Consider the following 57,671-nt stretch of genomic DNA (forward strand, 5'->3'; position numbering starts at 1 on the left):
AGGTGTGGACCGCAGCAAGGGTACGCACGCTGATCGGGCGGAAGTTCCACATCTCCTACAGCGTCTCCGGGGTGACTCGGCTGCTGCACCGGATGGGCTACAGCGTCCAGATGCCGGCCCGGCCCGCCGCCGAACGCGACGAGGACGCAATCACCGCATGGCGGGAGGCGACCTGGCAGGAGGTAAAACCCTCCGGGCGGCGACCGGTGCGTTCATCTGCTTCGAGGACGAAGCGGGTGTGACCGGCCGGCCGCCCAAGGGCCGCACCTGGGGCCGGCGCGGCATCACCCCGAGGGCCAAGGTGTCCGGCCGCAGCCGCGGACGGCTCTCGGTGGCCGGCCTGCTGTGCTTCCGGCCGGGCCTGCCCGCCCGTCTGTGCTACCGGCTGCGTCGGCATACCGGCCGCAAGGGCGAGCGTCGCTCTCTGGGCGAGACGGAATACATCCGCCTGCTGGATGGCGCCCACCAACTGCTGAAGGCCCCGCTGATCGTGGTGTGGGACCGGCTGAGCACCCACATCTCCAAGACGATGAAGGCACTCGTGGCCGAGCGGGACTGGCTGACAGTGGTCCTGCTGCCCGGGTATGCGCCCGACCTCAACCCGGTGGAGGGCCTGTGGGCACACATCAAGCGGAGCCTGGCCAACCTGGCCGCCCGCACCCTCAGCGAATTGGAGACTCTGCTCCGCAGGCGGCTCAAGGCGCTGCAGTACCGGCACCGCCTCCTCGGCGGATTCCTAGCCGGGACAGGGCTCGCTCTCGACAGACCGGACGGACCCTAACGCCGAAGTCAGTAAAGCATTCGCGGGTTCCGCCGTCCGGATGATGAGGTGGCACGGTGACCATCCACGATGAGGCGGCGGCTGTCCGACCGTTGACACTGGCTTGGGTGAACCGGCACCTGGAGGTCGGCGAACGGATCATCAGAACCGAGGCGCTGCACGGCGGCATCACTGCCGAAATGCGGAGGCTGACCATCGGCACGCGGGGCGCAGGCACCCGTGACCTGGTGCTGCGGACCTACGTCAACCCGTTCTACGTGGAGCACGCCGAGGACGGGCTGAGCAGGGAGGCCGGCGCCCTGACCCTGCTCCCGGGGACCGGTGTGCCGGCTCCTGAACTGGTCGCGGTTGATTTGACCGCCGCGCACTGCGAGTATCCATCGCTCCTTATGACACATCTGGCGGGCCGGACGGTCCTCGACGATGAGGGACTGGAGACGCGCGTCCCTTTGCTGGCCCGTCAGCTCGTGGCGATCCACGCGTTGCGACCCGCTGAGCGGCCACGAAAGTACGTGACGTTGACGACCGCCGACACCGTCGTGACTCCGAAGGGCGCCGACGCGACGGTATGGGCCGCGGCGATCGACGTGATCCGCAAGCCCGCGCCGCCCTATGAAGGGCGATTCCTGCACCGGGACTTCCAGCCCGGCAATGTGCTGTTCGACGTGCCGCCCTCAAGGCCGGCAGGTGCCCGGATCACCGGCGTCGTCGACTGGGCATCGACCTCCTGGGGCCCGGCGGATCTCGATGTAGCGCACTGCTCCGTCAATCTCGCGCTGCTGCACGGACCGGAGTGGGGTCTGCGGTTCCCCGAGGCGTATGAGGAGGCCGGCGGGGTGCTGGCCGCGGCCGCGAGCGAGCGGCTGTACTGGCTCGTACGGGACGGGATGGCCGCCTCAGAAGAAGTGCAGTCGGTGTCGCGGCCATGGCGGGAGGCAGGGAGGACAGAGCTGACGACGCGAGCCGTGGAGGAGCGACTGGATGCCTACGTCACCGCCCTGATGGGCACGCTGGGCTGAGCCAAGATGGTCCGGGCCGACCCCGGCCTCATCGTTCAGCGCTCAACCAAGTGCGGAATCGAGCAGACTCTGGGGAATTCGGGCATCCCATCACTCGAACCCCGCGCGCTGAGGGCCGCTGCCTGAAGTCCCGGGTATCAAACCTGACGCGGTGGTCCACCTACGTCCTGCCGCGCCCTCCAGCAGGGAGTGAGCAGCTCGGCGGCGAGGTCGCACACCGCAAGCGCCTAGGCTGGTCCAGTAACCATCGCAAGGCGCACCTCGGCCAGGCCGAGGCGGACTGAACGCCGCGCCAGGCGCGTCTCCCTCGGCTCATCATCGTCACCCTGAAGTGCCGAACTCAGTAAGCAGATCCACCGGCGGACCCGGCGCGGGGCCGGTTGCGTACCTGGTGCTTGAGGTCGTCGACGCAGTACCAAAGGGCCCAGGCACTGCCTGCACTTGGCTGCCCAGCGTGGAGCAGCAACTCGGCCTGGAGCTGCGCGCCCGCCTCCAGCCCTTCCAAGGCCGCTACGAGCCGGCGGCCCGCGACGGTGACACGGCCGTGCTCATCCGGACCTGCCCAGGCAAGCACCACCGCTGGGGACGGATCTGCGTCCTGGACGAAGGACACGAGACCGCGATGGGGGAACCCCACTGGGGCCACAACAGCGACGGCGGCCCATCGCGTGGGTGGGCAGCGGCATCTGCTGGGCAGTGGTGTTGTCGTGGTTGATACCCCGGGGCCCGTGGCGTTCCAGGATCGGATCAGGGCGGGTCGCCGGGCCGTAAGTCCCGGCTACTACTGGCGGTGGAGTTGGGTGCGTTCGGCGGCGAGCTGGTTGATGAGGTCCGCGTCGCTGACGGGCAGGGGTCGGCTGAGACGGTTGGATACGTCGCGGTGGAGGCGTAGCCCGGCGCCGTCGCCAGCAGCGGCGAGGAGGGTCGACCACAGGGGGTTCTCGGGGGCGGTGGCGCTCTCAACCAGCGCCAGCAGTTCCACCTTGTCATCGTGTTCGAGGCGGCCCAATTGATGCAGGCCGGTCTTCTGCTGGATTTCCGACCAGGTGGTGGTGCGTCCCTCACGGGCCGCCTTCTTCAGCGCACCGCGGACGGCCAGGGCGAACTTCTCCACCTTCTCAACGCGGGCCTGGTGGACGTAGCGTTCCCTGGTCTCGGCCCGTTCGCGCTCCTCGGTTTCGCGCCTCTCGGCCCGTTCGCGCTCCTCGGCTTCGCGCCGTTCGGCCCTCTCACGCTCTCGGGCCGCTCGCTGCTGCTCCTGAGCACGCCGAGCGCGGGCCTCGACAGCCGCGACGGCCTCCCTCTCTTCTGCGGAGGCGTCAGGGTCCTTCACCAGGTCAGCGGCCTGCCAGTACAGCTCGGGGGTCGGCCGTTCCTTCAATCGCTCCACGACAGCCCGCCGGAGTCGTGCGCGCTCCTCCAGCCAGCGCTCACCGCGGCCCAGAGCGATACGCAGCCTTGCGACGTCTTCCGACTTCTGGTCCGTCTCCAGGAGCCGTCGGATGACCTCCACCGCGGCCAGGATTCGCCCTGGATGGTCGCGCAGGGCGATGTCGAGACGAAGCAACGCCTGCCGGACAGGATCACCCTGCCGTGCGGCCGGCGCCGTACGCCCGGTGGAGGGGGCGACAGTAACGATCGCCCGCTCGGCCGGAACGCTCATCCGCTGCGTCACGTCGGCCGGCGCGGGAATGGCGACAGGCTTGGTCGGGGTGACCAGGCTCTCGGAAGTCAGGACGACTTCGTTCAGGCTGCCCCACTTGCTGCCTTCTCCGGGGACCTCGGTGCCGAATTGCATGGTGCGGCCGCCTCCGGGGCGGTCGTCGAAGCGGACCCGGTGGATGTAGCCGCGCTGGGCAAGGACGCCGGGGGCTATGCGTACGCCGGGTCCCAGGATGGTCTCCCACGCGCCGTTCTCCCAGGCCACGGGCCGGTTTCGGTCGAGGTGGACCAGGAGAGTCCGCCCGTCCTCCAAGCGGACCACCACAGCGGATCCGAGGGGCTCGGGGTAGGTGAACTCAGCAGCGATGTCGAGGGCTCGCAACCATGACGCCAAGTGGGCCTTGGTGAAGAGGTGGTCGGCGCTGTCCTTACCGCGCTGCTTGCGGCCGCACTGGTGGTCGGAGCCACTGCTTCCGTAGTGGGCGAAGTGGCAGATCTTGTCGGTGCACCGCCTGGTCATGAGCTGACGGCCACAGCCGCCCTCGAACATGGTGCCGCACCAGATGGTGACGTTCTCGTACTCACGCCGGAAAGCATCCAACTCCTCAGCGGTCTCGGGACACAGAGCCGGCTCGTCAGAGTCCGGGCTACCGAAGACCGCGGTACGGATGAGTCGTCTGTCCATCCTGCTCCTGTTGCTCCAGATGAGTGACTTCTCATCATTGTGCTCCTGGGCACTGACAACAGGGCCGCACACAAAGCAACGGTCCGCTGACCGGTCTGATCCGCAACTGCCGCCTGCTGAACCTGCTCGATCTCACGTGCTGCCGGGTCGGGTGAGACCGAGCACGACTGGGGCCTCTCCTACGGGTCCGTCTTCGGCCCAGAGCCGGTGAACGGAAAGGATGGTGCGCAGGGCCTGGTCCATGGCGGCCTGATGCGCGTCGAACAGCTCAGCGGGCAGGTGGAGGGCAGCCGTCGCGTCCTGTCGCCACAGCACCCGCAGCGCATGACGGCGGCCCTGGACCGGGGGCATGCCCACCCCGGTCCCCTCACCGTCCGCTGCCGCTTCGATGTTGTACGGCGGCAGACCGGCCAGCAGCACGGCCTCGAGTACCGCTTCCACGCCAGCTGCTCCTGCGCCTCGGTGAGCCCGTCTCCGTCCAGCACAACCCTGGGCGTGCAGTAGCGGGCCTGCTGCTCGTGGTTCCCGCCGCGTGGGTCCATGGCGTTGCTCCGGCTTCCCGTCGGTTGGTGTGCGACCGCGTGGTCAGGCGTCAGGAGGGATGATTTTGTTGCCGCTGCTCAGGTGGGGGCGGACCGTGTACTCGCCGTCCGGAGACGGCCGGTGCGGTCCCCCGCCCTCGGTTCGCCAGCGACGAAGCAGGGCGCTCCTTGCCAACAAGCCCGCTTCGTCACAACAGCAACGGACTGTCAGTGAGGCGACCTATTGTCCGTGCTCATGACACGCCGCACCCGCTTCCTGATCGTCGAACATCCGGTCATCGCCGCGCAGTGGCACCCGACCCTGAACGCCGACCTTGATCTGTCCCTGATCGGCCCTGGCTCTCACAAAGCGGCGTTCTGGCAGTGTCACGACGGTCACGTCTGGAACGCCCAGGTGCACTCGCGCATCGCGGGCAGCGGCTGCCCGCAGTGCGCCGGTTATGTGCCGCGCGGCCAAGCCAAGCTCAGCGACCGCGCCCCTCACTTGGTGAACGAGTGGCATCCTCGCAACGACGTCCCGCCGGACAGCGTGGGGCCCGGGTCCCGGCGCATGGTCTGGTGGCTATGCCCGGTCGGCCATGAGTATCAGGCGCGCATATCCAACCGCAGCCGCGGGACCGGCTGTCCCGCCTGCGCCCGCGCCGGCCGTGATATCTCTGCCGGTCTCTTGGCCGACATACCGGAGCTGTTCGCGCAGATAGACCAGGACACCGCCCCGGCTGATGTCGGTGAACTACTCGTCAATTCGAGCGTTCGACTGGGATGGCGCTGCACCGAGGGCCACCACTGGGAAGCAAAGGTGAGCCACCGCGCCATCGCCGGATCAGGGTGCCCGCACTGCGCCGGAAAGCGACGCTCCCCGGCCCTGCCGGAAGCGTCCTTCCGACCGCACGACCGACCCCGAGCGCACTACGCGTAGCGCGGTCGTCACCGCGCTGACGGACGGCGCGGCGCGGCGGCCCCGGCGACGCGCAACCGGCTGAGCGCGCCCCGATCCCCGGCCGCGGCTGCCGATGCCGCTCATGAGGCGTTCACCGTGGCCATCGAGAAATGGGACAGTATTCGGGAACCGCGGGCGTGGCTGCGCAAGGTCGCTCACCGCTGCTATCTGCGTCAGACAGGCCAACGGGAAACCCCATGCGACCCAGTGCCCGATCGCCCGGGCGGCAGCAGGGGACGCTGTCCAGCGCCGACGGAGACACCCGTCCTGTCGACACCTCCTGGCCGGGCGCCGCGGCCGCGACCGGCCGGGACACCGCCCCCCGCCGCTGACCCACGGGCGGGCGCCGCACCCTGTACCGGGTCGTCCCGGCCCGCTCACTGCTGCTCCAGCGTCGTGGGCGGGCCGGTCAGCGCAGATCAGGCGGTCACGCTGCGGCCAGGAGTGCCAGGACCGCAGCGCGCCGCCCGATCACGCCGCTGCCTTCCGCTAATAGGTGTGCGTGCACGTGTCGTTTCCGACCGTCGTGCAGGCGTAGGCGAACAGGCCTGCGTCGTTGACCATGGCCGTGTACGAGTGATAGGCGGGGCTGTTCCAGAACTCCGCCCCCGAGCTGCTGTGGATGGACACGTAGTCTTGGCCGCCGCCGCTGATACGCCCCCACGCCGCCCGGCAGGTCGGGCTGTACCGCAGTTCGAGCTTCCTGCCGTCGATGTACTTGGTGTCGGGGGAGAAGGCATCGGCAGCACACCCGGTCGTTTGCGGGTCCTGCCCGTGGCAGGATTGCGCGTAGCAGGTGGCCGCGGACCGCTTGGCCTGACCGTCGTCCTGCGCGGAGGCAGACGGGGCCACCGCCAAAGCGGCCAGCGTCACGCCGGAAAGCGCCAGAACACCGAAAAGTCTGCTCATCAGACTCCCTTTCACTCGGATGGTGCGTCGGTAACCGAGGTATACCGCCACTGGTCCGGGACGGGTCCCGGAACCACCGGACGCCTTCGTCCGGCTCTGATCCTGTGCGGCGCGCACGAGTGCGGCCCCCTGCGCCGCGGACACGCAGGCCGCAGCCAAGCGCCGGGCCGCCGGCCGCTGCCCGCCTCCACGACGGCCAGGTCCCGCACGCCGCCGTGGCCGGCCAGACCCTCGAGAAGGGCCGGACAGGGTCGTACCTGAGGGGCGGGAGGACTCCTGCTGGGGCAACCGAGGACACCCCAACCCGCGAGAAGGACCCGGGGCCGTCGACGTCGCGCTCTACGCCACGGCGTCCGTCGACGCGGTCGTCGCCTCCCACCCCGAGGTCGGCTGGGAGCACGTCCGCGCGGTGGAGAAAGGCCGGCGCTCCCCGCTCGCGTCACTGCGCCCGGCACCGGCACCCGTCTGAGTCTGCGGGCACCCGTCCAGCGCTACGACCGTGCTCCTCCGCCCGCCGCGTCCCAGCCGTCCAGAAAGGCGGCCAGGGCGCGGCGTTGCGCTTCCTCGCGGGCGACCTGCCGGGCGAGGACGTCGCGGTCAACGTACGGGTCGACGGCGGCCAGGACCAGGCGCTGGAGTTCGGCCGGCTCCAGCGCCTCCACCTCCCACTGCACCGGGCGGCGGGGGTCGAAGCCGTAGCGGCGGGCGAAGGCCGGCCACCTCGGATCGCCGCGCTTGCCCTCGGTCGCGGGCAGCTCGTAGGCGCGCACCTGCTCGTAGGTCAGCAGCACCCGCTCGGTGTGGCTCCAGCAGCCCGTGCGCGCTACCCAGTCCCGCTCGATGTCCTCGCCTGAGCAGTCGAAGTCGCCGACCATTCTCCGGGGCTCCGCGAGCGTGCGGTTGGTGTTCACGCAGCTCAGAGGCGGTCGCGGTGATCATATCTGGTGCAACACGTGTGGTGCACGGAGCCCGGCGCAGAATTCACTCGGCGGGAGGCTGTCCGCAGTCCGCCGGCTCCTGATCACGAGCGTGACGGGATTTCGGGTTCCGGCTCGACAGGCCCGGCAAGCACGAGACCCCGGGCTTTAGCTCAAGGCCATGAAGTTCCGGCTCTGGGAAGCGATCACGGACCTGTCCCGGATCGGCGACTGGAGCCCCGAGTGCACCGACGCGGCCTGGCTCGACGGACACAGCGGGCCGGCGGTCGGCGCCCGCTACGAAGCCCGCAACCGTTTCCTCCACGGCCTGGTCACGCAGGTCGTCTGCGAGGTCGTCGCCGCCAAAAGGCCGTTCACCTTCGTATAGGACGTGTACGGCGGCTCCGTGGGGTTCCCTGAGCTGCTTGCCACATGGCGCTACGGCCTCCGCCCCGCCGCCGAGCTTCCCAACCGCACGGTGGTGCGGCAGTCGTTCACCCATGGCCCGGGCGACAGCGGGCTGCGGTGCGGGCCGATCCAGAGCATTCCGCGGCGATCGTGCGGGGCGTCTGTTCGGCGCAATATGACGACGTCGATCGAGGGCATGGTGCGTGACGTCAAGGGCCGCGGCACCTGACGCGCAGGAGGCTCACCTCGGCCACTCCCGCCGCGGAGAATGTTCGTACGCGATGACCGTGGTGTCCTCCGAACCCGACACGACGAGGTCGCAGTCGCCGACACGCCCCGTCGCCACCGCGTACACCGTGCCGTGATGCCCGGTCAGCGCGGTGCCGACCGGGGCGCCGGTCAGGGCGTCCCAGAGACGGACCGTGCTGTCGACCGAACCCGAGATCACCAGGTCGCGGTCGCCGAAGCGGCCGAACGCCACCGAGCAGACGCCCTTGCCGTGGCCGACGAGCGGCTCGCCCAGCGGCTGGCCCGTGACCGCGTCCCAGAGCCGCACGGTGCTCTCCCAGGTTCCGGACGCGATCACGTCGCGGTCGCCGTTCCGTCCGATCGCCACGCACAGCACGTCCCTGGCATGGCCGATCAGGCGAGGGGCGGTGAATGCCGGCATCGCGGGAACGGTCAGCTCCCCGGTGGCGGCGTCCCATACGTGGATGTGGCCCTCGCCCGAGCCGCAGACGATGACGTCGCGGTTCCCGGCACGGCCGAGCGCCACCGTCCGGGATCCGGCGCGGACACGCAGCGTTCGGATCAGGTCACCGCGGACAGCATCCCACACCCGGACCTTCTCGTCTCCGTGCAGGCCTCCGCTCACGATCACGTCGCGGTCACCGGCCCGACCGGTCGCCAGGGCCCGCACACCGCTGTCGTGACCGCCGAGGACATGGACGACGTCCCCGGTCGCGGCATCCCAGACGCACGCGGTCCCGTCCTCGGAGCTGGTGATGATCACCTCGCGGTCGGCGGCTCGGCCGAGCGCCACTGCGTGCACCGGCGCGAAGTGCCCTGCCAGGGCGCTGATCTGGGCGCCCGTGGCGGCGTCCCAGATCAGCACCGTCCCGTCGCGCGCCCCGGAGACGACCACGTCGCGCTCCCCCGCCCGCCCGATCGCCACGGACTCCACGGGCAGCCGGTGGCCGGCCGCGGACGCGGTGGCCGGGGAAGCGAGGGTGGCGTCCCAGATCCGCACCGTGCCGTCGCCGGATCCGGAGACGATCACGTCACGGCCCTGGACGCGGTCGATCGCCACGGCCACGACGGACGAGGTGTGCCCGGCCAGCGGTGCGCCCAGTTGTGCGCCGGTGGCGGCGTCCCAGATGCGTACGGTCAGGTCGAAGGCACCCGTGACGATCACATCCCGGCCATCGATCCGGCCGACGGCGAGGGTGGCCACGCTCGCGTGGTAGTCAAGGGAAATGTCGGTGCACCGCCCGGTGGCCGCGTCCCAGACGCGCACGCCGCCGGCCGAGGCAGAGCCGGCGGACCTCCGGAGGTCGTAGGCGTTCGTGACGATCACGTCGCGCCCCGCGACCCTGCCGATCACCACCGCGCGCACCGCACCGTCGTGCCCGATGAATGGGCTGCCGATCTGCCGGTGGGTGACCGGGTCCCAGATGCGTACAGTGCTGTCCTCGGCCCCGCTGACGATCACGTCCCGGTCGCCCACGCGGCCGAACGCCACCGCGTTCACGGCGCCGTCGTGAGCTGCCAGAGTGGCACCGAGCGGTTCGCGCGTGGCCGCTTCCCACACCCGTACTGCGCCGTCCCCACCGCCGCTGACGATCACGTCCCGGTCGCCCACGCGGCCGAACGCCACCGCGTTCACGGCGCCGTCATGACCGGCGAGGGGGACACCGACCGGTTTGCGGTCGGTCGCGTCCCACACTCGTATCCACCCCTCCTCGTCACCGGCGACGATCAGATCGTGGTCCGCGACCCTCCCCAACGCCACGGACATCACGGCCGAGTCGAGGGCCGGCAGGGCGCCGAGCCGCGCGCCGCTGACGGCGTCCCAGATCCGCACCGTGCCGTCGAAACATCCAGAGACGACCACCGGGCGCGGGCCGACGAGGCCGAGGACCACGGAGTCCACCACGTCGTCGCCGCCGACCAGCTTGAGGTGCTGCCGACCGCCCCAGGACGCCCAGCGGATCGGCCATTCCCCGTCCGCGCGGCGTCGGCACGCGGCGACGAGAGCGTCCGAGCCGAGCCGGGCGGCGTTGGCGGCCAACCTGGTCAGATTCTGGGACCGCGCGTTCGGCGTCCAGTCGTGCAGGCTCAGTTCGAACGCGGCGAGCGCGTGCCTACCGTCGGCAGTGTGCAGGCCGCCTCGTTGGGCCAGGACCGCGTCGGGTCCTGCGACCAGCAGGAACCCCGGGTCGCAGACGAGGGCGTCGAGCACTCCCGCCGCGGCGGCGTGCGCAGCGAGGTGGGTGCGCGCGTAGGCCCCGGCGTCGCTCCAGTCACGCTCGTCCTCGGTGCCCGGCGGGGTGAGCGCCTCCGTGATCGCGCGATGGGCGGCGTGCACCTGCGTGGTGAGCGCGCGGGCCATGCCTGCCACGTCCGGCCGGCCTGCCTGGAGTCGGCCCTCCATGAGGTCGCGCAGGCTCTGGTGCCGGATCGCGTAGCGCGGCTCTCCGGATGCGTCGTCCTGGCGGTAGAGGAACGGGCGGATCGTCTCCTCGGCGAACACGCGTACCGCCTCGGTCGACGGCATCCGGGCGAACAGGCTGAGCTGCTCGGCGGTCAGCGGGGCCCGGGCGGCCGCGAGCACGCCGAGCAGCGGCCGTATGACCTGGGCCCACTGCCGCTGGGCCGCTTCGTCGTGCGGCGCGCCTCGCCAGCGCTCGATCTGCTGCGCGTAGTACCCGGCGAGGTCGGAGGGAAGCTCGGCCACGCTGCGCGGCCCCCGTACGCCGTCCCGGATCTCGTCCAGCACGTACTGAAGGTAGATCCACACCCCGGCACAGGACTGCGCCACGGCCCGCCGAAACCACTCCAGTTCGGTCCCGCCGTCGCGCACGGCCCGCAGGAGGCGCTCGTCTCCGCTGTCGGGGTGGGTGACCACGGAGATGAACCGACGTATGTCCTCCAGGTTCTGCCGACCGTCGACCTCGATCTCCAGCCAGGCGATCGGGCGGCGCATGCCGTGCAGGGCGCGGCCGAAGCCGAATCGGCTCGTCGCGATCACGAACACCCCGTCGGGCAAGCTCCCGAGCAGCCCCAACGGAGGGCCGCTGCCGTCGACTTCGGGCCCGTCGTCGATCTCGTCAAGGCCGTCGATCACCAGGACGATGGGCTCGCCGGGTGCGCTCCGATTGCGTTCGTGGGCGGCAGCGTGGAGCAAGCGGCTGAACCACTCCGGTCGACCGGACGTGGGCGGAATGATGCCGTCCGGCGCCCACTGCTCGGCAAGCCGCCACTGTGCGATCAGCTGGGCGGCCAGGCTCTTGCGCGCCGCCTCCCCGGAACGCCCACCGGGCAGGCGCGTGAAGTGCTGGAGCCAGGGACGGGTCCACACCAGGTGGGCAGCGAGCGTGGATTTGCCGACCCCTGCCTCGGCCTGGACCAGCACGTACCCGCGCGGGTTGGCCGCGATGAATCCGTCGATCCGTTCGATCAGCCAGTCCCGCCCGACGAAGCGGGCGAGGTCCAGGTCGCGCTCCAACGGAGCGGGGTCGAAGCAGACGTCCTGCAACCGTTCCACGGGCCCGATGAAGAGGGTGCGCACCACCGGGCCGAAGTAGTTGTACTGAGCGTTGTGGTCGCCGAACTGGACGCCCTGGTACGTGATCGATTCGCCGCTACCACGCGGGCCTGCGCCCACGCCGCTACCACCGCTGGGCCTCGGATCGTCCATATCCACGCGCGCGGCCGTCAGTTGAACGTGTTGGTCTGCGTGTTGTGATCGCCGATCTGTACGCCCTTGGCCTGTCGGGCGTCCACGAAGCCCGCCCCGTCCCGTGGTTCGGCGAGGCCTATGTCCCGGAGCAACGACCGTGCCGCGGCGAGGATTTCCTCGTCGCTGTCGATGCCGACCGCGACGAGCAGTTCACGCAGCCGGTCCCGCCACGCATCGGACCCGACCTCGCCAGCTTCGCCGCTCTCGCCGGCTTCCAGGACTCGCACACCGCCCTCGCCACGAGCGGCGAGTCTCAGCCGCACCAACTCGCGCAACCCCGCGTACGCCTCGCGCACCGCACTGCTCGCGGTGTCCGTGAGCCCCGCCGCGGCGCCCGCCGACAGCGCGGCAAGCACAAGTTCCACCCCGTTCATGACCGCCCCGTCGTCGCGCCGAATTGGTTGACCGAGCCACCCGACCGCACACGTCCAGCACGCGGCCCTCCAGTATCGGCTCTTACGGCGTTCATGGCCAGGCCGTTACACGGCTCCGCCCGACGGCCGTGCCCTGCGGCGACGTGTGTCGGTTGCGCCGCGCGACGATGCGGTAGGCGTTGCGTCCTGCCGACGCAGCGCGGTCCAAAGGTTGTCGAGCGGGATGAGAAGCTGTTGTCTTTTCGATCTTGAGAGATGCTTATCGATCGGGTGGCCGCGGGGCCCTGGCCCGTATCCATGCCGAACTGCACGAGTTGGTCCGGGTCCACGACGATCTCAATTCCCGCACCGTGGCGGTGATCCTGGACTCCCAGTCCGTCAAGGGAGCCGAGACGGTGGGAGCGGATACACGCGGCTTCGACGGCGGCAAGCTGATCACTCGCCATACCTCCAGTGAACGCCCGAGGCGGTGCCACCGTCACCGCCTCGAGAACCCACGTGTTCTTCAGCTGATCACAAACTGCTTGATCAATCGGCGTGGCGGTTGAGCTGGGCCATCAGCTCGCGGTTCGCCGCGCGTGCAGCGGCAAGGTCGTCGTCACGCTCCTGGAGCTTCAGCTCCAGATCGATCACCTGCTGCTCGAGAGTCGTGATCCGAGCCTTGAACTGCTCGGTGTCCTCGGGACCGCCGATACCGGACTTTCGCCAGACCTGCTCGCCCAAGACTTCGCTGAGGCGGGCTTCGAGACGGCGGACCTGAGCGGCGAGCCGGGCGGTTCGGGCGTCGGCGGCCAGCAGATCGGCTTGCAGGGAGGCCCTGCTGACGGCCGGGCTGCGGCCCCCGGGGACGGTGGGCGGCTCGGTCGGCCTGGGCGTGGACCTGGCCGAGCAGGTCGCGGTGGCGGTAGAGGAAGGTACGGTCGACGCCGGCGCGGCGGGCGATCGCTGCGACGCTGACGTCCGATCCGTCCTTCGCGGCCTGGGCCAGGGCGGTGAGCACGCGCTGGCGCCGTCGTCCGGTGTCGGCCCGGCGTCCCTCGATCATCGCCTGGACGGAGGGGTCGGGTGCGGTCATGCGGGTCGCTCCGGTCGGAGGTCGGGCAGGGGCTGGCGGATGCGGGGCATGCCGAGGAAGTTCTGCCGCATCTGGCGGACGACCTGGGCGGCCCGCTGGATCTCGGCGCGTTCGGCTTCGGTGAGCGTCTCGACGTCCTCGGTGACACGCTGGATCAGACGTCGGATGCGGGTGATCTCCGCGTCCGAGGGCATGGCCTCGGCGCGGGCCCAGTCGTCTGCCTCGGCCATCGACCGCAGCTTCTCCCGCTGCCGCAGGAGGTCGTCGAGGTAGGTGCGCAGGTCGGGGAGGTAGGAGACGTCGGTGGAGAAGTGGTCGCAGCCCACGCAGCGGAACCGGAGCGGGCAGGCTGAGCCGCCGGCGGCCACGTTGGTGGGCTCTGAGCAGGTACCGAAGGGGACGACGACCGCGCCGATGGCGCGGCGGGTGCGTTCGGCGTCCAGCACGGTGGTGACGGCTCCCCAGATGCGGGTGCCGTGGCGGTCGAACTGCAGCTGGGTGACGCGCTCGACCGCCTCGCGCAGGCGTACTTCCTTGACGCGGTAGTAGGAACGGGTGGATTCGAGGCTGTCGTGGTCCATGAGTTCGGCCAGGACGTCGACGGGGACGCCGGCGTCCGCGTGGCGCTGGGCGAAGGAGTGCCGGTAGGTGTAGGGAAAGATCTTCTCCTTGTCGAAGACGGTGCCGTCGTCGAGGACGAAGTCGGGCAGCTTCTCGACCCATTCGCGGTGCATGGCGCTGAGGTGGTTGGAGTCGATCGACCGGTCCCCGCGGAGGTTCAGATTCTGTGCGGGCAGCAGGACCAGTGCCGATGGCGGCCGGTCGGGGAAGCGTTCGCGTACGCGTTTTTGCTGTTCGGTGATCAGTTTCGCGGTCGGCTCGTGGATGGGCAGCTGGCGCCCGATCCGCTGTTCCTTCCAGTTGTTGTAGAGCAGCACGGGCTTGCCCTGGCTGTCGCGGGTGAGGCAGTTCAGTTCCAGGCGGCAGATCTCTTCGGGCCGGCGGCCCGTGTCCATCAGCAGCTCGACGCTCAGACGTATCTCCAAGCAGGTCATCGCCTCGAACGAGTCGAGGTGGGCGCAGAGCTGGCGCATCACCTCGGGCGGCAGGTCCTGGCCCTCCTCCGAGGGCTCCGGAGGCTTGGGGACGTCGAGGCGGGTGATGACGAAGTCGTCCGGCAGACCCGCCAGGGGTCCTTCGGGGCGGGTCAGCCCCATGACCCGGCACTGTTTGAGGACGTTGCGGGCCATGCGGACGTAGCTGATGCGGGTGTTCGTGGTGAACCGGCCGTTGGCGTCGAGGAACGCCATCCGGTTGAGGAAGTTCTCGATGTCGGCGCGGGACAACTCGCTCTTGTCCGTGCCGCGGTCGGGGCGGGCGCGCAGGGTGTCGGAGAGCTTGGCCAGGCCGTGGAGGTGCTGCTGAGCGTGGGACGCGGTGCTCTTGGAGCGGACCTTGGAGAGGTAGTCCGCGGGCCCAGCGTTTGGCGCTCTCGCGCAGCCAGGGCTGGTGGATCACGGTGAAGACCAGGGTGCCGCGGTGGCCGAAGGCGACCAGGTCCCATTCGTCCTTGGCGTACTCGCCCTCGGGGGTCTTCACGGCCCGGATCGCGTAGATGCGGGTCCGGTTCAGCAGGATCAGGGCGTCTTCGTTCGCGACGGGGTCGGGGACGTCCTCCAGGCGGCGGGCGAGCGAGGGGCGGATCGTCTTGTCGATCAGCGCACGGAAGTTGCCGGCCTCGGTGCGGGCACCGCGGTGGCAGCGGTGCTGGAGTCCGAACAGCAGCTGAGCGACGATGAGTTCAGGAAGACCCCTGAAGCTGATCTCGACGCCGAAGCTGCCCGACTGCGCGGTCCGCAGCCACCGCTCCTCGTCGAACCCTCTCTCGCGGCGCAGGGCCGGGAGCTGCTTGCCGTGCGGGTGGCACAGGCGTGTGCCACTCTCGTTGACGGCCTGACGGTTGCAGGCCAGCACCGAGCAGTCCTCCAGGCCGGGCAGGCCCTTCACGGACGGATCGGCGAGGAACTCCTCCAGCGTGCCGCCCTGCTTGATCATCTGCCAGCGGTGGGCCCGGCATATCGGCTCGTTGCCCGAGCTGATCCACGGGCGTTCGCAGCCCAAGACCCGGCAGTTCTCGGTGCCCAGATGAAGATGCCGCGAGATGCGGGGAATGCGGACGAACTCCTCCACGGGCATGCCGGACTTCCGGTGCCGGCTGTAGCAGGTGCTGCACAGCTTCTTCCCGCGCACCGGGGACTGGCAGTTGGGCACCGGACAGCGTCTGCCGCCCATGGTGGGGTGCCCCACCGGCGTCATCACGCGGCGCTCGGCGTTCCAGCCTGCCTCGGCGAGGAAGTCCTCCCTGATCATGGACCACAGGAAGGTGGTCACCTCGGCGTCGGACGCGTCCGTTCCCGGGGCCGGAGCGGTGACCACGGGCGTGAGCATGCGACTCATCGGGCACCCCCGGTGAACTCGCGGGACGAGGGCACCGCGTCCACCGCGTCCCGCAGACGGTCGGGAGCCGGTGTCAGATACGGCTCCGCGCTGGACAGCCGGGAGTGGTCCAACAGCGCGGCGATCTCGTCCTGCCCACCACCCGCGTCCGCGAGATTGCTGCCGGCCGCCCGGCGCAGCATCCGCGGTGTGACGTTCCGGCTCAGCCCGGCACGCTTCGACTACCGCCCTAACAACTCGGTGATCGAGTCGGTGGTCATCGGGGCGCCGAGCGGCTCGGCGAACAGGTTCACCAGCACGAAATCGCTGCCTGGGCCGTGCGGCAGCGCCATCCGCTCCATCACGTACTGGTCATAGGCGAGGACCACCAGGCGGTCGACAGGCTTCCAACGGCCCGGCGCGGCAGTCGGCTGCCGCTTGGCCCAGGCCCCGTTGACGTTGTCCCGCCGCAGCGTGTGCAGATGAGAGCCCCGCTTCGGGCAGCCGAGCGGCGTCGAGTCCGGCATGAAGTGCATGTCCTCCCGACGCAGGCCGGCCGCGCCTCCCGGCCGCAGCCCGGCCCGGCCGAGCAGCAGCACGATGAACCGGTCCCGGGCGGTGCGGCAGGCCAGGAACAACCACGATCTCGCGGTCGGTGGCCCGCTCGCCCTTCTTGCGCGGGACCTGCACCCGATGCCGCGGCCGCATCCGGTAGCCGGTCAGCTCCTCCCCGCGAGCCTCCTCGGGCAGGTCCCACGAGTCCGCCACCTCGTAGAGCTGGGCCATCACCGGCGAGGGCACCGCCTTCGTGGTGATGCCGTGCAGCAGGAACTGCCGCACCCCTGTGAGCACGTTCCGGATCCGGGCCGGCTCGCGTACGGCGTCAGCCCCCGGCCCCGGATACACCAGCCCGCTGCCCACCGGGCGCTCGATGCCCGTGACCACCTTCGAGCCGAACTTCAGCCAGACGACGAACAGCCCCAGCTCCTCGGCGGCCACCCGCCAGTCCCGGCCCGTCCGTATGCACCACCGCAGGTACAGCGCGATGTGCCCGGCGTACGTACGGGTCGTCAATTCGGCCTGGTCTCTGCCGAACCGCACGTGCCGCAGGAAGGCGTCTGCCTCCGGGACCACGGCCAGGTCGTCGTCCACCACGGTCCAGTAGCGGACGCCGGATGGGAGTTGAACAGGAAAGGCCCGCAAGGGTCTCCTCCGATCTCAGTGCAACGTGTCGCAACAATCGCGACAGCCCCAGAGATGCTAGAGAAAACCCCAGGTCACACAGCTAGTGCGACGTCACACCACACGTGGAGAAGCCCGAGAGAACGACCACCAGGAGCACGGCGTCGCGCGGGTCGGCGGTGACGCGGTCGGGGACGACGTCGGCGTACGACTGCGAGCCGAAGCCGCGGACCACCAGGACCCGGGATACCCGCGTCGGCGAGCCAGCCGGTCAGCTGCTGGCGCAGGGTGTCCTTCTCCGCCGCGACGTACAGGGCGTGCTCCTGGCCCTCGGTGCGGTCGAGGCGGAACCAGTCGGGCATCTCCGCGACGAACGCGTCCGCGCCCGGCCAGGCCGGCGGGACGTGGACCTCCCGGACGGTGTCGATCAGGTCGGGGAACCGGCCCTCCCTGCGGGCCTTGGCCAGCTGCGCGGACAGACGGCGGTACATCGGCGCCGTGTGCGGCAGCGTCCCCTCGGAGACCAGGCGGTACATGACCTGGCGCAGCGTGACCTTCATCGGCGCGTACCCGTTCACGATCTCCCGCGCCCGGTCCACCACGGACGGCCACCGCACCCGCTCACGCGCCATACCGGTACATGTACCCCTGGACGCCGTCCGTCGCCTGGACCTCCCCGATCTGGGTTATCCACAGGCCGGAACGCGAACGGCGGTTCCTTCGTACGCTGCTGCCCGAATCGGATCACACGGGGGTGTGCGGGATGCGGTACGGCGTAGTGGTGGAGGAACTCGCGGTCGAGGTCATGGCGCAGCTGCCGACGACCGGGCCTGGCGGGAGGTGCTGGCACTCGTGGAGGTCGCGCGGATGGATCCGCGAGCCTGGCCCGATGTCTGTGACCCGGGCTCCGTGGAGGAGATCCGGGAGGCGTTCGGACGGCGGTGCTGGATCCAGTACATGCCGCACGGCCGGGGCGATCGAGGTCCGTGACATCGGGTGGGTGGGCTGACGCCTGGGCCTCTGCTGACGCGAGAGGCCCAGGTCACTGACACGGGACCGGCCAGCCACTGACACGAGAGCGAGACAGCGGCGGTTTCAGCTCAGGCGGTAGCCGAGGAGCGCAAGGCCGGCGGCCGCAGCGCGGCGCTGGTAGGCGCGCAGTCCCGGGGCGCCGGGGGGTGCGGGCTTGCGGGCGTTGCGGTGCCAGTGGCCGGTGAGTGCGGCGAGGAACGCTGTGGTGGTGTCGGGACTTCCGGCAGTGGCGGGGTGGTCGCGGAGCAGACGGGCGATGTCTGCGGGCGTGTGTCCGGCGAGGATGAGCTGCGGGGCGAGGGAGGCGGCGTCGATGCAGGCCGGACCGGTGGTCGCGTGTGCCCAGTCCACGAAGGTCACGCCAAGGTGGTGGTCGCGGACCATGTTGTCGGCCCGCAGGTCTCCGTGGACGATGCGGTTGCCGTGGGCGAGGGCGGGCCAGGCGGCTTCCAGTTCGGCGAGCTGCGGCAGGTAAGCACGGGCGGTGGGGGCGAGGTCGGCCGGCGGATCGGAGAGCAGTTCGTCCCAGCCGTGCAGGGCCGCCGTGGTGGAGGGCGTGGTGCTCACCGCCGCGGCATATGGGGTCGGGGCGGGGCTGGAGGTGAGCTTGTCCAGCAGCGCCCAGGTCTGTTCGGCGTCGCCGGAGGCCGGGGAGAGGTCGGGGTGAGGGCCGTCCAGGTGGGCGATGACGACGGCGGTCCAGTCGGCGGCGCGGTGGATGCCCAGTAGCTCCGGTGCCGGGGCGCCGGGCGGCAGTGAGCCGAGGACTGCGGCCTCGTGGACGTTGGCGGCGGTCAGCGGATCGTCGTCGGGGGCCGCCTTGACGAAGGCCCGTTTGCCGTCGGCCAGACGGAGAACGGCGGCGAGCTGGTGACCGAAGCCGCCTGCGGGGGTGACCGTGTCGGTGACGGGTGCGCCCAAGGCGTCTTCGAGGCGGGCGCGCAGGGGCGTGGGGACGTCGGTCCATTGCAGACGGCCGCTGGTGGGCGGTACAGGCATCGGGGCAGCTTTCAGAGGTCCGGAAAATCGGTGGGCGGGGTGATGGGGTGCGCGCCGAGCCGGACCGCGAGTCGGGGCTGAGGAACGAGGTCCTCAGTGCTCCAGCTCGACGCCGGGCGCTCGTCGCCGCATCACGCGCATTCGCCTGTGTCCTCTGAGTGCAGAAGTGCAAAGGGGCGCCCGTAGGGGTGCCCCTCCACTGTAGTGGTGGTGCTGGGTCACGCGCTGTCGGTGTCGGTGGTGCTCCTTGGCATGCTCGATGGTCCGGAGGTGAGGGGAGCTGCAGCCGGCCACCGCGTGACCGCTGGGCACGCCGTCGTTGGAGAGGCGGCCCCGTCACGCCCGGCCCCAGGGATGTCATGGCTGATCCCCCAGGGTCCGCGAGATGTCCGGAGCGGAGTCTCACTCTTCTGGGCCGTCTGGCGGCTGTTCTGCACGGTGGGCTGCCAGGGCGGCCCAGCTGGTGCACACCAGGACGGCGGGCTCCGTGAGCCCCGGCCCGATGCCGCGCGGCATTCCGTCGCCGTTGGCGGCCGGTGGTTCGGACGGCCAGGGGCGGGTCAGCCACTTCCATTCCTCAGCGGCCGGCCCGGTGGCCGAGCTGGAGCTCAGGCCGAGCTCGTCGGCGAGTGCGCAGACAGCCGAAGGGCCGCGGTCGAGGAGTTCGAGGAGGCAGGTGGCGGTGACGGCGTGGACCGGAACCTGCTGGCGGTGGGCGAGCCCGGCCAGGGTGACCGCCAGGATGTTGCGGACGGCCTGGTAGTCCCAGGAGTTGGGGACGGACTGGTCCCGTACGGTGATCTCCTCTGCCCGGGCCACGGCGCTCGGCCACTGGGCTACGGTCCCTGGCCGCTCGATGTCCTCCATCTGGTCCCGCAGTTGCTGGGCCGCGCCGATGACGGCGTCGTGATCGGACGCCCAGAACTGGGGGCTCTGCGCGGTGGGGTCCCCGTACGTCCCGTCTTCGAGGGTCCGGCCTGCCCACATCTGCACGCTGATCCCCACCGTGATGCCGATCCACCAGGCACGGTCATTCGGGACCAGCCGTGCCTGAGGGCTGCACCAGGTCGTCAAGTACGCCCACGATTACGGGCAACACACCGCCTACCTCGTCATCTACAACATCAGCGACAAGCTCCTCGAGCTGCCGACCGACGGCACCCCCGGAGCCTGGCCCCCATACACCGAACTCTCCGGCGCCCGCGTCTACTTCATCCACGTCCGCGTCCTGCCACCCACCACCACCGCCAGCAAAGCCGGCAAAGCCACCCGCGTCACCCTCACCCGAGACGACCTCACCAACCCCAACGCCTCCTGACGTCCGAGTCAGCAGGTACTTTCGGCAGGATCCATACCTCAAGTCGCCTGCCACCCAATAGAGAGCACCGTGAACAGCCGGGACCGCATCCCGTACTTCCGCTGGCAGCGCCACTTGCCGCGCCTCATACAGGACCGGAGCGCAGGCCTGATGATGGCCGGGGCGGCGATCATCGCCCTCTCGTTCAGCGTCATCGGCGGTCTCGCTGAGCTGTCCGGACCCTCATCAGATCCGTGCCAGCGGGCACGCGACATCGCCGACGAAGCCCGCCCCGCTGACGGAAAAGTGGACTCCGGCATTGAACGCGAGCAGGCCATCGAACCAGCAGGTGAATGGCTCGACGCTGCCACGGAATGCCAACAGGCCGGCGGCGACCCAGGACCCGGGTTCTAGCCACCACACCGCAGAGCACGCCACCCCAATGGCACCTCAAGTAGCGACCCAGGAAAACTGCACTACGCTCGATCAACCTGCACACAGCGCATAAGCGCAGGTCAGACAGCTACTGCCGCGCTCATCCCCGCACTCCGAGGACCCCGCCCACCAGGAAGACCACTCACAAAAAAGGGAAACCCCAGCTCGTAGCCACAGCAGCCACGCAGGACGACTGGGCGACGACAGGCCCTGGCCCCACGACGCGCAACTCGCTGCACTCGACCCGTGGTGGAACCCACCCTGGCGAGCCACCTGGAACCACAGCTGGCACCAAGCCCACGCGTACTACAGCACCGGCCTGCCCTTCCCCAACCAGACCACCAAATGGATCCGCACCCAACAACGCACCTGGGACCAGCTCAACCCCCACCAACAACACCTGATGACCACCCTTGGCATCCACGGGCCCACACCCCTGTGCCGCTACAACAGCCACCCAGCGAACATGACCGACCAACCGACAAAACTGATCAACACCTACGAGACCAACCCAGAACGAGAAACCCGCAGTCCACAGGCCCACCCAGCCCTGCCCCGCCAACAACGCCAAACACCTCGCCAGCACACAGCACACCGCCAGCCCCAACCAGCCAACTGATCAGCCCAGCTCAACACCCCACACACCGATCAAAAAGAACGAACCGCGACAGCGGGGGCGAGGATCACCCGACCACCACGCCTGGTTCCAACGTTGTACCCGGCTGCCGGTGAGCGTCAATAGATCTGCGCCACCGCATGTCCCGATCTCAACGACGGTACTGACGCCGCCGCCACCGCCGCCGACAACCGACCGCGCCCTGCCGTCATCGGCCGACCGCTCTACGGCCCACCGCGGAACTCGACCCCACCGTCAGAGCCCGACCCTGCCTTGCCCGCCCCGGAGCTCCCGGGCGGGGCAGGCGGGGCAGGCGGGGCAGGCGGGGCAGGCGGGGCAGGCGGGGCAGGCGACGTGTGCGGTATCACTCAGCCAGAGGTCCGCGCGGCCCCGGTGCTCTCCCTGACGATGAGCTCCCAGCCGCAGCGGAGGTCGCGCGGCGGGGCGGGGCTCTCGGAGGTCATGCGTTCGACGAGGGCGGACACCGCCTGTCGCGCCATGTCGGCGTAGTCCGGTCGGACCGTGGTCAGGGTCGGGATGGTGAAACGCCCTTCGTCGATGCCGTCGAAACCGGCCAGGGCGAAGTCGTGCGGTGCGTGCAGACCGTGGTCGTGAGCGGCGCGCAGGGCGCCGATGGCCAGGACGTCAGCGAAGCAGTACAGCGCCTCGGGCCGCTCGCCCTGGGTGAAGATCCGAGCGGCGGCGCGAGCTCCTGCTTCCTTGCTGTAATGAGCGCCGGGGACGGCCGGGGCCAAGGCCTCGTCGAAGGCCAGTCCTCGCTCGGACAGCGCTTCCCGATACCCCTTCAGGCGCTGCAGTGCGGTGGCCGTGGCGTGGGGGGCGTGGTCCTGGCGGCCGATCACCGCGATCCGGCGGAAGCCCTGGTCCAGGAGGTGGCCGGTGAGCGCTCGCGAGGCGGCCGCGTTGTCGATCGCGACATGATCGACCATGACGTGCCCGAACGTGGCGTCGGGCTCGTGCTCGCCCAGCAGCACGATCGGCATGGACCTGGTGCGCTGCGCGAGTGCCTCGCCGGCGAGGGCCAGCGGCGACATGATGACCCCTTCGATGAGCGGATCGCGCAGATGCTCGGCGGCGCCGAGTTCCGCTCCCGCCTCGCCTCCCGTCTCCTCGATCAGCAAGGTGTAGCCGGCCTTCCGGGCCGCGCCGATCATCGCGGTGGCGACCTCCGCGAAATAGGGGTTGCCCAGGTCCGGCACAGCCAGTGCTATCACCTGGGAGTGTCCGGTGCGCAACCTGCGGGCCGACAGGTTCGGGCGGTAGCCGATCTCCTCGATCACCTGGTGCACCCGCGCGGCGGTCCGGACGGACACCCTGTTCTCGACGCCGCGGAGCACGTTCGACACCGTCTTGATCGACACTCCGGCCCGCGCCGCGACATCGTGCAGGGTGGGCTGGGCCATCTGGTCCTCCGGGCTCGTTCTCAGTCGTGGTCGCCGTGGTCGCCGTGGTGGCACGGCTGCCGATGACCACGACCCGGTCCTCGTCGGTCGCGGTACGTCCGGGTTCGGCGCCTCTGAAGGTACCGCCACCCGGGCATCCCGGGCCCGGATGTTGCGGCAAGACGTCGTCCAGGTGTCCACCAGCCCATTGACGCGGCTGCCGAAGTAAAGGTACAACGTTGGAACCTGACCGGCCGACCGACGCTCCCCACCGGGTCCCGGACGGCAGAATTCGCAGGCACGGGCCGTACTCCGGCACTGGATGGAGCCGCTTCGTCCCGGCACCTTCGCCAGTGCCCGTGCCGTCCGCCCTCGTTGCCGCACACCCTGCGGCACAGTCTGCGCGCGGGCCGCTCCCCCACATCCACACACGCCACACGCCACACGCACCCACCTGCCCAGCTGAGGTCAGCGGCAGTCGAAGGAGACCCGCATGTCATCCAACAGCTCCGCCAACAGAGCAGCCGCACCCGGCGCTCGTCCCGCCGTAGGCACCTCCCGCCGCTCCCTGCTGCGCCTGCTCGGCGCAGCCGGGATCGGGGCCGCCGCGACCGGTACCCTCAGCGCCTGCGCTCCCGGCACCTCCGCGGCCCCGAAGGCCCTCGGTTCGACCGCACCCGCGAACGCGAAGGGCACCGCCACCCTCTGGTTCCGCGACGACGACCTGCTGAAGGTGTTCCGCGGTGTGGTGCCCTCGTTCAACAAGAAGCACCCGAACGTGACTTTGAAGCTCGTCGGCGTCGACATCGACACCAAGCTGCCTCCGGCGCTGATCTCCGGTGCGGGCGTGCCCGACGGCTCGTTCTTCGGTGACGGCAATGTGCTGGGCCAGGCCGAGCACCTCACCGACCTCACCGCGCAGATGGCGAAGTACCGCGCCGACACCGTGCAGTACAAGCTGGACAGCAACACCAGCGACGGCCGCCTGGTCGGCGTCCCCTGGGACACCGACCCGGGCCTGCTCTACTACCGCGAGGACATCCTGGCCGCCGCCAAGGTCGACCCCGCGCAGCTCACCTCGTACGACGCTCTGCTGGACGCCGCCCGGGAGATCAAGGGCCGGGACGCCAAGGCCCGTCCGATCCCGCTGGAGCAGGACCCGAACCTGGCCACGCAGTGGCTGATGATGCTGGTCAACCAGCAGCAGGGCACCGGCCTGGTCGACGCCAAGGGCAAGCTCACCCTCGACACCGCAGCCTTCCGGACCGCGCTGACCTGGATCAAGAAGGTCGTTGACGAGGGCCTGGGAGCCCGCAGCAAGTTCGCCGGCACCACGCAGATCGCTCAGGCCGACGGCGGCACGGTCTCCCTGGTTCCCTGGGCGATCTGGTACAACTTCCTGGTCCAGGGCACCTTCAAGAAGAGCACCGGCCACTGGCGGGTGGCGCAACTACCCGCGTGGACGCCGGGCGGAGCCCGCTCGGGCGTCATGGGAGGCAGCTCCTTCGTCATCCCCGCCAAGGCGGCCCACCCCGATCTGGCGTGGCTCTTCTACGAGCACGCGATCTACAGTCCGGAGGGCTACAAGGCCGTCTTCGGCAGCAACAGCGTCTACCCCAACGGCCTGAACACCGCGCTGCCGTCGGTGAAGTCCGCGCTCGACCCGGCCACCCCGCTCTTCAAGCCGCTGCCCGGCCTGGGCCGGCAGAACCTGTGGGAGGTGGCCACCAAGGCCTCCCTCGCCATCCCGTCGGGCTACCGCATCCCGTCCTGGTTCAACCAGGCCGCCACCACCTACCTCGGCGCGAACCTGCAGAAGCTGATGGACGGGAACATGAGCGTCGACGACGTCATCAAGAAGTCCGCGTCCGACATCCAGACCAACCTCATCGACCGGGCCTGACCGCCATGGCGAACCTGACCTGGAACACGCGGGCGCCGAGGGCCGGTGAGCAGACCCCGGCACCGCGCCCCCGGGGCCGGCGCATCGGCCGCCGCTCGGTCCCAGCCCGACGGGAAGGCTGGTGGGGACTCGGTCTGATCGCACCGTTCCTGCTGCTCTTCGCCGCCTTCACGGCCTATCCGCTCGGCTACGCCCTGGAGCTCAGCTTCAGCAACTGGCACGGCGCGGGCGCGCTGCGCTGGGTGGGCTGGTCGAACTACACCTACCTGCTGAGGGACTCCGGCTTCTGGTCCTCACTCGGCAACACCGGGCTGATGTGGCTGCTGATCGTGCCGGCCCAGACCCTCGGCGGGGTCGCGGTCGCCAGCCTCCTGACCCGCTCGCGTCTGAGGTTCAAGAAGGCCCTGCGCACCGTCGTCATCCTGCCCTACGTGACACCGCTCGCGGCGATGGCGCAGGCCTTCCTCCTCATCTTCGATGACCAGTTCGGCCTGCTGAACCGGATACTCGGCACGCTCGGCGGCCCCCAGATCGGCTGGCTGACCACGACCGCCTGGGCGAAGCCGGCCATCGCCCTCTTCATCCTGTGGAAGACCAGCGGCTACGCCCTGATCATCATGCTGGCCGCGGTGCAGGGCATCCCGCCCGAGGTGTACGAGGCGTCGGCTCTCGACGGGGCCGGCCCGGTGCGCACCTTCTTCTCCGTCACGCTCCCGCTGGTACGCCGCGCCGTCGGCTTCTTCCTCGTGCTCTCCACCCTCGGCATCTCCCAGATGTTCCTGGAGCCGTTCTTGATGACCAAGGGCGGTCCGTACAACTCCTCGACCACCTCGGGCCTGTACCTCTACCAACACATCTCGGCCTCCGACCTCGGCACGGGTGCGGCGAACTCCTTCCTCCTGGTGCTCCTCGTCCTCCTGTTGTCACTGATCGCGGTCCGTGTCCTGCGCCCCCGGGAGGACTGAGCCGATGACCTCCACCCTGACCCGCCGCCCGTCCGCCGTCGCCACCACTCCCGCGCCCGCCACCGGCTCCGCCCTGCGCCTCGTCCGTACCGTGCTCGGCTACGCCTGCATGCTGCTCGCCGCGGCCGCCTTCCTGCTCCCGATCGTCTGGATGGTCGGCTCCTCCTTCAAACCGGGCACGAGCATCCTCAACGACCCCCTCGGCTTCGACCCCGCCACGGCGACATGGCGCAACTGGTCCGGCATGTTCGACAACACGCCGATCCTGCGCGCCCTGCTCAACACCGGCATCGTGGTCGCGGGCAAGGGCGGGCTGCTGCTCGTCTTCAGCCCACTGGCCGGCTACGGCTTCGCGAAGTTCGACTTCCCCTTCAAGAACGCCCTGTTCGGGCTGGTGCTGCTCACCCTGATGCTGCCGACGCTGGTGCTGATCATCCCGCTGCTGCTGGAGATGAGCCAGCTGAACTGGATCAACTCCTTCCAGGCGCTGATCCTCCCCGGCGCGGTCGACGCGTTCAGCGTGTTCTGGATGCGGCAGACCATCAGCGAGATCCCCGACGAACTGCTGGACGCCGCGCGGATCGACGGCTGCGGACCGCTGCGCGCCTTCTGGTCGGTGGTGGTCCCGGTACTGCGACCCGCCCTCGCCGCCCTCGCCGTGCTGTCCCTGTTCAACATCTACAACGACCTGGTCTGGCCGATCGTCGCCATCAACGACCAGCGGCACGAGACCCTCGCCGTCCTCCTCGCGGGACTGTCCTCGAACGTCAGCGGCGCGCAGGCCGGCGTCAGCAGCGCCGACATGTGGGGCCAGCTGATGGCCGCCTGCACCTTCGCGACCATCCCTACCGTGCTGCTCTTCATGTTCCTGCAGCGCCACTTCATCCGTGGCCTGCTCGCCGGCAGCAGTCGCTGACCACTCGCGGTCGCCCCCGTCGTCGTCGCAACCGTCTGCCTGCCCCCTGCCCCTGCCCCCTGCCCTCCTCTGCCCCCCTGCCCATCGCCGAAGGAATGGCTCCGAACGTGACCACACGGCAGCACGCCCACCTCACCGTCCATCCCCTGTTCGACGTCGGCGAAATCGATCCGCGGGTCTTCGGCAGCTTTGTGGAGCACATGGGCCGCTGCGTCTACTCCGGGATCTACGAGCCCGGCCACCCCACCTCCGACGAAGCCGGCTTCCGCGGCGACGTCAGCACCCTGATCCGCGAACTCGGCGTCAGCGTCGTCCGCTACCCGGGTGGCAACTTCGTCTCCGGCTACGACTGGCGCGACGGCATCGGCCCGGCCGCCGACCGCCCGACCCGCCTCGACCTCGCCTGGCGCTCACTGGAGCCGAACCTCGTCGGCATCGACGAGTTCCTGCCCTGGGCGCGCCGCAACGGCATCGAGTCCATGATGGCCGTCAACCTCGGCACGGCCGGGCCGAAGGAAGCCGCCGCACTGGTCGAGTACTGCAACCTCCCCGACGGCACGACCCTCGCCCGCGAGCGCGCCGCCAACGGGAATCCCACCCCGCACGCGGTGCGGACCTGGTGCCTGGGCAACGAGATGGACGGCCCCTGGCAGATCGGCCACACCACGGCCACCGAGTACGGCCGCCGCGCCGCCGAGGCCGGCAAGGCCATGCGCCTGGTCGACCCCGGTATCGAACTGGTCGCCTGCGGCTCCTCGTTCCGGCACATGCCGACCTTCGGCGCCTGGGAGGCGACCGTTGCCGAACTCACCCTGGACGTCGCCGACTACATGTCCATGCACGCCTACTACGACGGGACCGACGACCGCCGGGACTACCTCGCCTCCGGGCAGCGCCTGGAGCGCTTCATCACGGACGTCACCAACACCTGTGACGCCGTCAGCGCCAGACTGGGCTCCTCGCGTCGCATGATGATCTCGCTGGACGAGTGGAACGTGTGGTCGTCGGCCGCCGGCGCCTCGCCCGTCGGCGAGGGCCAGAACCACGAGATCGGCCACGCGCCCCGGATCACCGAAGACCCCTACGGGGCTCTGGACGCCGTCGTCCTCGGCGACCTGATCATCGGCATTCTCAACCACGCCGACCGCGTCAAGATCGGCTGCCTCTCCCTCCTCGTCAATGTCAGCGCACCGATCGTCACGGAGCCGGGTGGCGGTGCGAGCAAGCAGGCGATCTTCCATCCGTTCGCCACCGCCGCACAGGCCGCCCGCGGACACGCCCTGCGCACCAGGCTCTCCGCGCCGCTGTTCGAGACCTCCTCCCACGGCGTCGTCCCCCAGGTGGCGACCGCGGTCACCCACGACCGGGAGAGCGGTCGGGCGGCGGTCTTCGCCACCAACCGGGGCAGCGAACCAGTCGAACTCACCATCGACCACGCCGCCTTCGGCGCCTTCGACGTCAAGGCCGCGCGCACCCTCACCGCGGCCGACCCCCGCGACCCCCGCGACCTCGCGCTGGAACCCCTTCAGCAGATCCACCCCGGCGAACGGGTCTCGACCCTGCTCCTACCGCCCGAATCCTGGACTTTCGCCGCGGTCGTCGCCCGAGCCTGATCCCGTCCACCACGTCTGTCCCGCCGTCATGCCCATGCGCGAAAGCCGTCATGTCCCACCCGCCCACCGTTCCCGCCCGTTTCACCCTCGATCCCGCCTTCACCGTCGGCACGGTGGACCCGGCGCCTGTTCGACTCCTTCGTGGAGCACCTGAGGCGCTGCGTCTACACCGGCATCTACGAACCGGGCCATCCCGCCGCCGACGAGGCAGGACTGCGCACCGACGTCCTGGACCTGGTCCGCGAGCTGGGAGTGACCACCATCCGCTACCCGGGCGGGAACTTCGTCTCGGGCTACAAGTGGGAGGACAGCGTCGGTCCGGTGGAGCTGCGGCCTCACCGGCTCGACCTGGCCTGGCGCACGACCGAGACCAACGCCTTCGGCCTGTCGGAGTTCATGGGCTTCCTGCGCAAGCTCGGTCACGACGGGGAACCGATGATGGCGCTCAACCTCGGCACCCGCGGTGTGGCGGAAGCCCTCGAGCTGCTGGAGTACGCCAACCATCCTTCCGGCACCGCGCTGTCCGACCTGCGCGCGGCGCACGGCGACAAGGACCCGTTCGGCATCAGGCTCTGGTGCCTGGGCAACGAGATGGACGGCCCCTGGCAGACCGGTCACAAGAGCGCCGAGGACTACGGCAAGCTGGCCGCCGCCACCGCCCGGGCGATGCGCGTGATCGACAAGGACCTGCAGCTGGTCGCCTGCGGCAGCTCCAGCCAGAGCATGCCGACCTTCGGCGCCTGGGAGTCGACCGTGCTGGAGCACACCTACGACCTCGTCGACCACATCTCCATGCACGCCTACTACGAGGAGACCGGCGGCGACCGCGACTCCTTCCTCGCCTCGGCCGTGGACATGGAGGCCTTCATCGAGAACGTGGTGGCCACCTGCGACCACGTGGGCGCCCGACTGAAGTCCAAGAAGAAGATCAACATCTCCTTCGACGAGTGGAACGTCTGGTACCTGTCGCGCTTCCAGCAGGACTTCGACGAGAACCCGCCGGACTGGCCCGAGGCGCCAAGGCAGTCGGAGGGCAGCTACTCGGTCACCGACGCGGTGGTCTTCGGCTCGATGCTGATCGCCCTGCTGCGCCACGCCGACCGCGTCTCGGTCGCCTGCCTAGCCCAGCTGGTCAACGTCATCGCCCCGATCATGACCGAGCCGGGCGGCCCCGCCTGGCGGCAGACGCGTCACGACACGGCCGCGGCCGAGTGTTGCGGGTCGAGCCGCGAAGCCCCGTACAGACGACCGCCAAGTACGGAGACGTACCGCTTCTGCACGCCACGGCGGTACTGGACGAAACCAGCGGAGCGGTGACCGTGTTCGCCGTCAACCGCAGCCAGAACCGGTCGCTGCCGCTGGAGGTCGCACTGCACGGTGCCGGCGTGTCCCGGGTCGCCGAGCACAGCGTGCTGACGGACGCGGACCCGGACGCCCGCAACACCTCGACCGAACCTGACCGGGTCGTCCCGCATCCGGCCACGGGTACCACGGTCGACGGCGAGGTGCTCCGCTGTGAACTCGTTCCTCTCGCCTGGAACATGATCCGGCTGCTGCCGGATCATGACTGAGGACCGTGGCGGTCGCGGACACGGCAGCGCCGGGCAAGGGCGTGCGTGGCCACAAATCTCCCAGCGTGCCCAGGCCGGCTCACGCGTGTGCTTCGGCGACAGCGGGCAGCCGAGCTCGACGGCCGGAGCACCCGCGGGCGAGGCGTCGTACCAGACCGGCTCACAAGTCCTGACTCAGAAGACCAGCGACCGACAACGAAACACAGGCCGGGCCGGTGGTCGCGTGTGCCCAGTCCACGAAGGTCACGCCAAGGTGGTGGTCGCGGCAGGTGGTCGCGGGCGGCGGGGGCGAGGTCGGCCGGCGGTTCGGAGTGGAGTTCGTCCCAGCCGTGCAGAGCCGCCGCTGTCGAGGGGGCGGTGCTCACCGCCGCGGCGTACGGCGGCGGGGCGGGGCTGGAGGTGAGCTTGTCCAGGAGAGCCCAGGTCTGCCCGGCGTCGCCGGAGCGCAGGGACAGGTCGGGGTGCGGGCCGTCCAGGTGGGCGATGACCACGGCGGTCCAGCCGGCCGCGTGGTGGATGCCGAGGAGGTCCGGGGCCGGGGCCCCGAGCGGCAGCGCGTCCAGGACGGCGGCCTCGTGGAGGTTGGCGGCGGTCAGCGGGTCGTCGTCGGGGGCCGCTTTGACGAAGACCCGGCGGCCACCGTCCAGGCGGAGCGCGGCAGCCAGCTGGTGGCCGAAGCCGCCGCCGGGGGTGACCGTGTCGGTGACGGGCGCACCCAGGGCGTCTTAAAGCAGGGCGCGCAGCGGCGGGGGGACGTCAGTCCATTGCAGACGGCCGCTGGTAGGCGGAACAGGCATCGGGGCAGCTCTCAGGGATCCGAAGATTCGGGTGGCGGGGTGATGGGGTGCGCCCCGAGCCGGACTGCGAGTCGGAGCTGAGGAGCGGGGTCCGCTGTCTCAGTGCTCCAGCTCGACGCCGGGCGCTCGTCGCCGCATCACGCGCATTCGCCTGTGTCCTCTGAGTGCAAAAGTGAAGAGGAGTGCCTGTAGGGGCGCCCCTCCACTGTAGTGGGGCCGCTGTCTCACGCGCTGCCGATTAGGGGCAGGTGGCGCAGTAGGGATGGCCCGATGGTTGCGGCATCACACTGGAGTGCGTGTAGGCACTGGGATCCGGGGCCGCTCCCCTTGCGGGCTATGGAGCGGCCGGGAGGGGGTCTGTGAGGCGGTCCAGCCGTTCGTAGAGGGCCCGTGCAAACTGGGCGCGGTTCTGTGATAGTGGCCAGTTGAGATCCCCCACTGGCGGCCCAGCTGGCGGGGAGTTATCTGGCCGCCAGTGATCACTCCGCTTGAGGGGGCCGCGTCGGCTTGCCGCAGCGGAGCCCTGGCCTCACCGGGCCGGAATGTGCGCCGCTCCGAACCGACGCTTGGCCATGCCGAGGCGTTCATACGTGGCGATGGCCGGCGCATTGCTGGTGAGCACCATAAGCGCGGCGCGGCCGTAGCGGTTGACGAGGGCGTCCAGGACGAAGCCGGACACGGCCCGGGCAAGACCGCGGCCGCGGGCAGAGGGGTGGGTGACCACCCCACCCATGAACCCGCACCCGGCCGCAGACCACGCGTCCGCCGCGACCGCCAGCGGCTCCACACCGGCGCTGCCGTCCACCTCTCCGACGACCCCGGCCCAGCTGCGCACGCCCGCGCGCCCCGGCTGCGCATAGGAGTCGGGGAAGAAGCGATCGAACAGCGACGTCGCCTCCTTCTCCTCGCGGGCGTCCAGCCACCGCACGCCTGCGGTGGCGACACCGGAAGGGGACGTGGTCTCCATCCAGAAGAAGTTGTGGACAGGCACCAGGCCGGGCAGCTGCCGCACCAGCGCATCGATCAAGGCAGCCTCCCCCAAGAGCCGGTAGGACGGGCCGACCTCCTCCAGGACCCGCCGCACCAATACGACCGCGTCGGCGCTGTCACCCTTGACTGCGAGCCGGTCCTGTTGCCGGTTTGGGCTGGCCACCGCCAACGCCGCACCGTGGCGCCAGGCCCGCACCCCCGGCCCCAGGCTCTCGCCGCCTTGTCCCTGGGCGGCCCAGATCAACTGCCCGTGGCCGGCCGCGGCCTGCTCGATATCGCTGAGTCGTGCAAGTTCCTCCATGCGCCGTGCTTACCAGGTGTTCCTGGAACCCCGCTGTGTCCCAGCACTCATCGATCACCGACTGTGATCATGTATCTGGCCATACTTGGAGAATGTGAAGTGGCCGCCGACACAGCGCTTCTGTCACCGGCTACGGGAGGGTGTGTGACAGGCCCGACAGTTCATTGGATCAGGTCGGTGTGCGGATGCTCGGGGGAGGCCGGGCAGACGTAGATCTGCATGTTGTCCGTGCTGCCTACTTCTACCCTCGTTGGCTGCGAGGGGTCCTGGCCCGGGTAGTAGGAGTCCGCGAGGGCGGCGGCCTGGTCTTCCTGCGGCGCCCAGCTGCGACCTTCACCGCCGTCCCACTCCCAGGAAGCGATCGTCAGTAGCGGGACCATCTGCTCCTCGCTCACAGCGCAGTACCGGGAGTTAGGGTCGGTGCGGCCCCAAGGGGGCCAGCCGCCGACCTTCCAGCCGGGTGCGTTGCCCAGATGAATGGAATAGAAGTCGCGCGGATGCTCCGCGTAGGAGCTGTCCACGTCCGCGCCAGCTGCCTGCCACCTGTTCCAGTTCTCCAGCATCCGCTGCAGCTCCGGGCTCAGATCCAGGCTGTTGGGGTACTCGGTGATTGCTTCTGGCGCCAGCACGCACGGCTCTGGCACGTAACCCGGATAGTCCGCCTCGTACGGTTCCGGTGGTGCGGCGAGGATGTCGCCGACCTCCGCGGCCGACCGCCAGAACAGTGCGGTCGCCGGCTTGTAATCCGGTTCGTGCTCGTACGGGCACCAGAGGATCTGAAGCAGATCGGCTTGCCCGGGCGGCCGCAACAGGGGTATGTCACGCAGGAACAGCTGAGCCACGGGCAACATCGGGACCGGGCATTCGGCGGGCCATGGAGGGCCGGCGTCGAGCCGTTCAGCGAGCCACGCGGCATTGCGCTCCTTGAGCGCTTCTTCCTCGGGTGTGAACGCGGAAGGTCGGTCATCAGGGCGCCACCGGGACTGCAAGCGTCTCTGGAGCCGCACTTCGGTCGGTGACCGGCGGAATCCAGTGTCTACGTGCAGGTGCGCGTCTTCGCAGTGCGGCCACGGCTCCCCAGCCGGCCACAGCAACGGCCCGCCGACCGAGCTGTCCCTGACCGAAGGCGACCCCGGACGCGGATGCAGCCGCATCGCAGGTCGCGCCAGAGGAGCCAGCTCGGGAAAGACCGCGGTCACCTCGACAGGACGCGGCGGAGTAGTGCGTACGAAACCCATACCGGTGATCCTGCCACCAGCCACTGACTCCCCTGCCGCCTCAATCCGCCTCAGCGCTCAACTGGCTGCAACGCCCACCAACCCGGCCACGGTGACAACAGGCCTGCCTATGTGGCAAATATCGCGCCACGGCTCACGGATTATTTTATAGCAGGCCGGAATTCGCACGTGTCAGAACTGAAAATCTATGGACTGGACGTGCGTGAAATCCGCGCGCAGGCCATCGGCCCGGGTGCCCCATTCCGTGAAATGCGACTCGGTAATGGCCTCCGCGACGATCGGATGCAAGTCTTCCTCCGTCGCTCCGGCTTCCTGAAGCTCCAGGATCTGCTTCGCGTAGGTGGGCGAATCGGGGTGGTGATGGTGCGTATGCGGCCGTCGTCCGAGCTGCCCGTGCAGGTGAATCCGAAGTACGCGGTCACTTCCACCATCATCCCGCTGGAGGGGGACGCCTGTTCGCGTGCCTGTGCTCTGACCGGAAAACTCGACGGTCAGATAGGCATGGCGAGGTAGCCCCCGGGGGCTTGGGCGGTTCCGGGGGTTGCTGGTCGTTCGGGGTGTGGGCCGGTGTGTCAGGTACCTGCCGGGGTGGGTGACGTCGTGGCCGAGGGCGGTGAGCTGGCGGATGAGGTCGCGGGTCTTGCGGGCGGGGTCGAGGGTCTTGGTGTGCCAGTCGGGGCCGAGGTCGCGGTAGCGGGCGGTGGGGTCGTTCATGAGGTGCCAGACCGTGACCAGGATGGAGCGGGCGACGGCGACCAGGGCCTTGAGGTGGCCTCGGCGTTTGACGATGCGGCGGTAGCGGGCGCCGAGGAACGTGTCGGTGCGGGCCGCGGAGACGGCGGCTTCGCCGAGTGCTCCGCGCAGCCAGGGGTTGCCTTTACCCGCGGGCCCGGAGGTGTTTTTGGGGCCGGACTGGAAGGTGCGGGGAGACAGGCGGGCCCAGGAGGCCAGGTGGTCGGCGGTAAGGAACACGCTCATGTCGGTGCCGATCTCGGCGAGGATGACCTGGGCGGTGGACGGCCCGACCCCGGGTATCTCGTCCAGGCGCTCGATGTCGGTCAGCGGCATCAGCATGCCCTGACCGGGCCGGTCGTCGTCGTGGTCACCGTCCTGGTCGTCGGGGGTCGTGGAGAGTTCGCCGAGACGGGTGGTGATGCGGACGGTGAGCTTGTCGATCTGCATGGTGAGGTAATCGATGGTGTCCAGCAGCATCCGCAGCATGAACGCGTGGTGTTCCTCGAACCCGCCGGCCAGTGCCTCTTCCAGCGCGGCGGGAGAAGCCTTGAGGGTGCCGTGCGCGAGGCCCGCCAGCGCTCTGGGACTGCGTTCGCCCGCGATCAGCGCTTCGAGCATGGCGCAGCCGGAGACCCCGAAGATGTCGGAGATCACCGAGGACAGTTTGATCTGCGCGTCCTCCAGGAGTTTCTCCGCCCGCTGTTTGTGCCGGGTGCGCTCGTGGGTGAGGACCGCGCGGGAGCGGGTCAGGTCCCGCAGCTCGCGCACCGGCTTCGGGGGCACGAACGAGGCCCTGAGCATGCCGCGTTCGGCGAGCTTGGCCAGCCACACCGAATCGAGCTTGTCAGTCTTCGGGCGGCCGGGGACGTTCTTCACATCCCGCGCGTTGACTAGCCAGCACTCAAGCCCCCGCGCCTCCAGGAGGAAGAAGAAGGGCTTCCAGTACGTCGAGGTGGCCTCCATCACCACCCGGGTGATGCCCTGGCGTATCAGGTGGTCCGCGAGATCCAGGATGGCGCCGCTGGTCGCGGCCACGTGCCACACCCGCTGCACCCTCCGGCCGGGTTTGTCCTCGTGCGGTACTCGGGTGCACACCATCCCGGACGCCTTGGCGATATCGATCGCCGCGACCCGCTCCCACCAGTTCCGGACCCTGCGCGCTCTCCTCGGCATCCGCATCCGCCACGGGCGAGTGCCCCTTTCCGGTCGTTCCGTTCGTACAGGCGGCGCCCGTCCCAAGGGGCCACGGGGAAGACGAAATCTGACCGGCGTGCTCTACGGCAACAAGGCAGGGCCCCGCAGCGGCCCCTGCACCAGACTGACCGGCGGGCTTGGTGTCCCAACGAGCTACCGGAGTCGGCGAGCGGGCGCCGCGATCATGTTTTCACGCCGGCAAGGCGTTACCCGACAGGGACCAGAAGGACTGACCTGCTGAAACATGAGAGGGAGCGCGGCAAGAGGGGGCGCGGAACCGGCTCCGGTCCGCAAGCGTCCACGGCACGGACGGCGCGGAGGAGGTCACCCGGACCGCGGACGGACGGGACGCTGAACCGGCGGACCACGGGACAGCCACGGCATCTCCGGCAGCGGCAGAGCCCTCGAACCCGTCGGCGGTCCGTGCCCCTGTGGACGGCGAGAAGCCGTCCGTCCCGGACGATGCGGACTGCCCGCAGGATCGGGAGGCCGACGACGAGTGGTTGGTGGAGCTGCTGCCGATCGCGCAGGCCGCGACTGAGCAGGCCGGACGAATCAGTCGTGACGTGGTGGCGGGTGCTGTGCGCAAGCACCGGGCGATCAGCAACGACCGGCTTGGGCTGCTGCTGGCCCGGCTGAGGAAAGAGGCCGAGGGTGCGGCGAGGACACCCGCCGCCGCTTCCAGTGCCCTCCAGTGATCTCATCTCATGAGTGGCCCCGGGGCCTGTACGTCCGCGCCGTCCAGGCCCCGGCCGGTCAGTTCGATCAGGAAGGAACGATCACGTGGTCTCGCCGACGCGACCGGGCGGAGGACGCCGTCTGCGCCGATGCTGTACAGGCGGCGTCCGCGCTTGCAGCTCACCTCCAGGGCGGGGGCGAACTTCAGCCACTCCAGGTGGATGACGTTCCGCTGGCCGATGGTGAGGTGGTCTTCGCCGACGTGACCTGCTCTGCCGCCCGCTTCTATGGAACAGAGGTTGCCTACCCTCCCTCGACCAGCGGGTACTTCGAGGACCACCCGACCTTCGGCCGGCGGTGGGTGTCCAACGGCCGCCTCGATGCCCGCCGGCGCCAAGAGGCAGAGGATGCTGCCCTACCGTAGTGGCGCGATCACGCCATGGCCCGAGTGGTGCTCACCTCGGTCGGAGTACGGCTCAGGCCGACCGGATCGCGTGACTGGCTGCCGTTCGACCATGCTCTCCTGACCGGAGTCGCCGCCGAGGAACAGCGGCCCGGCGGCACCGTGGCTGGGCGTGGCGATCGAACGCCTTCGCAGCCCTGCCGCATAAGAGGTCGTTTTCTCCCGATGTTTCATCCAGAATTGGTGTTTGATCCTTGAGTGTCCGGTCGCACCAGGAGATGGTGGCTTCGCCGGTGAGACGGCGGGCTATCAGGTCGGTCACGGCGAGGTGGATCATGGCTTCGGAGCGGGCGGGCAGGGTCTCGTAGTCGCGCGCCAGGCGGCGGTGGAACATCAGCTCCGGCGCCAACATGCACGACAGCCTCGGCCTCAAGCCGCTCGTGCGCGGCATCCCACCGATCCGCTCCCGCCGTGGCCCACGCCGCCGACGCCCGGCCAAGCTTCGCGCCGGCAAGGGATACAACTACCCCCACCTGCGCCGATGGCTGAGCAAGTGAGGCATCCGCCACCGCATCGCCCGCAAGGGCATCGAATCCTCCACCCGGCTGGGCCGCCACCGCTGCGTCGTCGAGCGAACCGTGTCCTGGCTCGCCGGCTCCGCCGCTTACACCGCCGCTACGAACACAAGGCAGAACACTTCCTCGCCTTCGTCGGCATAGCCGCCGCCGTCATCAACTACCGCCGACTCACCAACTGAAACGACGTCTTAGACCTCGCCCGCACGGACGACAAGCAGCTTCTTGTCATGTCAACGTCACATTTTCCAACCGCTGCTCTTGTCGCCGGCCGTGGCGCCGGTGGGCTGAAAGGACGACGATGTACACCCGCACCCGTACGCGATTGATCGTCGGTGTGGCCCTTGCCGCACTGACCGCAATCAGCACTTCGAATCATGCGACCGCCGCTCCGTCCCGGGCCGCCCAGACGATCAGCAACATCGAGTACGCTCCGGCTCAACCCGCGGGCAGCAAAGGACACCTCCTCGACCTCTATCTCCCGGACACCGGCAACACACTGTGGCCGCTCGTGATGTCCAGTTCCCAGGCCGTCTTCCCTGCGCAGGTTTACGACATCAAGGCGGCCGTCCGCTGGCTGCGCGCGCACGCCGCCCAATACCGGCTCGACCCAGACCGCTTCGCCCTCATGGGTGACTCGTCGGGGGGATGGGTCGCCGACATGGCCACCATGACCGGCGGCGTGGCCTCGCTGGAGGGGGACATCGGCACGACTGGTGTATCCAGCTCCGTCCAGGCCGGGGTCGGACTGTTCGGCCCCACCGACTTCCTCCAGATGAACGCCCAGCGCCTACCAGGCGGGCTCGACCACGATGCCGCCAACTCCCCCGAGTCCATGCTCATGGGCTGCGCGATCCAGACCTGCCCGGACAAGGTGGGGCAGGCCAACCCGATCACGTATGTGGACCAGAATGACCCGCCCATGCTGCTCGCACACGGGCAGGCGGACCTACTGGTACCGCACGGGCAGAGCGTCCTGCTCTACGACGCGATCAAGGCAAAGTGCGGCAACGCCCGCTTCTTCTCTGTCCCGGACGCAGGTCACGGCGCGCAGGACGTGCTCAATCCCTCGCACTACGGCGCGCAGACCGTCCGCACCACCACCGGCTGTCAGGAGTCCACCAGCACGGGTGCTCCCGACCTCAGCTGGGACACCATCGCGGAGTTCCTCGACGACGCCCTGAACGTGGGCGGCACGTCCACCGCGCGGCGCTGACACACGTTCGCAACGTTTGGTGGCCACCCGGCCTTCGGCATGCTGACCGCACTCCGACCCACCACCACAGCTTCCAGGTAGTTCGGAGAGTGGCCGGCATGCACCCGCAGCGGATCCAGTCCGATCCTTGCGCTTGCAGGGCCAGTGGTGGCAGCCGAAACCCGACCTCCGAAGGAGGCGTACACACCGATCCGGTCGTGGGATCCGGATCGGGCAACGTCTTGACCGTCACCCTCCAATCACTGCTCACTTCTCGGATGACTGGCCGGACTGGAAAGATGGCGCCTGTCCGGCGCGGGCCGCCCGCGCGATGGTGACGAGGTCGACGGCCGGCACCGCGACCTTGCTGATACAGCAGCACGGAGGCCCCCATGCCCCTGCCGCCCAGCCTGGTTGCGGCACCTACCGAGGCGACACCGGCCGAAGCGGTCGCGCCGTTGATCCGCGGCACGGTGGTGCTGCGCGCCCTCGACGACGCCGGCGGGGCGCTGAGCCTGCCCGAGCTGGAGCGGGCGACGGGCCTGGCCCGCTCCACCCTCGACCGGATCGCCGGCACCCTGGCCCGGATGGGGTACCTCCGCATGGACGGCCGGACGGTGCTGCTCGCCCCGTCGCTGATGGAACTCGGCAACGCCTACCTGGAGGCGCTGCGCCTGCCGGATCTCCTCGCCCCCTACGCCCACGAACTCGCCGGTGAGCTGGACGAGTCGGTCTCGCTCGCGGTGGCCGACGGCGACGGCGTCCGCTTCATCCACCAGACCACGCGGCGCCGCGCGCTGTCCGTCAGCTTCCGCGTCGGGGACCTGCTGCCTGTCGAGCGCTGCGGGCCGGGCCCCCTTCTCGCCGCGGGCTGGAACGAGGCGGACTGGGCACGGTGGCGGCGGCGCCGGGCGGCCGATCCAGACGGCCTGGGGTTTCCCGCGTTGCCCCCGGGTGATGCCACCCGGGTGCCGACGGACGCGGAGTTCACCGTGTGGGCGCGGCAGGCGGGCGAGCAGGGCTGGGCGCTGGACGACCAGCTCATCGAGCCGGGCCTGGTCGCGCTCTCCGTGCCGGTGCACGCCCCGGACGGAACCGTGGCCTGCGCGACGAGCCTGGTCAGCCACACCAGCCGGCACAGCGCCGAGGACCTGCGTGAGCGGCTGCTGCCCACGGTGCGCGCGACGGTCGCCGTGATGGAGCGGCGGCTGCGCGAGGCAGAACAGCCGGAGCCGGAGCCGCACGGTGCGCACCGGGCGTCATGGATCTCCGCCTCGAAGCAGGAGCTCGGTCAGGACTTCGTCGGATCGCTCGCCCGCGGGCTCACCGTGCTCACCGCCTTCGGCACGGGGCGCGAGGAACTGACCCTCACCGCCGTCGCCCAGGCGACCGGGCAGGCCAAGGCCACTGCCCGCCGGGCCCTGATCACACTGGCCCACCTCGGGTACGTGACGGCCGACGCCGGAACCTTCCGCCTCAAACCCCGCGTACTGGCGCTCGGCTACGCACCCCTGTCCCGCCTCCGGCTACCGCAGATCGCCCAGCCCCATCTGGAGGCACTCACCGAGCGGGTGCATGATTCGACCTCCCTTGCGGTGCTCGACGGGGACGAAGTGCGCTACACCGCCCGCGTGGCGACGCGGCGGATCATGAGCGTGGACGTCACCGTCGGAACCCGATTCCCGGCTCATGCCACCTCGATAGGTCGAGTTCTACTCGGCGCCCTCCCCACCGCCGACCGGGCCAGGCTCTTGGAGCGTGCCCGGATGACTTTCCTGACCCCGTACACCGTGACGGATCGTGAGGAGCTGGCGGCCGTTCTGGACCAGGTGGTGGCCAGCGGATACTCGCTGGTCGACCAGGAATTGGAGGAAGGACTGCGGTCCATCGCCGTCCCGGTCCGGGACCGCACCGGCCGCGTGGTCGCCGCGGTCAACGTCGCCACGCACACCGGCCGGCGCAGCACGCAGGAGATCATGACGGAGGTACTGCCCGAGCTACGGGCGACGGGCGACGCCATCACCGCAGACCTTCGCGTTGCAGGCCGTTTCACGCGTGTTCCAGAAGTTTGAGGGAGCCGGACTCCGAAAGTCGGCCCCCGGTCAGCCCGGGGCAAGAGCAACTGCTCGCCCCTCCCGCACGAACACGTAGAGCACCGCGCCGGCGATCATGAGCGCTCCATCGATGTACACGGCCCCCACCCAAGTGCCGTACGCGTCGAAGAGCGCGCCGCCGAGCGCCGGGCTGATGACCGCGCCGATCTCCCCGACCAGGTTCCACATGCCGAACGCCGCACCCCGCTGGTGTTCCTCGACCAGCTCGGCGACGAGTGCGTGGGCCATGGGTTGCAGGGCATTGAAGAACAAGCTGGCGGTGAACAGCAGCACCGACATGACCACCAGCGACGGCTTCCCCGCAGCCTGTAGGTAGAACCCGAACAACAGCACCAGCACGCCCTGGAGCAAGGTGAACCAGACCAGCAGAGGCCGACGTCCCCAGCCGCGTGTCCTGGCCCAGTCAGAGAGCCGGCCGCCGGCCGGGAAGCCGATGATGCCGGCTCCGGCGTTGAAGGTGGCGACCAGTGCGGCCTCGGTGAAGGAGCTGTGGGCGGCGTCGGCGACGATGGACACCGACCAGAAGCTGAAGAACCACAGGTTCCACAGGATGGCGATGGCCGCGACGCTCAGCAGCATCGCGTCCCGATTACGGACGATGGCGCCGGCGTCCCCCGCACGCCGGGAGAAGATGACGCCCACCAGGACCAGTGCCAAAGCGGTCTCGGTGACGGCCACGCCCCAGGTGGGCATGCCCGCGCCGTCGGCGACGAGGTAGACGGCCATGATGGCGGCGCAGAAGAGGACAGAGGTGGTACCGAGCCGCAACGTGGCTCCGCCCATTCTCAGCAGCCCTCCGAGCCGGCGTAGATACGGCATCATGACCAGGCCGAAGAGCAGAGTGACACTCCCGAGGATCAGGAACGGCATGCGCCAAGCATCATCTTTACCGAGGACATCGACCCCGAGATCGATCATGTACGGGGCACTGATCGTGGCGATCGTGAGGCCCAGTGCCAACCCGGTGATGACCACGCCCATTCCGAGGCTGACCTTGCCGGGTGGGGAGTGCCGAGCGATCAGGGTGCGGTCGTTGGAGTAGAGGACCCCCTCACCGAGCCAACCGATCGCCGAGATAGCCACCGGGGTACTGGGTGAGCATGTAGCCCGCGAAGAAGAGGCTGCCGATCAGACCACCCAGTGCGTGCGGATGGCTGGAGGCGCCGATCATGCCGATCTTGTTGTCGATCAACCAAGTCACGACCGGTCCGGTGATGGTGCGATCGGCGTAGCTGAAAACCCAGCCGGCCAGCAGCACGGCCCAAAGCGTATGGTACGGCTGCCAGCCACGGACTTCTCCGGCGACGGCTGAAGCGTTCAGACTCTCGCTGGTCGTGTGCGGCTCCACCGGGATCTCCTTCCCTTCATGGATGTGCACACCAAACGGGGTTCGCCATACGAACTCTTTTTCGCCATTTCCGAGGGGCCGCATGCTTCCACCACCGCAGGGTTCCGTCAACAGGTTCACCGCTCCCAGCAACCAGGGGTCGCGCAGGCTCCCACGCACGTCCCGCAGCAATCGCCGGACCGGCCGAGGGCCACTTGACGCGCATCACAGCCAGAGGACACCAAGGCCCCCATGCTGTCCTTTCGGATATAGCGGATTGACCACCTATATGGGTCTGCCGACCGCCAACTCGGCAGAGTAGCGCGCCGCCACATGGCAGCCCGTCAATGCCCCGAGCACACCTGCCACGTGGACGAGTCGATTGAGTACACCACCACCGCAGGGCAGACTCCACGGTCACCGAAGCTCGGGCACGCCACACCGCCGACACAGTCCGGAAACGCCCCGTGCTCCATTAAGTGTTCGTTGACCCCTCACATGCCCACCCCTATCGTCGGGCGCAGACCGGCCACCAACGCCTGCCGGTCACCCCCTCCCCCGAGACGAACCATGAAGGGTTACTCGATGACCAGACCATCTGCCCGACGCGCAACCGGCTCAGGAGTCCGAGCCCTGGTCCGTGAGTGTCGCGTCATCCGCGCCGTCGGCGCGCTCATCGCCGCAGTTGCGCTGATTGTCATGTCCGCGTCAGGCGCAGCCGCGCACCAATCCGCTCCGGATCGTGTTCAGGCGAACACCATGGGGTTCATCGGCTGCTCGATGGGCGAGAACGTCGCCCAGGGGTACCGAGCGGTCGGTGGACAGACCATGTGGGGCCCCTACGGAACGGGCGGCCTGGTGGTCCAGTCGTGGACCGATACGAACTCCGCCGCCTGGCAGAAGTTCGACCAGCAGGCAAGCCAGTACGGGAAGCCGACTGCCGTATGGGTGCAGATCTGCATCTTCCAGAACCCAGGCGCCACCTACAATGAGGTGAAAGAGCTCATCGCCAACGCGCGCCAGCACGCCGCCTCCGGTGCGAAGATCTACATCACCGGTCAGCCGCTCTATCCCGGCGGCAACGTGTGTTTCCTGGCCGGCGCCAACGGCCCACAGCTGACAGACGACCTCGCCAAGCAAGCGGCCGCCGACAGCACGCAGAACGTCACCTACCCCGGGGCGTTCCGACTCCAGAACAATGAGGTCGCAGACGGCTGCCACGCCAACACCGCCGGCCAGGCCTCGCTCGGCCGGCAAGCCCTCGCGTTCTGGGGGTAAGACCCTGACCTGCTAATGGCAAACGCGCAGTCTCACCTGCACAGCCCCCAGCACGGTGAGACTGCGCACCCAAGCCCCGAGTGTGGCCCGGCAGTTCGAGGGCGGTGAACAGTTCGTGGCGCACCGCGCGGGTGGTGGGGCGGGCGTGGAAGGTGATGCGGCGGATCTCCTCAGCAGGTTCGAGTTCGCGCAGGCAGCTGGCGACGGCCACGGTCTTGCCGAAGCCGAAGCCGGAGCCGCCATGGACGCACATCATGGCGCGGGCGGCGATGGTGTCGGTGAGGTTCTCCCGGGCGCCCAGCAGCGCACGGGTGGTGACCAGGCGGGCATCGGGCAGGGAAATGTACTGGTCGGTACGGACGGGCGGCAGGTGACCGGTCACGGGGAGTCCTCGCGCTCTGGTGGTCCGGTAGGTCGGGTGCGGGCTTTGAGGGTGTCGGGGGTGGCCCAGTCAGCCGGTGGCGCAGCGGGCGGGATCAGGTCGGGCAGCGCCAGCGCTGCCAGGTCGCTGTGGTGGTGCCGGGCCAGTTCCCGGGAGACATCACAGGCGGTAACGGCGTCCAGGCGGCGCGCCTCGGCTGCCTCGGTGGCGGGAGCGAACCGCGCGTGGCGCAGCTTCTCGGCTGCTTTGGCCTCGGCCCGCAGGCGCCGGGCTCGTGACGTGCGGGCACGGCGCAGAGCGCCGAGTTGTTCGGGCGTGGCCTGGTCGGCGAGGTGTGCGCTGCCCAGATGACGGCCGTGGGGTGTGCAGACTTCGATCTCGTGGTCGTGGTGGGGCATGAAGCGCACCGTGACCTCGCGGCCGGCCTGGCCAGCCATCCAGTCGGCGATGTAGTCCCGGTTCCTGAACCGCACGCCGTGGCTGGTGATGGTGCGCGTCCGGCCATCGTCTTCGAGCGTGAAGGACCACACGTCCGCCGGCGGGATGTCTCTCAGCGGGGTCGGGTCGGCCTGCCACGCCTGTATCGGGGTGGCGCCGTGCAGCTCGGCGGGTTGGTGCACGGTGTTCCACCAGGTCACCCAGGCAAGCAGTTCTTCGGTGAACGCCTGGAAGGACATCGGTGGCAGGGCTGGCCGCCGGTCGGGGCGGCGGCGCGGCTTTTTGGGGGTGTAGCCGGGCAGGGCGGCGAAGAGCATGCGGGTGGCGTTGAGGTTGAGGTTTTCCACCGTGCCTTTGAGGTGGGGGCTGTAGGGCGGCAGGACCGTGATGTCCGCGTCCAGCGCAGTCAGCGCGGTGGACACGGTGCGCGAGAGGAAGTCCTTGCCCCGGTCCAACCGCACGTGCTCGGGCAGTCCGCCGAAGGGTCCGTAGGGGTCGGTGCGCACGACGGCGGAGCGCAGCGCAGCCAGGATCGAGGCACACGTCGGGCAGCCGGGGGTAACAGCGAGGCCGGTGATGACCTTGGTCGCACAGTCGATGAACCACGTGACGTACGGGGGGACGAGGTCGCCGTCGGCGTCGACCCGCAGCGGGGCCTGGACGTGGTCGGCCTCCCAGACGTGATTGCGCCAGGTCCGGGGCCGCTTGGCGAACACATCCAAGGCGCGGGCGGCCTCCGGGCCCTTGCGGTATCCGGCCCGCTCCCCCGGCGTGAGATCCCGGCGCAGGGCCCGCAGGAACGTCGGCAGCGACGGAACGGGGTCCAGCAGCGGCACAGACGAGGGCGGGGCGCCACCCGGCAGGGGCGTGGCGGCCCGTGAGCTCCCGGACGCATGGCACTCTCAGGCGTGGCGGCCGCGTCCGCCAGCCACCGCCACACGGTGCGGTCGGAGACGTTCAGGCACTGGGCGGTGGTGTGGACGTGGGCGCGGGTGAGCCGGCGCTGGGCGCGCAGCTCGAGCAGACGGCGTACGGCCGGAGCCCGCAGCACGGTCAACGACACGGCATCCAGGGCGGGTTCGGGCAGGGGCCGTGACGGCTCTCGTGCGGGGCTGTGGTCGGGGGTGGTCGCGGTCATGGAAGCCCTTCGGCCCGTGAGAGGTCGGTCAGGGGGTGGGGCCGAGGCGCGAGCAGGCACGCGACAGCAAGGCCCTGTCCACCGCGGTCTCGGGGTGACGGGCCAGGGCCGCGTACGCATGGGAGGTGATCTCCGCCCAGGTGCGAAAGTTCCCCTTCGCCCAGGTGGCATCGGCGTGCAGCAGGTCAGCGTCTATCGCGGCGTCCCACAGCGGGTGGAACAGGCGCAGCACGGCGGGGACCTGGCCGGTGTCCAGGCGGGGCACCTGCTGCCAGGTCAGCATTCTGGAGGCCAGCGCGGGAGCACGCGCGAGGGTGCGCTCGGCGCCCGCGCCGCACAGGATGAGGGAGGTCTGGGTGGTGGGCGCGTCGACGAGCAGGCGCAGGTAGTCCAGTTCGGGCGCGGCAATGCGCTGCACGTCGTCGATGACCAGCGCACCGGGGGCTTGGAATGCCTGGAGCAGGGCACGGTCGGCGGCGTCCGTGCGGTTCGTCAACGACGGGGCGGACAGACCGAACGCGGTGAGCAGCGCGGCCCGCAGCTGCGGCAAAGCCGGCTTCACCGACACCAGCGCACGATGCACCGGCGTGCGGCGCGGAAGCAGGCGCAGAGCCTGATGCACCGCTACCGTCTTGCCGTGCCCGGTATCCCCGTACACGCACACGATCCCGCGGGCGGCGACGGTGTGCGCGAGCGCCTCGGGAACGGCGCCGAGTTGCTGCGTGGAAACGACGTGCGCGCCCGGCACATACAGGCGTACGCCGTCGGTAAACGGTGACGTGCCGGCCGGATCAGCGCTTGCCGGCTGTTTCGGCGGTCTGTACTTGTTCGCGCAGGCGGCCGATGTCGATGGACTGAGGGCTGAGGAACACCCCGAACTGGACGGGGTTCGTAGCGGTGACCATGGGTGACCTCCGATGGCGGGATGGGGGGTGGCTGGCTTCGTTCGGTTTCTTCGCCCTGGACGGTCGACGGACGGTCGACGCCGTTGGTGTGAGTGCTCTTCATGACACGAGAAGAACAGGGGCAGTAACGGGTGACCGGCTGCACGTCGGCCGGTTCGGTCGGGATGACATTTCTGCCATGCGTGCCGCGGGGACCTGCGTGAGCGCTGCAGACGGCGCGTCCTGCTGGCCGGGACCGCAGCAGCCGTGACTCGTTCCGCCGTCCCGGCCTCACCGAAATCGGTCAGGGTGCGGTTCAAGCAGAGAGCAGGCGGAGGACCAGAGCGGCCGCTCCTGCCAGCAGGAGCACCACCGGCGCCGTGACGTTGAAGTCCCGTATCCGCAGGTGCGCGGCCGTTGCTCCGACGAAGTACAGAATCACGCCCACCGCCGCTGCCGCGCCGAGCGGCCACCAGAAGAGGCCGATGGCGAGACCGACGGCCCCGGCCACTTCGGCGGCCGCCAGCAACCACAGCTTGTCGGCCGGGAAACCCACCGCATGCATGGTGCTCATCTGCATCGGATCGCGCCGCACCTTCCCCATCGCCGAGACGATCAGAACGAGGGTCAGCGGTATGGAAATCACCAGGGTGGCGATGAACATCACGGGCACCTTCACTTGATTGAGTAGCTCTGCTTCTAGATGTTACTCCATAAAAACTAGTGACTTCTATGTGGTGGTGGTCTCAGTCGTCTTCCCTGTTGACTCGGCCGGGTGAAGCGGATCGAACAGGGGCGGATGCGTGCCGGGTGGCGTACGTACTGGATGCCGACAGGCACCGGGTGACGGGGGATGCCGGTACCCGCTGCTCCGCCGGTCGGGGCGGGGACCTCCTGGACCGCTTCCCCTTCCCTGGTCGCCGCGATCCGCGTGCTGGAGTGTCGCGCCCCGACGAGTGGGCTGCTGTTCGACGCGAGCGTCCGCACCATCCTCGTAGCCGTACCCACTCCGGCCATTCTTCGGCTACGAGGCGATGTGCCACTGGATCGAGGACTTCGCGTCGTGAGCCTCCGAGTTCTCCCCGGTGCCTGGGTGGTGGGCACAAGGTGGTACCGGACGACCCGCACGGGCGATCAGGGTGGCGCGCTTCCGGCGGTCGACGGCCTGGTGCATCGCGCGCCTCCGGGCGGGCTGTTCGCCCTGCCATCCAGTGCGGGCACTTCCAATACCCGACTCCGCCATTGGCCGCGGCAGCATCCATGACTGCTCGAGGCCGAGACCGCCCGGGCCCTGCCGGCATCCGCACGTCCCTCCGCGACGACTTCGCCATGGGGACGGGAAGCTCCGGTCCTGCCGTCCGGCGCGCGATCAACGCCAGCCAAGACGCGTCTCGCCAGGGCCATCCGCACCCACCGCCAGGCCGGGGGCATCCATGGCTACCCGGCCCTGACCAGCTACGACAACTGCAAGCGTTCCTGCTGCCCGTCTACAGCCGCGACCGGGCGCCGTGCGACCGCCTGGACATGGCCGACACCCCACAGCTGGACCGGTGCCAGCCGTCCTGCGCGAAACCAGCGCACCGACCGCCATGCCACCGATCAACTCCTGCAGCACGGCCAGAGTTTGGAGAAAGAGGCCGTCTCCGAGGCACTCCCCGGCCCGCTCGCCAACCGGCTGTCTGTGGATGCTCGCCGACCGCCATCATTACGGCCGCGCCTCAGAGGCCGGCGCGAGGGGAACCATTCCCGGCCTCATGCACGGAGCTCTTATCAGTCGTCTGCGGTGTCAAGATTCTTCTCTGCCCAGGCGCTGAGCTCCTGCAGGGCGGGCAGTAGTGCTTGCCCTCTGGGCGTCAGCTGGTACGTGACCGAGATCGGAGGGCCTCCATCGATGACGCGTTCGATCAGGCCCGCAGCGCCCAGCTGGCTGAGGCGGTCGGACAACACCGAGTCGCTGATCCCGTTGACCGCACGCCTCAGCTCGGCATAGCCCGCCGGCCCTCCGTCCATCAGGGTGGCCAGCAGGATGCCGTTCCAGCGTTTTCCGAGGAACTCGAAAGCACGGGTCAGGGCAACGCTGCAGGCCCGTTCGTCCTCTCGGGCTGGGATCTGCTTGTCTCGCATGCCCTCAGATTACCCGAGCCACTCGTCATCCACTATCGACTACTATTTCCGCAGTTCTGGCCTTCGTGTGCCACGGAACCCGCCAGGACTCACTCGGCGAATTCGTTTCCCGGCAGGTCGGGCGCCGTCAATCGCCCGTGGGCACTCTTCACCGACCGTCTGGCCGCGCACGGCAGCGCGTCGGGATGGCCCTGGGCAGCCCTGCGCGGACCCGCCCGGCAGACCGCCCGAGACGGTTTCAGCGCAGGGCGATGACACCGCTGCGCCGCGCCATCGCCCTGTCCGACCGGCGGCTCGCCACGGGTCGTCTTGACGTCGACGACTTACCCCCGGCCCGGCAGCACGGACGCCAGGTGTCCACGACTTCGGTGAAAGGCCGCGCGGCGCGTGCGCAGGAGCCGGCCGCCAGGCGCCGCGGGGTCATTGTGCGCGGCCTCGGTCCGCCATGGCTTCCATGCGCTCCACGGCGGAACGGCGCGGAACGGGGCGTGTGCCGACTGCGAGCGGTTGGGCCATGCGGAATGCGGCTGCTTGCGCATACGTGAGCTCGGAGCTACGTTTGCACGCGTCACTAGTTTTTACGAAGTGACAGCGCAAATCATAGTGACTTCGCTTGACGAGACGACTGGGTTGCTGCCCCTCGCGGGCCTTCCCGGTACGCCGCACGTGCCGATTTTGAACTGCCCGGTCCCGAACGTCACGACCGTGCCCCGACCCGCCATGACCGCACGAGCGCGGTCATGGCAAGAACCGACGGAGAAGGAGAAGGCCATGGCCTCACCGGAGAAGCTGGCGCACGTGGTCTTGTGGACGCGGCAGATGCCGCAGATGCGGGACTGGTACCTCGATGTGCTGCAGGCGCGGGTCGTACACGAGAATCCGGCTCTGGCGTTCCTCACGTACGACGACGAGCACCACCGGATCGCGCTGACCGACCCCGACGGGATCGCCAAGCTGGCGGCGGAGCACGGCGGTGACGGCGCTGAGGAACTCGCGGGCTCGGGCAAGGACACGGCCGAGCTTCCGGTCGATCTGTCCACCCTGCCGCCGCACGGCCTGATGCACATCGCCTTCACCTATGGATCGCTGCTCGATCTGCTTGAGAACTACGAGCGGCTCGCGGGGAACGGGATCAAGCCTGTCACCGTGATCAACCACGGGACGACCACCTCGCTGTACTACGCCGACCCGGACGGCAACAACATCGAGTTGCAGATCGACAACTTCGACACCGCAGACGAGGGCACCGCCTTCATGGAGTCGGACTCCTTCCGGAGGAACCCCGTCGGCGTCCCCTTCGACCCGGACGAGATGCTCACGAGGCTGAGGGCCGGAGAGTCCCAGGCCGCGCTGGTGACCCCGACGTGGTGACCGCGCAGGCCCCGGTGGTCGGCCAGGAGTCCGATGTCGACTTCCTGAAGGCGCGCACCGCCTGCCTGGACATCGTCACCACGTCGTTGCGGCTGGTCGACAGCGGCCAGGCCACCAAGGCGCTGGAGCTGTTCACCGACGACGGGGAACTGGTCCTCGGCAACACCGTCATCTCCGGCGACGCGCTGCGCGCCGCCCTGGCCCAGCGGGAGACCGACGGCATCAGGCGTCTGCACCTGCCCGGGGAGCCACTGTTCCGGCTCCTGACCCCCGACGTGGCCAAGACGGAGACAGTCCTGCAGTTGTTCCATCTCGGCACGGACGGAACGTCCCCTCGGGCGGTTTCGCGGCTGACCGACCGGTTCGTACGCGACGAGCAGCATGTGTGGCGCCTGTCGCGCAGGACGACGACCATACTCGCGGGAAGTGCATGAGCTTGCGTCTCTACCGTACCCAGTACGGGCTGGCCCGGGGTGAGGGCGACGAGCTCCTCGTACTCGATCTTCCTCACCCCGATGCCGGATCCCTGCTCAAAGACGACATCGGCCTGGCACGGACGGCGCCGGTCCGCAGAAGGCTTCCCCTCCAGGCCGAGGAGACCAGGCTGCTGCCCCCCGTGGGCACCCCCGGGAAAGTAGTGCTCGTAGGGCTGAACTACAGGGACCACGCCGCGGAGGTCGGGCTGGCACTGCCGACTTCGGTGATGTTCGGCTCCATCGGCGGCGACATGGTGGTCGGCCCGCACTCCAGCATCATCCTGCCGGCCGAGGCGCCCGACCATGTCGACTACGAAGCCGAACTCGCCGTCGTCATCGGCAAGCCGGGCAAGGACATCCCCGCTTCACAGGCGTGGAGCCACGTCGCGGGGCTGACCGTCGCCAACGACGTCTCCGCCCGCGATGTGCAGCTCGCCGCGATGACCGGCGGCGTCCTCGTCGATCCCTCGGGCATCTTGCGCAGCAAGAGCTTTCCCGCCTTCAAACCCATGGGGCCCGCCCTGGTCACGATCGAGGACTTCACTCAATCGCTCTCCTTGCGCGTCACCACCCGGCTCAACAGCGAACTGCGCCAGGACAGCAACACCCAGAACATGGTGTTCTCCGTGCCCGAGATCATCGCGGCCGTCTCCGCCTCCACGCCTCTCGAAGCCGGCGACGTGATCCTCACCGGCACTCCCTCCGGCGTGGGATTCGTCTCCAGCACGTACCTGCGGCCGGGTGACGTCGTAGAGGCCGAGATCGAAGGGATCGGCCGACTGCGCAACAACGTGGTGTCCGCATAAAGGTCCGCACAGGACCGGCCGGCCAGGGCGGCGCTGCCCCGTCGGCTCCAGACGGCACCACAACCAGCAACCGGTAGCACTCGCCTTCGAACCGGACGTCGCCAGGGGTGCAGCCAGTCCGGCCCGTCACCCGGGCCGGACTGGCTGCACCCGGCATCCCGGTCGGTCAACGCACGTTCTTCGACGAACGGACGCACCGCCGGCGTCGTCTCCAGAGGGTCAACAAACGAAAGACGCACGACCATGGACAAAGTGATCACAGCCGACGACGCGGTCGTCGGCATCGCAGACGGGGCCAGTATCGCCGTGGGCGGCTTCGGTCTCTGCGGCATACCCACGACACTCATCGCCGCCGTGCAACGCACAGGTGTCAGCGACCTTCAGGTCGTGTCCAACAACTGCGGCGTCGACGACTGGGGACTGGGCCCGCTGCTGGCCGACCACCGGATCGCCCGCGCCACCAGCTCGTACGTGGGAGAGAACAAGGAGTTCGCCCGCCAGTACCTGTCGGGCGAACTCGAAGTCGAGCTGTGCCCGCAGGGTTCGCTCGCCGAGCGCCTCCGCGCCGGCGGTTGCGGCATCCCGGCGTTCTACACCCCCGCCGGGGTAGGCACCCAGATCGCCGAGGGCGGCCTGCCGTGGCGCTACGCCGCCGACGGCACCGTCATGGTGGCCTCACCCGCCAAGGAGACCCGGGAGTTCGCAGGACGGCCCCACGTGCTGGAGGAGGCCATCGTCACCGACTTCGCCCTCGTCGCCGCCGCCAAGGGCGACCGGCACGGCAACCTCGTATTCGACAAGTCCGCACGGAACTTCAACCCGCTGTGCGCCATGGCGGGCCGGATCACGATCGCGGAGGTCGAGGATCTGGTCGAGCCGGGCGAGATCGCGCCGGACGACATACATCTCCCAGGAGTGTTCGTGCAGTACGTAGTACACGCTCCCGGGGTGGAGAAGCGTATCGAGAAGCGCACCGTCAGCAACCCGGGAGCGGCGGCATGAGTCTGACCCGGCACCAGATGGCCGCCCGCGCCGCCGCCGAGCTCCGCGACGGCCAGTACGTCAATCTCGGCATCGGTCTCCCGACGCTCATCCCTCAGCACGTGCCGGCCGGTGTCCGCGTCGTGCTGCACAGCGAGAACGGCATCCTCGGCACCGGCCCGTACCCGTCCGCCGCCGAGGTCGACCCGGACCTGATCAACGCGGGCAAGGAGACCGTCACCACGCTGCCGGGAGCCTCATTCTTCGACTCGGCCCTGTCGTTCGGAATGATCCGTGGCGGTCATCTCGACGTCGCGGTCCTGGGCGCCATGCAGGTCGCGCAGTACGGCGACCTGGCCAACTGGGCCGTCCCCGGCAAACTGGTCAAGGGCATGGGCGGCGCCATGGACCTCGTCCACGGAGCCCGGCGGGTCATCGTGCTCATGGAGCACGTCGCCAAGGACGGCTCCCCGAAGATCCTTCCCCAGTGCACCCTGCCGCTGACCGGCCGGGGTGTGGTCCAGCAGATCATCACCGATCTCGCGGTCATCGACGTGACCGCCGAAGGGCTCGCCCTGCGGGAGATCCCGAAGGGCTCGCCCTGCGGGAGATCGCGCCGGGAGTCACGGCAGCCGAGGTCCGCGCAGCGACAGGAGCGCCCCTGCTGTGAGGATCGGCGACGCGCCGTCGGGGTCGTGGCCCAATCCACGTGGCTCTGACGGCTGCGCAGCCCTTTGAGGGATCGTGCCCTTGTGGCCTCGTTCGTGACCCGGACCAGATGGATCGTCTACGGGCGACGACTGGATCGAGACGGGCAGCCAGGCGTCGGCTGGCGGTCCATGGTCGAAGAGTGCGGCGGACACTGGGCAGGCTGCACCGTCATAGTCGACCAGACCACCCCGGTCCGTCGCGCCGACCTGGGCGTCCGCAGCATCGTCAGCGCTCAATCACCGCGCATAGCAGGGATGCCAAGGTCCACGGCCGTCTGCTGCCCGTGGCCCCGATCGAGCTGGCGGAGCTTCTCCTCGGCGCCAGCCAGGCTGACCTGGAGACCTTCGATCTCGCCGAGCCAGCCTTCCGTCTCGGCTTCGGCGATTCGGGCGATAAAGTTGTCGTGGATCTCGGCAAGCCGCGCCCGTTGGGCCGGGTCAGGCCGAAGGAGTGAGCATCTGACGCAAGCGTGCTCGTGGATGCACGCTGTTCCGTACGCGCGGGCGCAGGTGCCGACAGCAACCTTTCGGCGCTCGAAGTGACCAAGGAAGTCCTCCCACTCGGTATCGGTGGGGGTGCGGTACTCCCCGGCGGGGCGCAGGGTGCGGCGGCGGGTGATGAAGGCGCGGTGGGCTTCGATGGTCTCGGTGGGGTAGACGGCGTTGTAACCCATGGTGGTGTTGATGTTGTTGTGGCCGACGATGACCTGGGCGATGTGGGGTGGCAGACCGGAGCGGATGGCGTCGGTGATGAACATGCGCCGGAAGTCGTGCGGCGCGAAGTCCATGGGTCGGCCGGTTGTGTCGGTGAGGCCGATGAAGGCGAGGACCTCGGCCAGCGCGCAACGGATGAATTCGCCGCTCATGCGAGAGGGCTCTCCGGCGCGGTCCCACTGGAACAGCAGCGGAGCGGGCGGGTTCCAGGTGCGTTCTTCGTAGTCGTAGGCGGCCAGCAGCGGGATGGCACCGGTACGCGGGTCGCGGACCCGGCGGACGATGGCGGCCAGGACGTCGGCGAGTTCGGGGCTGACGAGCAGGACGCGCTCCTGGTCGGTCTTGGAAGGGGCGATCTGGAGCAGGGGGACGATTTCGCCGGTCGTGGGCAGGCGGTACTGGACCAGGGCATGGTGACTGGTCTCCAGCATCTCCTCGATGCGGGCGCCGGTGTGTCGCAAGGAACTCCACCGCTGCCCAGGCCCAGAAAGCGCGGTGCTCGGCGGGGTCGAAGTGCAGGAGCGTCCCGGCCGCGTCGCGGGCGCCGGCACCGCCGTTCTTGGTGCGGACGAAGACAGCGCCGCCGACTGTGAAGGTCGCGCCCGGCGGCACTGCGCGCAGGGCGTCCAGACCAGCCAGGCGGTGGCGGTGGCGGTCGGCTGCGGCCCGGGCAAAGGTTTCCAGGGCAGGGAGACGTTCGCGGGTGCGCTGGTCCATGCGGGCTTTGACCCGCTTGGTGCGCTTGGCGTCCAGGGTCTCCGCTTCCTTGATCGGGCACGGCGCCGCCCATGGCCCCCAGCGGGCCGGCTCCTCCACCGCCCAGCGTGCGATGTCGAGATAGAACGCGCGCACCGCCATCATCAGCAGGGCCCGGTCGGCCCGCTCGACCACCGTCTCCTCCACGGTGCCGTCCAGGCGTCTGCGCCGCTGGATCCGCGTGCGCAGGCGTTCCTTCCAGGCGGTGACCACCTCCGGTGGCAGATCCAGGGAAGCGATGCCGGGGTGGTGCCGTTCCAGATCAGACCAGAAGTCCCGGGTCAGGTTGCGGGCCAGGTTGTCCAGCGTGCTGTAGTCCAGCCGGTGCCGCCGCTCCTCCAGGTAGTCGATCAGCAGCCCCCGGACCTGCGCACTCTCCACCCCGTGCCGGTCCACCAGCTGTTCGCAGGTGAGCTGACCGGTGAGCCGGCCCAGCAAAGCCGCAGTGTCGTGGGCGCGTCGGGGGCAGATGGCCCAGCTCGCGCAGCCAGGAGTAGAACAGGGTGCTCGCGCACCCGCTTCTGGTGCCTCCCGCCTCGCGCACCACGGTGTCATACTCGATCGCGTCGCCGACGGTGATGTCCGCCAGGCCGCCCCCCTTGGCGAGGAGGATCCTGGCCAGCGCCAGACGGGCTTTGCCACCCGCAAGCGCCGACCATCGCCCTGGATCGACGTGCGCCTCCAGCTGGGCGAACCCGTCCGGGGCACGAACCTCCTCGGCAAACTCCCGCAGATGCATGCTGCGATGGCTGACCAGCCAACTCAGCGGCATGCGCACGACGTCGGCCCCGGCCAGTGTCAGCAGTCCGGACTGCACGGTGCCCCACCGCGTCACGCCGGTGGCCGAGGCGATCCAGGTTGCTCCCTGCTCGGCCCACCGGCGCGGACAGGCCGCCGCCGGCGAGGCTTCCCATCGCTCCTGCCAGCTCGTCCCGGGAAAACCGGCCAGCCAGGTGAGGATCGCGCGGCCCCCGTCAGCCGGTACCAGCCGGTGTTGGCGACGGCCGGGTGGTACGGCGGCATCCGCAGCGTGGCGAGGATTTCCTGTGCGGGCTTGTACGTCATCGGCCACCGCGTCCCGGCCTCGCGGGCGGGAAACCGGGCGCGGGCCTGTTCCAATGGCCCGCCTGCGGCCTGGGGCACCCGCAGCCGCTCGCCGGGGCCAGCGGCCGCCGCGCCGGTCAGATGCCGGAGACGGGCCTTCACCAGGATCCTCCGAACAGGTCGGTGAGGGCCTGGGCCCGGTATCCGGCGGCGGGCACCGCCGGGAGCCGGGCCAGCCGTTCCTGGCGACCATGGTGCGCCCGTACGGCCTCGACGATTTCGTCGCGGCCAGCTGGCACGTAGATCTGGGTGGTCGTCAGATGAGCGTGGCCTAGGACCCACTGGACGTCCGTCAGCGCCAGCTTCGGATCCCGTGCATCCGGTACGTGGCGGTATGCCGCAGATCGTGAAGTGTCCAGTTCGCACCCAGCAGGGCGTTGGCCCGGTTCAGCATGGCCCGTGCCGCGTGGTAGGTCAGGGGACGGAACCGCCGTAGTGTCCGCCACAATTTCGCCGTCGGATCCCGCGGCACCCCCGCCCGCCATGCCTCCTCCTGGTAGAGCCGCAGCCACACGAAGGCGTCCGGGAACGACGGCAGCTGCTGATATGCCCGTGTTCCTTTGCGGATCACTCCGAGCAGCTGATCGCCCGGCAGCGGGTCACTCTGGCAGCTCGTCAGCAGTTCTTCGGCACGAGCGCCGTTGGAGACCCAGAACGCCAGCAGGGCCCGGTCCCGGTGGTAGCGCAGAGCGGCGAACAGCTCGTTGAACCTGTGATCAGGGATCCGCCGCGGCAGCCGGGCCGGGACCGACGGCCGGTAGCGGCCTCCGCCCGATCTCTGGGCCGAACCGCCCGCGGCAGCCGGTCGGCGGTCCCGCCCTGCGGGAAACGGATTGATGATCGGGCCCGTGCCCTCCTCCAGGTGGAAAGCGTAGAACGACCGCAGCACAGCCTCGCTGTGCACCCGCGTCCGCGCCGAGTACATCGCTCCCGGCGCGGCCCGGCCGGTCACCGGATTCGGCACGCCTACCAGAGGCCGTACCGAAGCCGCGGCAGTGCCGCTGGAGGTCCGACGGCGCCAGTGGACGCGGACCGGCTTCGGCGCCACCTGCATCCAGCGGGCGAAGTCCCGGCTATCCACCCGCGTGACCCGGTCCCATGCCAGCCCCCACCCGGCCAGGAACCTTCTCTGCACTTTGCAACCCGACGGGTCGAGCAGACCTTGCGCCTGCGTAGGCTGCCCGCGTGATCGTCCGAGGTCGTGGCTGATCACCCCTCCATTCGCGTCGGAGCGGAGTACCCGGTGCTGGAAGTCCTCACTACTGCGAACCCCCGAGTGCTGGCCCGTATCCCTGAGCTGCTCGACACCTCGGAGTACCGGGACAGCCCAGGGCTTTGGGACGCAGCCATGTTCACGGTCGTGAGCAGTCGAATGCCAAGCTGCTGGGTCGCACAACTGGAGGACGGGCAGGCTGACCTTGGCACCGCGTGAATGGCAGCGCGCCGGCTTCTGGGAGGACTGCTTCGACGGTGTGCCCGTTGCTGTCGACGAGTACGATCGACTGAAAGCTGCGATCCTTGCCGACGTTTGATCGACGAGTTCTGATCATCGGTCGCCCTCGGCAGACCGGAGACCCGGCATGCCGAGGTTGACCGACGCGATGCGAGCCAGCCGCTGGCTCTTCAAATCCTCGCCACTCGGTGTCAGTGACCGGACGGTACTCGTCTGCGGGGCGAGCCTGGCGGCGACGGTCGAAAAATCCCTGATAGTGGCGGACGACATCTTCGTTGAACACGGCGACGTAGCCACGAGTTGTTTGCAGATTCAAGTGGCCGAGCAGAGCAGCACCGACATGGATCGGGAGATGGTTCACCAGGTCGGTGGCGAGGAGCCGGCGGAAATCATGTGGGGTGAAGTCGGCGGAGTGGAAGGCGGGATGGTCTTCTGCGAGTTCTCCGCAACGGCGTTTGAGCATGTTGACGACAGTGGTATCGGAGATGACCTCGTGGTTCGTGCCGATCCGCCGTTGAAACAGGAACGGCATGGGCGCACTGCTGCGGCGCTCGTGAGGGTCGTAGCGCGGCAAGAGTGGGATTGTGCGGCCGTCGCGCGTGTGACGCCGGATGATGGAGGCGATGACGCCGAATAGCTCCGCGGACATCGGGATGACGCGTTCCCGGTCACTCTTGGATGGGGCGACCACGAGTAGGGCAATTACTTCCCCGCCTGGCCGCTGGTACTGCCGGATACTGAGATGAGTGAGTTCGAGTGCCTCTTCGATGCGGACGCCCGAATGACGGAGAACTTCGACGATCGCCCACTCCCGGAAAGCGGCGTCCTCGGCTGCCGTGACGTTGATGGACTTGCCGCTGCTTTGGTCGCGGACACGGACGTTCGCGCTTCCCCCGAGCCTGACGCGTCGTTCATCGGCCCGGCTCCACAGCCGCTGGTATACACAGCCGTCGACGGCGACGATTGCTCCGCGGGCAGCACCAGCAGCTTGTTCCAAGAGCGCGTGGAGATGGCTGTACCGATTCTCCATGTGCTCCACGAGAATGCTCAGCAGGTGTCGGCGTACTCGCGAAAGTGCTCAGGTAGGTACGGATAAATCTACTCAGCCGGATGTTCGTCTGTGGGCTCGCGAGAGGTGGATGCGTGCGACGATCGAGGTGTGGAGAGTTCTGATCCTTCGTTCCGTCGGCGCCTGTTGATCGAGTCGCTGACCGTGTTGGCGGCCGATGCCCAGGCCCAGGTGGCCTGGCTGGTCAGGCATGCAGTGATGACGGACGAGATCGCCCTGGACTTCGATCACGCCTTCCGCATGGCCTGGTCGTTGGTGGAGGAAGGGCAAGTCGATCGCGGAGTCATGGCTGACCTGCAGGAGATCGACGCGATCATCAGTGGGATGAGCGGCGGGGACAACGCTGATCGATGGACAAGGCATGCGCTGTCCACCGATGAGGGGTGGGCTCTGGCCCGGCGGTTGGCCCGCCGGGTTCTCGTTGAGGAGCTGGGTGAGTGGCAGCAGCCCCTTCCGGAGATCACGGTTATCCGCTGAAAGGCTCCGTGTTCTTGCTGGTCAGGCCGCTTGGGTGACTCGTTCGATGGCGGCGAGGCGGTTCTTGAGCCGGTAGCTGGGGCCGTTGATCGAGATCACGTCGCAGTGGTGGAGAAGCCGGTCGAGGATCGCAGTGGCGAGCACTTCGTCGCTGAAGACCTGGCCCCATTCGCTGAAGGTCGTCCACCACCAGGACGCTCGGGCGGAGGTAGGTGCCGAGTTTACTGGTCAGGCGGCCTGCGGCTTCGGCGGCCGTGAGGTTGCGGACCATGTCGTCGAGGCTGGTGAAGTAGGTCGGGTAGCCGGCCCGACACGCCGCGAC

General features: G+C 69.2%; 51 protein-coding genes and 6 pseudogenes (2 of these 57 cut by a window edge). 27 read left to right on the top strand and 30 right to left on the bottom strand.

Annotation, left to right across the window (positions count from 1 at the left end):
- From PV419_RS41070 to PV419_RS41085, 4 genes are all read left to right on the top strand, one after another.
- On the top strand, nt 1-242 hold the 3' end of the coding sequence (locus PV419_RS41070; RefSeq protein WP_319697830.1) for a winged helix-turn-helix domain-containing protein. It extends 298 nt beyond the left edge of the window; only the last 242 of its 540 coding nucleotides appear in the window; the start codon falls outside the window, past its left edge; it ends in the stop codon at nt 240-242.
- The gene (locus PV419_RS41075) at nt 239-781 is read left to right on the top strand and encodes a transposase (protein WP_319697832.1); all 543 of its coding nucleotides are present in this window, start codon (nt 239-241) and stop codon (nt 779-781) included. The genes PV419_RS41070 and PV419_RS41075 overlap by 4 nt, the downstream gene beginning before the upstream one ends.
- Nucleotides 782-888: 107 nt before the next feature.
- Nucleotides 889-1,800 (top strand): phosphotransferase family protein, encoded by a 912-nt coding sequence (locus tag PV419_RS41080; RefSeq protein WP_415925487.1) that lies wholly within the window; start codon nt 889-891, stop codon nt 1,798-1,800.
- Between the two features lie 454 nt (nt 1,801-2,254).
- Complete coding sequence (locus PV419_RS41085) at nt 2,255-2,515, top strand: hypothetical protein (protein WP_319697835.1); 261 nt, start codon at nt 2,255-2,257, stop codon at nt 2,513-2,515.
- A gap of 66 nt (nt 2,516-2,581) precedes the next feature.
- Here the strand turns inward: PV419_RS41085 and PV419_RS41090 are convergent, their stop codons facing one another.
- Together PV419_RS41090 and PV419_RS41095 are read right to left on the bottom strand one after the other, a co-directional pair.
- A complete protein-coding gene (locus PV419_RS41090) occupies nt 2,582-4,147 on the bottom strand; it encodes a hypothetical protein (RefSeq protein ID WP_319697836.1) in 1,566 nt (521 codons plus the stop codon).
- 132 nt (nt 4,148-4,279) lie between these two features.
- Complete coding sequence (locus tag PV419_RS41095) at nt 4,280-4,588, bottom strand: hypothetical protein (RefSeq protein WP_319697838.1); 309 nt, start codon at nt 4,586-4,588, stop codon at nt 4,280-4,282.
- A gap of 336 nt (nt 4,589-4,924) precedes the next feature.
- On the opposite strand from PV419_RS41095, the gene PV419_RS41100 reads away from it, so the two are divergent.
- Together PV419_RS41100 and PV419_RS41105 are read left to right on the top strand one after the other, a co-directional pair.
- Nucleotides 4,925-5,608 (top strand): zinc-ribbon domain-containing protein, encoded by a 684-nt coding sequence (locus PV419_RS41100; RefSeq protein ID WP_319697840.1) that lies wholly within the window; start codon nt 4,925-4,927, stop codon nt 5,606-5,608.
- 218 nt (nt 5,609-5,826) lie between these two features.
- Nucleotides 5,827-5,961 (top strand): hypothetical protein, encoded by a 135-nt coding sequence (locus tag PV419_RS41105; protein ID WP_319697842.1) that lies wholly within the window; start codon nt 5,827-5,829, stop codon nt 5,959-5,961.
- Nucleotides 5,962-6,118: 157 nt separating this feature from the next.
- On the opposite strand, the gene PV419_RS41110 is transcribed toward PV419_RS41105, so the two are convergent.
- Together PV419_RS41110 and PV419_RS41115 are read right to left on the bottom strand one after the other, a co-directional pair.
- Entirely contained in the window at nt 6,119-6,538 is a 420-nt protein-coding gene (locus PV419_RS41110; protein ID WP_319697843.1) for a DUF2690 domain-containing protein, read from the bottom strand.
- A 491-nt stretch (nt 6,539-7,029) separates the two neighbouring features.
- The gene (locus PV419_RS41115) at nt 7,030-7,449 is read right to left on the bottom strand and encodes a hypothetical protein (protein ID WP_319697845.1); all 420 of its coding nucleotides are present in this window, start codon (nt 7,447-7,449) and stop codon (nt 7,030-7,032) included.
- Nucleotides 7,450-7,636: 187 nt separating this feature from the next.
- Here PV419_RS41115 and PV419_RS41120 point away from each other — a divergent pair, with 187 nt between their 5' ends.
- Together PV419_RS41120 and PV419_RS41125 are read left to right on the top strand one after the other, a co-directional pair.
- Nucleotides 7,637-7,843, top strand: a complete 207-nt coding sequence (locus PV419_RS41120; protein WP_319697847.1) for an SRPBCC family protein — start codon at nt 7,637-7,639, stop codon at nt 7,841-7,843.
- Nucleotides 7,844-7,861: 18 nt separating this feature from the next.
- Complete coding sequence (locus tag PV419_RS41125; RefSeq protein WP_319697848.1) at nt 7,862-8,092, top strand: hypothetical protein; 231 nt, start codon at nt 7,862-7,864, stop codon at nt 8,090-8,092.
- A 12-nt stretch (nt 8,093-8,104) separates the two neighbouring features.
- On the opposite strand, the gene PV419_RS41130 is transcribed toward PV419_RS41125, so the two are convergent.
- The 4 genes from PV419_RS41130 to PV419_RS41150 all read right to left on the bottom strand — a co-directional run bounded on the left by PV419_RS41130 (nt 8,105) and on the right by PV419_RS41150 (nt 14,619).
- The gene (locus tag PV419_RS41130) at nt 8,105-11,749 is read right to left on the bottom strand and encodes an AAA family ATPase (protein ID WP_319697850.1); all 3,645 of its coding nucleotides are present in this window, start codon (nt 11,747-11,749) and stop codon (nt 8,105-8,107) included.
- Nucleotides 11,750-11,799: 50 nt separating this feature from the next.
- Nucleotides 11,800-12,198, bottom strand: coding sequence for a hypothetical protein (locus PV419_RS41135; protein WP_319697852.1), 399 nt, complete (start codon nt 12,196-12,198; stop codon nt 11,800-11,802).
- Nucleotides 12,199-12,726: 528 nt separating this feature from the next.
- A complete protein-coding gene (locus PV419_RS41145; protein WP_319697854.1) occupies nt 12,727-12,921 on the bottom strand; it encodes a hypothetical protein in 195 nt (64 codons plus the stop codon).
- A gap of 348 nt (nt 12,922-13,269) precedes the next feature.
- On the bottom strand, nt 13,270-14,619 hold the full coding sequence (locus tag PV419_RS41150; RefSeq protein WP_319697856.1) for a tyrosine-type recombinase/integrase: 1,350 nt from the start codon (nt 14,617-14,619) through the stop codon (nt 13,270-13,272).
- Nucleotides 14,620-15,497: 878 nt separating this feature from the next.
- Here PV419_RS41150 and PV419_RS41155 point away from each other — a divergent pair.
- On the top strand, nt 15,498-15,746 hold the full coding sequence (locus tag PV419_RS41155; RefSeq protein WP_319697858.1) for a hypothetical protein: 249 nt from the start codon (nt 15,498-15,500) through the stop codon (nt 15,744-15,746).
- Here the strand turns inward: PV419_RS41155 and PV419_RS41160 are convergent.
- The 6 genes from PV419_RS41160 to PV419_RS41185 all read right to left on the bottom strand — a co-directional run bounded on the left by PV419_RS41160 (nt 15,727) and on the right by PV419_RS41185 (nt 19,996).
- Entirely contained in the window at nt 15,727-15,912 is a 186-nt protein-coding gene (locus PV419_RS41160) for a hypothetical protein (RefSeq protein ID WP_319697859.1), read from the bottom strand. The genes PV419_RS41155 and PV419_RS41160 overlap by 20 nt on opposite strands.
- 39 nt (nt 15,913-15,951) lie before the next feature.
- Entirely contained in the window at nt 15,952-16,098 is a 147-nt protein-coding gene (locus PV419_RS41165; protein ID WP_319697860.1) for a hypothetical protein, read from the bottom strand.
- Complete coding sequence (locus tag PV419_RS41170) at nt 16,082-16,912, bottom strand: hypothetical protein (protein WP_319697861.1); 831 nt, start codon at nt 16,910-16,912, stop codon at nt 16,082-16,084. The genes PV419_RS41165 and PV419_RS41170 overlap by 17 nt, the downstream gene beginning before the upstream one ends.
- A gap of 74 nt (nt 16,913-16,986) precedes the next feature.
- On the bottom strand, nt 16,987-17,523 hold the full coding sequence (locus PV419_RS41175) for a hypothetical protein (protein ID WP_319697862.1): 537 nt from the start codon (nt 17,521-17,523) through the stop codon (nt 16,987-16,989).
- Nucleotides 17,524-17,986: 463 nt separating this feature from the next.
- Nucleotides 17,987-18,922, bottom strand: coding sequence for a phosphotransferase family protein (locus tag PV419_RS41180; RefSeq protein WP_319697863.1), 936 nt, complete (start codon nt 18,920-18,922; stop codon nt 17,987-17,989).
- Between the two features lie 402 nt (nt 18,923-19,324).
- Nucleotides 19,325-19,996: a hypothetical protein gene (locus PV419_RS41185; RefSeq protein WP_319697864.1), complete on the bottom strand. Its 672-nt coding sequence runs from the start codon at nt 19,994-19,996 to the stop codon at nt 19,325-19,327.
- Between the two features lie 313 nt (nt 19,997-20,309).
- Here PV419_RS41185 and PV419_RS41190 point away from each other — a divergent pair, with 313 nt between their 5' ends.
- On the top strand, nt 20,310-20,633 hold the full coding sequence (locus PV419_RS41190; protein ID WP_319697866.1) for a hypothetical protein: 324 nt from the start codon (nt 20,310-20,312) through the stop codon (nt 20,631-20,633).
- A 1,005-nt stretch (nt 20,634-21,638) separates the two neighbouring features.
- Here the strand turns inward: PV419_RS41190 and PV419_RS41195 are convergent.
- Nucleotides 21,639-22,694 (bottom strand): LacI family DNA-binding transcriptional regulator, encoded by a 1,056-nt coding sequence (locus PV419_RS41195; protein WP_319697867.1) that lies wholly within the window; start codon nt 22,692-22,694, stop codon nt 21,639-21,641.
- A gap of 472 nt (nt 22,695-23,166) precedes the next feature.
- Here PV419_RS41195 and PV419_RS41200 point away from each other — a divergent pair, with 472 nt between their 5' ends.
- From PV419_RS41200 to PV419_RS41220, 5 genes and pseudogenes are all read left to right on the top strand, one after another.
- Nucleotides 23,167-24,576 (top strand): ABC transporter substrate-binding protein, encoded by a 1,410-nt coding sequence (locus PV419_RS41200; protein ID WP_319697869.1) that lies wholly within the window; start codon nt 23,167-23,169, stop codon nt 24,574-24,576.
- 5 nt (nt 24,577-24,581) lie between these two features.
- Nucleotides 24,582-25,541, top strand: coding sequence for a sugar ABC transporter permease (locus PV419_RS41205; protein WP_319697870.1), 960 nt, complete (start codon nt 24,582-24,584; stop codon nt 25,539-25,541).
- Nucleotides 25,542-25,545: 4 nt separating this feature from the next.
- Nucleotides 25,546-26,457 carry a carbohydrate ABC transporter permease gene (locus PV419_RS41210; protein WP_319697871.1) on the top strand — a complete coding sequence of 304 codons (912 nt, stop codon included), beginning with the start codon at nt 25,546-25,548 and terminating at the stop codon, nt 26,455-26,457.
- A gap of 107 nt (nt 26,458-26,564) precedes the next feature.
- Nucleotides 26,565-28,070 (top strand): alpha-N-arabinofuranosidase, encoded by a 1,506-nt coding sequence (locus tag PV419_RS41215; RefSeq protein ID WP_319697872.1) that lies wholly within the window; start codon nt 26,565-26,567, stop codon nt 28,068-28,070.
- Between the two features lie 50 nt (nt 28,071-28,120).
- A pseudogene (locus PV419_RS41220) lies at nt 28,121-29,641 on the top strand (alpha-N-arabinofuranosidase).
- A 1,326-nt stretch (nt 29,642-30,967) separates the two neighbouring features.
- Here the strand turns inward: PV419_RS41220 and PV419_RS41225 are convergent.
- From PV419_RS41225 to PV419_RS41240, 3 genes are all read right to left on the bottom strand, one after another.
- Nucleotides 30,968-31,729, bottom strand: coding sequence for a GNAT family N-acetyltransferase (locus PV419_RS41225; protein ID WP_319697874.1), 762 nt, complete (start codon nt 31,727-31,729; stop codon nt 30,968-30,970).
- Nucleotides 31,730-31,890: 161 nt separating this feature from the next.
- Entirely contained in the window at nt 31,891-32,967 is a 1,077-nt protein-coding gene (locus PV419_RS41230; RefSeq protein ID WP_319697876.1) for a hypothetical protein, read from the bottom strand.
- 171 nt (nt 32,968-33,138) lie between these two features.
- Entirely contained in the window at nt 33,139-34,875 is a 1,737-nt protein-coding gene (locus PV419_RS41240; RefSeq protein ID WP_415925488.1) for an IS110 family transposase, read from the bottom strand.
- A gap of 452 nt (nt 34,876-35,327) precedes the next feature.
- On the opposite strand from PV419_RS41240, the gene PV419_RS41245 reads away from it, so the two are divergent.
- Nucleotides 35,328-35,594 carry a hypothetical protein gene (locus tag PV419_RS41245; RefSeq protein ID WP_319697878.1) on the top strand — a complete coding sequence of 89 codons (267 nt, stop codon included), beginning with the start codon at nt 35,328-35,330 and terminating at the stop codon, nt 35,592-35,594.
- A 654-nt stretch (nt 35,595-36,248) separates the two neighbouring features.
- Here PV419_RS41245 and PV419_RS41250 read toward each other — a convergent pair.
- Nucleotides 36,249-36,374: pseudogene (locus PV419_RS41250) on the bottom strand (IS5/IS1182 family transposase); the annotation flags it as partial.
- Nucleotide 36,375: 1 nt separating this feature from the next.
- Here PV419_RS41250 and PV419_RS41255 point away from each other — a divergent pair.
- The 3 genes and pseudogenes from PV419_RS41255 to PV419_RS41265 all read left to right on the top strand — a co-directional run.
- A pseudogene (locus tag PV419_RS41255) lies at nt 36,376-36,734 on the top strand (transposase); the annotation flags it as partial.
- A 119-nt stretch (nt 36,735-36,853) separates the two neighbouring features.
- Nucleotides 36,854-37,768 (top strand): prolyl oligopeptidase family serine peptidase, encoded by a 915-nt coding sequence (locus tag PV419_RS41260; protein WP_319697880.1) that lies wholly within the window; start codon nt 36,854-36,856, stop codon nt 37,766-37,768.
- A gap of 371 nt (nt 37,769-38,139) precedes the next feature.
- Nucleotides 38,140-39,819, top strand: coding sequence for an IclR family transcriptional regulator domain-containing protein (locus PV419_RS41265; RefSeq protein WP_319697882.1), 1,680 nt, complete (start codon nt 38,140-38,142; stop codon nt 39,817-39,819).
- 30 nt (nt 39,820-39,849) lie between these two features.
- On the opposite strand, the gene PV419_RS41270 is transcribed toward PV419_RS41265, so the two are convergent.
- Together PV419_RS41270 and PV419_RS41275 are read right to left on the bottom strand one after the other, a co-directional pair.
- The gene (locus tag PV419_RS41270; protein ID WP_319697883.1) at nt 39,850-40,944 is read right to left on the bottom strand and encodes an MFS transporter; all 1,095 of its coding nucleotides are present in this window, start codon (nt 40,942-40,944) and stop codon (nt 39,850-39,852) included.
- Complete coding sequence (locus PV419_RS41275) at nt 40,913-41,209, bottom strand: hypothetical protein (protein ID WP_319697884.1); 297 nt, start codon at nt 41,207-41,209, stop codon at nt 40,913-40,915. The genes PV419_RS41270 and PV419_RS41275 overlap by 32 nt, the downstream gene beginning before the upstream one ends.
- Before the next feature lie 738 nt (nt 41,210-41,947).
- On the opposite strand from PV419_RS41275, the gene PV419_RS41280 reads away from it, so the two are divergent.
- Entirely contained in the window at nt 41,948-42,466 is a 519-nt protein-coding gene (locus PV419_RS41280) for a hypothetical protein (RefSeq protein ID WP_319697886.1), read from the top strand.
- 378 nt (nt 42,467-42,844) lie between these two features.
- Here the strand turns inward: PV419_RS41280 and PV419_RS41285 are convergent.
- Together PV419_RS41285 and PV419_RS41290 are read right to left on the bottom strand one after the other, a co-directional pair.
- Nucleotides 42,845-44,334, bottom strand: a pseudogene (locus tag PV419_RS41285) (transposase).
- A 118-nt stretch (nt 44,335-44,452) separates the two neighbouring features.
- Nucleotides 44,453-45,088 carry an ATP-binding protein gene (locus tag PV419_RS41290; RefSeq protein WP_319697920.1) on the bottom strand — a complete coding sequence of 212 codons (636 nt, stop codon included), beginning with the start codon at nt 45,086-45,088 and terminating at the stop codon, nt 44,453-44,455.
- On the opposite strand from PV419_RS41290, the gene PV419_RS41295 reads away from it, so the two are divergent.
- On the top strand, nt 45,002-45,202 hold the full coding sequence (locus PV419_RS41295; RefSeq protein WP_319697925.1) for a hypothetical protein: 201 nt from the start codon (nt 45,002-45,004) through the stop codon (nt 45,200-45,202). The genes PV419_RS41290 and PV419_RS41295 overlap by 87 nt on opposite strands.
- A gap of 422 nt (nt 45,203-45,624) precedes the next feature.
- Here PV419_RS41295 and PV419_RS41300 read toward each other — a convergent pair whose 3' ends face one another.
- Nucleotides 45,625-45,972: a DoxX family protein gene (locus PV419_RS41300; RefSeq protein ID WP_319697889.1), complete on the bottom strand. Its 348-nt coding sequence runs from the start codon at nt 45,970-45,972 to the stop codon at nt 45,625-45,627.
- A gap of 1,106 nt (nt 45,973-47,078) precedes the next feature.
- Nucleotides 47,079-47,432 (bottom strand): helix-turn-helix domain-containing protein, encoded by a 354-nt coding sequence (locus tag PV419_RS41305; protein WP_319697891.1) that lies wholly within the window; start codon nt 47,430-47,432, stop codon nt 47,079-47,081.
- A 771-nt stretch (nt 47,433-48,203) separates the two neighbouring features.
- Here PV419_RS41305 and PV419_RS41310 point away from each other — a divergent pair.
- The 5 genes and pseudogenes from PV419_RS41310 to PV419_RS41330 all read left to right on the top strand — a co-directional run bounded on the left by PV419_RS41310 (nt 48,204) and on the right by PV419_RS41330 (nt 51,736).
- A complete protein-coding gene (locus PV419_RS41310) occupies nt 48,204-48,803 on the top strand; it encodes a VOC family protein (protein ID WP_319697892.1) in 600 nt (199 codons plus the stop codon).
- Entirely contained in the window at nt 48,800-49,237 is a 438-nt protein-coding gene (locus PV419_RS41315; RefSeq protein WP_319697893.1) for a nuclear transport factor 2 family protein, read from the top strand. Before PV419_RS41310 ends, PV419_RS41315 begins: the two co-directional genes overlap by 4 nt.
- The gene (locus PV419_RS41320; RefSeq protein ID WP_319697895.1) at nt 49,234-50,085 is read left to right on the top strand and encodes a fumarylacetoacetate hydrolase family protein; all 852 of its coding nucleotides are present in this window, start codon (nt 49,234-49,236) and stop codon (nt 50,083-50,085) included. The genes PV419_RS41315 and PV419_RS41320 overlap by 4 nt, the downstream gene beginning before the upstream one ends.
- Before the next feature lie 243 nt (nt 50,086-50,328).
- Nucleotides 50,329-51,087 (top strand): CoA transferase subunit A, encoded by a 759-nt coding sequence (locus PV419_RS41325; protein ID WP_319697897.1) that lies wholly within the window; start codon nt 50,329-50,331, stop codon nt 51,085-51,087.
- Nucleotides 51,084-51,736: pseudogene (locus PV419_RS41330) on the top strand (CoA transferase subunit B). Before PV419_RS41325 ends, PV419_RS41330 begins: the two are co-directional and overlap by 4 nt.
- Nucleotides 51,737-52,009: 273 nt before the next feature.
- On the opposite strand, the gene PV419_RS41335 reads toward PV419_RS41330, so the two are convergent.
- The 4 genes from PV419_RS41335 to PV419_RS41350 form a co-directional block, all read right to left on the bottom strand.
- Complete coding sequence (locus tag PV419_RS41335) at nt 52,010-52,951, bottom strand: site-specific integrase (protein ID WP_319697898.1); 942 nt, start codon at nt 52,949-52,951, stop codon at nt 52,010-52,012.
- A 1,497-nt stretch (nt 52,952-54,448) separates the two neighbouring features.
- Nucleotides 54,449-54,589: a hypothetical protein gene (locus tag PV419_RS41340; protein ID WP_319697899.1), complete on the bottom strand. Its 141-nt coding sequence runs from the start codon at nt 54,587-54,589 to the stop codon at nt 54,449-54,451.
- Between the two features lie 53 nt (nt 54,590-54,642).
- The gene (locus PV419_RS41345) at nt 54,643-55,314 is read right to left on the bottom strand and encodes a site-specific integrase (RefSeq protein WP_319697901.1); all 672 of its coding nucleotides are present in this window, start codon (nt 55,312-55,314) and stop codon (nt 54,643-54,645) included.
- Between the two features lie 388 nt (nt 55,315-55,702).
- On the bottom strand, nt 55,703-56,833 hold the full coding sequence (locus tag PV419_RS41350; protein WP_319697903.1) for a site-specific integrase: 1,131 nt from the start codon (nt 56,831-56,833) through the stop codon (nt 55,703-55,705).
- Between the two features lie 129 nt (nt 56,834-56,962).
- On the opposite strand from PV419_RS41350, the gene PV419_RS41355 reads away from it, so the two are divergent.
- Nucleotides 56,963-57,349, top strand: coding sequence for a hypothetical protein (locus tag PV419_RS41355; RefSeq protein ID WP_319697905.1), 387 nt, complete (start codon nt 56,963-56,965; stop codon nt 57,347-57,349).
- Nucleotides 57,350-57,370: 21 nt separating this feature from the next.
- Here the strand turns inward: PV419_RS41355 and PV419_RS41360 are convergent.
- Nucleotides 57,371-57,671, bottom strand: a pseudogene (locus PV419_RS41360) (ATP-binding protein); it runs 371 nt beyond the window's last position.

The sequence above is a fragment of the Streptomyces sp. ME19-01-6 genome, assembly GCF_033793745.1.
In the GTDB taxonomy this organism is placed as follows: domain Bacteria; phylum Actinomycetota; class Actinomycetes; order Streptomycetales; family Streptomycetaceae; genus Streptomyces.

Bases quoted from the DNA above. Each gene is read 5' to 3' on its own strand.
- PV419_RS41090 (WP_319697836.1), bottom strand. From the start codon at position 4,147: ATGGACAGACGACTCATCCGTACCGCGGTCTTCGGTAGCCCGGACTCT.
- PV419_RS41100 (WP_319697840.1), top strand. From the start codon at position 4,925: ATGACACGCCGCACCCGCTTCCTGATCGTCGAACATCCGGTCATCGCC.
- PV419_RS41105 (WP_319697842.1), top strand. From the start codon at position 5,827: ATGCGACCCAGTGCCCGATCGCCCGGGCGGCAGCAGGGGACGCTGTCC.
- PV419_RS41110 (WP_319697843.1), bottom strand. From the start codon at position 6,538: ATGAGCAGACTTTTCGGTGTTCTGGCGCTTTCCGGCGTGACGCTGGCC.
- PV419_RS41120 (WP_319697847.1), top strand. From the start codon at position 7,637: ATGAAGTTCCGGCTCTGGGAAGCGATCACGGACCTGTCCCGGATCGGC.
- PV419_RS41135 (WP_319697852.1), bottom strand. From the start codon at position 12,198: ATGAACGGGGTGGAACTTGTGCTTGCCGCGCTGTCGGCGGGCGCCGCG.
- PV419_RS41160 (WP_319697859.1), bottom strand. From the start codon at position 15,912: ATGCTGCGCCGGGCGGCCGGCAGCAATCTCGCGGACGCGGGTGGTGGG.
- PV419_RS41175 (WP_319697862.1), bottom strand. From the start codon at position 17,523: ATGGCGCGTGAGCGGGTGCGGTGGCCGTCCGTGGTGGACCGGGCGCGG.
- PV419_RS41180 (WP_319697863.1), bottom strand. From the start codon at position 18,922: ATGCCTGTACCGCCCACCAGCGGCCGTCTGCAATGGACCGACGTCCCC.
- PV419_RS41195 (WP_319697867.1), bottom strand. From the start codon at position 22,694: ATGGCCCAGCCCACCCTGCACGATGTCGCGGCGCGGGCCGGAGTGTCG.
- PV419_RS41200 (WP_319697869.1), top strand. From the start codon at position 23,167: ATGTCATCCAACAGCTCCGCCAACAGAGCAGCCGCACCCGGCGCTCGT.
- PV419_RS41205 (WP_319697870.1), top strand. From the start codon at position 24,582: ATGGCGAACCTGACCTGGAACACGCGGGCGCCGAGGGCCGGTGAGCAG.
- PV419_RS41210 (WP_319697871.1), top strand. From the start codon at position 25,546: ATGACCTCCACCCTGACCCGCCGCCCGTCCGCCGTCGCCACCACTCCC.
- PV419_RS41225 (WP_319697874.1), bottom strand. From the start codon at position 31,729: ATGGAGGAACTTGCACGACTCAGCGATATCGAGCAGGCCGCGGCCGGC.
- PV419_RS41230 (WP_319697876.1), bottom strand. From the start codon at position 32,967: ATGGGTTTCGTACGCACTACTCCGCCGCGTCCTGTCGAGGTGACCGCG.
- PV419_RS41240 (WP_415925488.1), bottom strand. From the start codon at position 34,875: ATGCCGAGGAGAGCGCGCAGGGTCCGGAACTGGTGGGAGCGGGTCGCG.
- PV419_RS41260 (WP_319697880.1), top strand. From the start codon at position 36,854: ATGTACACCCGCACCCGTACGCGATTGATCGTCGGTGTGGCCCTTGCC.
- PV419_RS41265 (WP_319697882.1), top strand. From the start codon at position 38,140: ATGCCCCTGCCGCCCAGCCTGGTTGCGGCACCTACCGAGGCGACACCG.
- PV419_RS41280 (WP_319697886.1), top strand. From the start codon at position 41,948: ATGGGGTTCATCGGCTGCTCGATGGGCGAGAACGTCGCCCAGGGGTAC.
- PV419_RS41295 (WP_319697925.1), top strand. From the start codon at position 45,002: ATGCACCGGCGTGCGGCGCGGAAGCAGGCGCAGAGCCTGATGCACCGC.
- PV419_RS41300 (WP_319697889.1), bottom strand. From the start codon at position 45,972: ATGTTCATCGCCACCCTGGTGATTTCCATACCGCTGACCCTCGTTCTG.
- PV419_RS41305 (WP_319697891.1), bottom strand. From the start codon at position 47,432: ATGCGAGACAAGCAGATCCCAGCCCGAGAGGACGAACGGGCCTGCAGC.
- PV419_RS41310 (WP_319697892.1), top strand. From the start codon at position 48,204: ATGGCCTCACCGGAGAAGCTGGCGCACGTGGTCTTGTGGACGCGGCAG.
- PV419_RS41320 (WP_319697895.1), top strand. From the start codon at position 49,234: ATGAGCTTGCGTCTCTACCGTACCCAGTACGGGCTGGCCCGGGGTGAG.
- PV419_RS41325 (WP_319697897.1), top strand. From the start codon at position 50,329: ATGGACAAAGTGATCACAGCCGACGACGCGGTCGTCGGCATCGCAGAC.
- PV419_RS41350 (WP_319697903.1), bottom strand. From the start codon at position 56,833: ATGGAGAATCGGTACAGCCATCTCCACGCGCTCTTGGAACAAGCTGCT.